Origin of the sequence: Colwellia sp. D2M02, assembly GCF_018860755.1 — a bacterium.
Lineage (GTDB): Bacteria > Pseudomonadota > Gammaproteobacteria > Enterobacterales > Alteromonadaceae > Colwellia > Colwellia asteriadis.
This window is the reverse complement of sequence record NZ_JAHKPW010000044.1, coordinates 1-57,671: the sequence shown is the minus strand read 5'-3', so window position 1 is coordinate 57,671 and position 57,671 is coordinate 1. Positions and strand designations below refer to the sequence as shown.

Annotated in this window: 46 protein-coding genes and 1 other RNA gene (1 of these 47 running past the window's edge); 26 read left to right on the top strand and 21 right to left on the bottom strand. The window is 39.1% G+C overall.

Annotated features, from left to right (window positions below; all coding sequences use genetic code 11):
* Window positions 1-170: the final stretch of a phosphoenolpyruvate carboxylase gene (gene ppc / locus KO495_RS07585; RefSeq protein WP_215979802.1), read on the top strand. It extends 2,392 nt beyond the left edge of the window; 170 of the gene's 2,562 nt are visible here — the last part of the coding sequence; its start codon lies beyond the left edge, outside the window; its stop codon occupies window positions 168-170.
* Window positions 171-254: 84 nt separating this feature from the next.
* On the opposite strand, the gene KO495_RS07580 is transcribed toward ppc, so the two are convergent.
* The gene (locus KO495_RS07580) at window positions 255-2,327 is read right to left on the bottom strand and encodes a prolyl oligopeptidase family serine peptidase (RefSeq protein WP_215979809.1); all 2,073 of its coding nucleotides are present in this window, start codon (window positions 2,325-2,327) and stop codon (window positions 255-257) included.
* A gap of 265 nt (window positions 2,328-2,592) precedes the next feature.
* Here KO495_RS07580 and KO495_RS07575 point away from each other — a divergent pair, with 265 nt between their 5' ends.
* The 6 genes from KO495_RS07575 (at window position 2,593) to KO495_RS07550 (ending at window position 7,962) form a co-directional block, all read left to right on the top strand.
* Complete coding sequence (locus KO495_RS07575) at window positions 2,593-3,759, top strand: GTP-binding protein (RefSeq protein ID WP_215979801.1); 1,167 nt, start codon at window positions 2,593-2,595, stop codon at window positions 3,757-3,759.
* A gap of 98 nt (window positions 3,760-3,857) precedes the next feature.
* Window positions 3,858-4,490, top strand: coding sequence for a hypothetical protein (locus tag KO495_RS07570; protein WP_215979800.1), 633 nt, complete (start codon window positions 3,858-3,860; stop codon window positions 4,488-4,490).
* Window positions 4,487-5,104, top strand: a complete 618-nt coding sequence (locus KO495_RS07565) for an RNA polymerase sigma factor (protein ID WP_215979799.1) — start codon at window positions 4,487-4,489, stop codon at window positions 5,102-5,104. Before KO495_RS07570 ends, KO495_RS07565 begins: the two co-directional genes overlap by 4 nt.
* The gene (locus KO495_RS07560; RefSeq protein ID WP_215979798.1) at window positions 5,091-5,654 is read left to right on the top strand and encodes a zf-HC2 domain-containing protein; all 564 of its coding nucleotides are present in this window, start codon (window positions 5,091-5,093) and stop codon (window positions 5,652-5,654) included. The genes KO495_RS07565 and KO495_RS07560 overlap by 14 nt, the downstream gene beginning before the upstream one ends.
* Before the next feature lie 192 nt (window positions 5,655-5,846).
* The gene (locus KO495_RS07555; protein ID WP_215979797.1) at window positions 5,847-6,158 is read left to right on the top strand and encodes a hypothetical protein; all 312 of its coding nucleotides are present in this window, start codon (window positions 5,847-5,849) and stop codon (window positions 6,156-6,158) included.
* A 133-nt stretch (window positions 6,159-6,291) separates the two neighbouring features.
* Complete coding sequence (locus KO495_RS07550; RefSeq protein WP_215979796.1) at window positions 6,292-7,962, top strand: diguanylate cyclase; 1,671 nt, start codon at window positions 6,292-6,294, stop codon at window positions 7,960-7,962.
* Between the two features lie 43 nt (window positions 7,963-8,005).
* Here the strand turns inward: KO495_RS07550 and KO495_RS07545 are convergent, their stop codons facing one another.
* Entirely contained in the window at window positions 8,006-8,407 is a 402-nt protein-coding gene (locus tag KO495_RS07545) for a DUF2750 domain-containing protein (RefSeq protein ID WP_215979795.1), read from the bottom strand.
* A gap of 360 nt (window positions 8,408-8,767) precedes the next feature.
* On the opposite strand from KO495_RS07545, the gene KO495_RS07540 reads away from it, so the two are divergent.
* Window positions 8,768-10,288 (top strand): DUF3360 family protein, encoded by a 1,521-nt coding sequence (locus KO495_RS07540; RefSeq protein ID WP_215979794.1) that lies wholly within the window; start codon window positions 8,768-8,770, stop codon window positions 10,286-10,288.
* A gap of 91 nt (window positions 10,289-10,379) precedes the next feature.
* On the opposite strand, the gene KO495_RS07535 is transcribed toward KO495_RS07540, so the two are convergent.
* The 6 genes from KO495_RS07535 to KO495_RS07510 all read right to left on the bottom strand — a co-directional run bounded on the left by KO495_RS07535 (window position 10,380) and on the right by KO495_RS07510 (window position 18,649).
* Window positions 10,380-11,834 carry a catalase gene (locus KO495_RS07535; RefSeq protein WP_215979793.1) on the bottom strand — a complete coding sequence of 485 codons (1,455 nt, stop codon included), beginning with the start codon at window positions 11,832-11,834 and terminating at the stop codon, window positions 10,380-10,382.
* 286 nt (window positions 11,835-12,120) lie between these two features.
* Complete coding sequence (locus tag KO495_RS07530) at window positions 12,121-12,396, bottom strand: hypothetical protein (RefSeq protein WP_215979792.1); 276 nt, start codon at window positions 12,394-12,396, stop codon at window positions 12,121-12,123.
* Window positions 12,397-12,577: 181 nt separating this feature from the next.
* Entirely contained in the window at window positions 12,578-13,624 is a 1,047-nt protein-coding gene (locus tag KO495_RS07525) for a carbohydrate porin (RefSeq protein ID WP_215979791.1), read from the bottom strand.
* A 341-nt stretch (window positions 13,625-13,965) separates the two neighbouring features.
* Entirely contained in the window at window positions 13,966-16,563 is a 2,598-nt protein-coding gene (locus KO495_RS07520; protein ID WP_215979790.1) for a family 20 glycosylhydrolase, read from the bottom strand.
* Between the two features lie 287 nt (window positions 16,564-16,850).
* Window positions 16,851-17,345: an FKBP-type peptidyl-prolyl cis-trans isomerase gene (locus KO495_RS07515; RefSeq protein WP_215979789.1), complete on the bottom strand. Its 495-nt coding sequence runs from the start codon at window positions 17,343-17,345 to the stop codon at window positions 16,851-16,853.
* Between the two features lie 113 nt (window positions 17,346-17,458).
* On the bottom strand, window positions 17,459-18,649 hold the full coding sequence (locus KO495_RS07510; protein WP_215979788.1) for an ROK family transcriptional regulator: 1,191 nt from the start codon (window positions 18,647-18,649) through the stop codon (window positions 17,459-17,461).
* A 191-nt stretch (window positions 18,650-18,840) separates the two neighbouring features.
* Here KO495_RS07510 and KO495_RS07505 point away from each other — a divergent pair, with 191 nt between their 5' ends.
* The 5 genes from KO495_RS07505 to KO495_RS07485 all read left to right on the top strand — a co-directional run bounded on the left by KO495_RS07505 (window position 18,841) and on the right by KO495_RS07485 (window position 26,197).
* Window positions 18,841-19,953 carry a substrate-binding domain-containing protein gene (locus KO495_RS07505; RefSeq protein WP_215979787.1) on the top strand — a complete coding sequence of 371 codons (1,113 nt, stop codon included), beginning with the start codon at window positions 18,841-18,843 and terminating at the stop codon, window positions 19,951-19,953.
* Between the two features lie 10 nt (window positions 19,954-19,963).
* Window positions 19,964-20,935, top strand: coding sequence for an ABC transporter permease (locus KO495_RS07500; protein ID WP_215979786.1), 972 nt, complete (start codon window positions 19,964-19,966; stop codon window positions 20,933-20,935).
* Window positions 20,928-21,704: an ATP-binding cassette domain-containing protein gene (locus KO495_RS07495; protein WP_215979785.1), complete on the top strand. Its 777-nt coding sequence runs from the start codon at window positions 20,928-20,930 to the stop codon at window positions 21,702-21,704. Before KO495_RS07500 ends, KO495_RS07495 begins: the two co-directional genes overlap by 8 nt.
* A 93-nt stretch (window positions 21,705-21,797) precedes the next feature.
* The gene (locus KO495_RS07490) at window positions 21,798-23,429 is read left to right on the top strand and encodes a glycoside hydrolase family 3 protein (protein ID WP_215979784.1); all 1,632 of its coding nucleotides are present in this window, start codon (window positions 21,798-21,800) and stop codon (window positions 23,427-23,429) included.
* 170 nt (window positions 23,430-23,599) lie between these two features.
* Window positions 23,600-26,197 (top strand): TonB-dependent receptor, encoded by a 2,598-nt coding sequence (locus tag KO495_RS07485; protein WP_252738861.1) that lies wholly within the window; start codon window positions 23,600-23,602, stop codon window positions 26,195-26,197.
* Between the two features lie 718 nt (window positions 26,198-26,915).
* Here KO495_RS07485 and KO495_RS07480 read toward each other — a convergent pair.
* Both KO495_RS07480 and KO495_RS07475 read right to left on the bottom strand, forming a co-directional pair.
* Window positions 26,916-29,561 carry a hypothetical protein gene (locus KO495_RS07480; protein WP_215979783.1) on the bottom strand — a complete coding sequence of 882 codons (2,646 nt, stop codon included), beginning with the start codon at window positions 29,559-29,561 and terminating at the stop codon, window positions 26,916-26,918.
* Window positions 29,562-30,182: 621 nt separating this feature from the next.
* The gene (locus KO495_RS07475; RefSeq protein ID WP_215979782.1) at window positions 30,183-30,995 is read right to left on the bottom strand and encodes a sulfite exporter TauE/SafE family protein; all 813 of its coding nucleotides are present in this window, start codon (window positions 30,993-30,995) and stop codon (window positions 30,183-30,185) included.
* 345 nt (window positions 30,996-31,340) lie between these two features.
* Here KO495_RS07475 and KO495_RS07470 point away from each other — a divergent pair, with 345 nt between their 5' ends.
* From KO495_RS07470 to KO495_RS07440, 7 genes are all read left to right on the top strand, one after another.
* Window positions 31,341-32,327 carry a DUF1852 domain-containing protein gene (locus KO495_RS07470; protein WP_215979781.1) on the top strand — a complete coding sequence of 329 codons (987 nt, stop codon included), beginning with the start codon at window positions 31,341-31,343 and terminating at the stop codon, window positions 32,325-32,327.
* 50 nt (window positions 32,328-32,377) lie between these two features.
* Entirely contained in the window at window positions 32,378-33,421 is a 1,044-nt protein-coding gene (locus KO495_RS07465; protein ID WP_215979780.1) for a methionine synthase, read from the top strand.
* Window positions 33,422-33,554: 133 nt separating this feature from the next.
* On the top strand, window positions 33,555-33,929 hold the full coding sequence (locus KO495_RS07460; protein ID WP_215979779.1) for a hypothetical protein: 375 nt from the start codon (window positions 33,555-33,557) through the stop codon (window positions 33,927-33,929).
* Window positions 33,930-34,105: 176 nt separating this feature from the next.
* On the top strand, window positions 34,106-36,145 hold the full coding sequence (locus tag KO495_RS07455; RefSeq protein WP_215979778.1) for a TonB-dependent receptor: 2,040 nt from the start codon (window positions 34,106-34,108) through the stop codon (window positions 36,143-36,145).
* A 163-nt stretch (window positions 36,146-36,308) separates the two neighbouring features.
* Window positions 36,309-37,550: a DEAD/DEAH box helicase gene (locus KO495_RS07450; protein WP_215979777.1), complete on the top strand. Its 1,242-nt coding sequence runs from the start codon at window positions 36,309-36,311 to the stop codon at window positions 37,548-37,550.
* A 160-nt stretch (window positions 37,551-37,710) separates the two neighbouring features.
* Entirely contained in the window at window positions 37,711-38,064 is a 354-nt protein-coding gene (locus KO495_RS07445; protein ID WP_215979776.1) for an RNA-binding S4 domain-containing protein, read from the top strand.
* Between the two features lie 351 nt (window positions 38,065-38,415).
* Window positions 38,416-38,556 carry a hypothetical protein gene (locus KO495_RS07440; RefSeq protein WP_215979775.1) on the top strand — a complete coding sequence of 47 codons (141 nt, stop codon included), beginning with the start codon at window positions 38,416-38,418 and terminating at the stop codon, window positions 38,554-38,556.
* Between the two features lie 332 nt (window positions 38,557-38,888).
* On the opposite strand, the gene KO495_RS07435 is transcribed toward KO495_RS07440, so the two are convergent.
* A complete protein-coding gene (locus KO495_RS07435; RefSeq protein WP_215979774.1) occupies window positions 38,889-39,326 on the bottom strand; it encodes an energy transducer TonB in 438 nt (145 codons plus the stop codon).
* 608 nt (window positions 39,327-39,934) lie between these two features.
* On the opposite strand from KO495_RS07435, the gene KO495_RS07430 reads away from it, so the two are divergent.
* Window positions 39,935-41,215, top strand: a complete 1,281-nt coding sequence (locus KO495_RS07430) for a lytic murein transglycosylase (protein WP_252738860.1) — start codon at window positions 39,935-39,937, stop codon at window positions 41,213-41,215.
* A gap of 260 nt (window positions 41,216-41,475) precedes the next feature.
* Here KO495_RS07430 and yiaY read toward each other — a convergent pair whose 3' ends face one another.
* From yiaY to KO495_RS07415, 3 genes are all read right to left on the bottom strand, one after another.
* Window positions 41,476-42,624, bottom strand: coding sequence for an L-threonine dehydrogenase (gene yiaY, locus KO495_RS07425; protein ID WP_215979807.1), 1,149 nt, complete (start codon window positions 42,622-42,624; stop codon window positions 41,476-41,478).
* A 310-nt stretch (window positions 42,625-42,934) separates the two neighbouring features.
* On the bottom strand, window positions 42,935-43,744 hold the full coding sequence (locus KO495_RS07420; protein ID WP_215979772.1) for a RecX family transcriptional regulator: 810 nt from the start codon (window positions 43,742-43,744) through the stop codon (window positions 42,935-42,937).
* A 133-nt stretch (window positions 43,745-43,877) separates the two neighbouring features.
* Entirely contained in the window at window positions 43,878-44,069 is a 192-nt protein-coding gene (locus KO495_RS07415; protein ID WP_215979771.1) for a hypothetical protein, read from the bottom strand.
* Between the two features lie 292 nt (window positions 44,070-44,361).
* Between KO495_RS07415 and KO495_RS07410 the strand changes: the two genes are divergently transcribed.
* From KO495_RS07410 to KO495_RS07400, 3 genes are all read left to right on the top strand, one after another.
* Window positions 44,362-44,685, top strand: a complete 324-nt coding sequence (locus tag KO495_RS07410) for a hypothetical protein (RefSeq protein ID WP_215979770.1) — start codon at window positions 44,362-44,364, stop codon at window positions 44,683-44,685.
* Between the two features lie 667 nt (window positions 44,686-45,352).
* Window positions 45,353-46,531 (top strand): reverse transcriptase family protein, encoded by a 1,179-nt coding sequence (locus KO495_RS07405; RefSeq protein ID WP_215979769.1) that lies wholly within the window; start codon window positions 45,353-45,355, stop codon window positions 46,529-46,531.
* On the top strand, window positions 46,524-46,745 hold the full coding sequence (locus KO495_RS07400; RefSeq protein WP_215979768.1) for a retron Se72 family effector protein: 222 nt from the start codon (window positions 46,524-46,526) through the stop codon (window positions 46,743-46,745). Before KO495_RS07405 ends, KO495_RS07400 begins: the two co-directional genes overlap by 8 nt.
* Window positions 46,746-46,874: 129 nt before the next feature.
* On the opposite strand, the gene gcvP is transcribed toward KO495_RS07400, so the two are convergent.
* The 7 genes from gcvP to KO495_RS07365 form a co-directional block, all read right to left on the bottom strand.
* Window positions 46,875-49,787 carry an aminomethyl-transferring glycine dehydrogenase gene (gene gcvP / locus KO495_RS07395; protein WP_215979767.1) on the bottom strand — a complete coding sequence of 971 codons (2,913 nt, stop codon included), beginning with the start codon at window positions 49,785-49,787 and terminating at the stop codon, window positions 46,875-46,877.
* Between the two features lie 326 nt (window positions 49,788-50,113).
* Complete coding sequence (gene gcvH, locus KO495_RS07390) at window positions 50,114-50,503, bottom strand: glycine cleavage system protein GcvH (protein WP_215979766.1); 390 nt, start codon at window positions 50,501-50,503, stop codon at window positions 50,114-50,116.
* 176 nt (window positions 50,504-50,679) lie between these two features.
* On the bottom strand, window positions 50,680-51,783 hold the full coding sequence (gene gcvT / locus KO495_RS07385; protein WP_215979765.1) for a glycine cleavage system aminomethyltransferase GcvT: 1,104 nt from the start codon (window positions 51,781-51,783) through the stop codon (window positions 50,680-50,682).
* Between the two features lie 217 nt (window positions 51,784-52,000).
* The gene (locus KO495_RS07380; RefSeq protein WP_215979764.1) at window positions 52,001-53,257 is read right to left on the bottom strand and encodes a UbiH/UbiF/VisC/COQ6 family ubiquinone biosynthesis hydroxylase; all 1,257 of its coding nucleotides are present in this window, start codon (window positions 53,255-53,257) and stop codon (window positions 52,001-52,003) included.
* A gap of 136 nt (window positions 53,258-53,393) precedes the next feature.
* Window positions 53,394-54,668, bottom strand: a complete 1,275-nt coding sequence (gene ubiH / locus KO495_RS07375; RefSeq protein WP_215979763.1) for a 2-octaprenyl-6-methoxyphenyl hydroxylase — start codon at window positions 54,666-54,668, stop codon at window positions 53,394-53,396.
* Between the two features lie 118 nt (window positions 54,669-54,786).
* Entirely contained in the window at window positions 54,787-56,169 is a 1,383-nt protein-coding gene (pepP, locus tag KO495_RS07370) for a Xaa-Pro aminopeptidase (protein ID WP_215979762.1), read from the bottom strand.
* A gap of 84 nt (window positions 56,170-56,253) precedes the next feature.
* Window positions 56,254-56,856: a UPF0149 family protein gene (locus KO495_RS07365; RefSeq protein ID WP_215979761.1), complete on the bottom strand. Its 603-nt coding sequence runs from the start codon at window positions 56,854-56,856 to the stop codon at window positions 56,254-56,256.
* 189 nt (window positions 56,857-57,045) lie between these two features.
* Here KO495_RS07365 and zapA point away from each other — a divergent pair, with 189 nt between their 5' ends.
* Both zapA and ssrS read left to right on the top strand, forming a co-directional pair.
* Window positions 57,046-57,354, top strand: coding sequence for a cell division protein ZapA (gene zapA / locus KO495_RS07360; protein ID WP_215979760.1), 309 nt, complete (start codon window positions 57,046-57,048; stop codon window positions 57,352-57,354).
* Window positions 57,355-57,517: 163 nt separating this feature from the next.
* Window positions 57,518-57,671, top strand: a non-coding RNA gene (gene ssrS / locus KO495_RS07355) — 6S RNA; the annotation flags it as partial.

Below are 57,671 nucleotides of genomic sequence, written 5' to 3'. Positions count from 1 at the left end.
AGTGGAACCTCACCTCGTTCCAGTTAAGACAGCCTTATTTACTACCGTTGCACTTATTACAAATTGAAGCATTGAAACGCCTACGTAAACAACCTGAACACCCATTGTGTGAGCAGCTGCTCATGGTAAGTATGACGGGTATCGCTACCGGTATGCGTAATACAGGATAAAGTTAGAGGTTAACCCACAAAAAAGGGAGTAGTGATTAAACTATTCCCTTTTTATTACAATCACTAATATCGGTGATTAAAGCTTTACTGTAGTCGATCCATCAAATAAGCATAGCTTAAACTACTCACCATAGCGCGTTGCTCATTATTTGCTGCGCCGGCATGACCACCTTCCATATTTTCAAAATATAAAACATCAAGCCCCATATCTTCCATTTTGGCTACCATTTTGCGCGCATGCCCAGGATGAACACGGTCATCTCTGGTCGAGGTAGTAAAGAATACTTTCGGGTAGTTAACGCTACTCTTTAGGTTATGATAAGGCGAATAGGTTTTAATATATTCCCATTCATCAGCATTATCTGGATTTCCGTACTCCCCCATCCAACTTGCGCCCGCAAGCAATTTATTAAACCGTTTCATATCCAGTAATGGCACTTGGCAAATTACCGCATTATATAAATCTGGGCGACGAGTAAAGGCTGCACCAACAAGTAAACCACCATTACTGCCACCTTGAATCCCTAAATGCTTAGGTGAAGTAACTTTACGCGTTATTAAATCTTCTGCAATGGCTTCAAAGTCTTCATAGGCTTTATGACGATTTTGCTTTAGTGCTGCTTGGTGCCAACTTGGACCATACTCACCACCACCACGAATGTTAGCCATAACATATACACCGCCTTTCTCTAACCAATTCTTTCCTGTAACTGAAGAATAATAAGGCTGCATTGATACTTCAAAACCGCCATAACCATATAATAATGTCGGGTTCTTGCCATTTAGCTTGATGTTTTTATCGTGCACAATAAAGTAAGGCACTTTAGTGCCATCTTTTGATGTTGCAAAGTGTTGTTTAGCAACAAAATTGTCAGCATCAAAGTGGGATTTCTCCCCTTTAAGCTTATTAATAACAAGGTCATTGCCATTAACTAAATACAAGCTTGATGGAGTTAAAAAGTCTGTATAATTAACAAAAAAGTCATCTTTTGCAGTATCAGTGTTAAACACCGTAATAGAGCCATTTTCAGGGAAATTCACCTGTTCAACTTGCCATTGATCGTTCTTGCTTGGACGATAACGGTATAATTTGTTTTTTACATCATCCATCACAGTAACGAGTATGGCTGACTTAGTAAAACTTAACCCTTCAATTGATATCGTTTTAGTGGGCTTTATAAAGCTGGTAAACGTTGCTTTACCAACAATTAAAGAATCAATATCGGTATAAATAACCTCAGCTTGTACAAAATCCCCCCAAGACGACTTCAACTGAACAAATATTTTATTATTATTCAAACCAACAACAGAAGCATCTTCAGGAATATTAAGTTTAGTTAATTTACCATTATTGATGACAAACACATTACGAGTATAGAAACTGGTAGCCTCAGAAATGATATGATGCGGTGTATCGCCATCGTAAACAGTAGAGCCGCCTGCTGCTATTGATGTTTTATCGGTTTCAAAGAGTGTTTTGGCCGTTTCAAGCTTTGTCCCACGTTGCCATACTTTTACAACAGCAGGATAACCAGAGTCCGTCATTGAGCCTTCACCAAAGTCGGTACCGACAAATACCTTATTTTCACTATGCCAAGAAACGCTGCTTTTCGCTTCAGGTAAACTAAAGCCCCCTTTTACAAATGATTTAGTTTTGACATCAAACTCTTTAATCACTGTTGCATCTGCACCACCGCGTGATAAAGAGACTAAACACCGCTGATAGGTAGGTTTATGACAATTCATACCTTTGTAAACCCAGTTCTCATTATCTTGTTTAGCTAGCGCATCAATATCCAGTACGGTTTCCCACTTAGGTGATGCTTTTTGATATTCTTCAAACGTAGTTCGTCGATAAATCCCGCGCACATGGTTTTCATCTCGCCAAAAATTATAATAAAAACCTGCACGCTCTCTTGCATAGGGGATGCGCTCTTTATCATTCATTATTTCTAACGTATTATCATAAACACCTTGATAGCTCTCATGAGACTTTAGATGCGCTAAAGAGCGCTTATTTTTCTCCTTAACCCAATTAAGTGCCTTTTCACCTTCGACTTCTTCAAGCCAAAGGTAAGGGTCAGTTTGTGTCGCATAAGTAATAAAAGAGGTGATTGCAGAGGCTAAAATAACGCTCTTAAGTAAGGTTTTATTTATCAATGTTATATCCTTATAAAGTAAGCAATACTCGAAAGTATTACAAAAAAGTTATACTAGCAATTTCAATAACACCATAAAGTAAATAAATTTGTAACAAATAATTTACTTTTAACTTAACATTGCTCAGATAATGCTAGATTTTCTCTTTACTATATCGACTAACCTAAATAATTCATCTAGAAAAGCCTGAGTCCCCCCTTTAGTTCATGAATATTGTATTATCACCATGACTCTACTTTATTCAAAATCACTAAAGACTGTTATGTTCAAAAATTTAACTCCTAAAATATCAGCAATTCCTACCAACCTTATTACCGGTTTTTTAGGGGTAGGAAAAACCACCGCTATCGTACAATTACTGGCTAATAAACCCGAGCATGAAAATTGGGCGGTATTAGTAAATGAGTTTGGCGAGGTAGGCATTGATGCTGAGCTATTAACTAATAATAGTGATAAAAACAATAAAGCTAATAATGAAAAAAATGGCGTATTTATTCGCCAAGTACCTGGTGGTTGCATGTGTTGTGCTTCTGGGGTACCAATGCAAGTTGCACTTAATCAGCTCATCGCTAAAGCAAAACCTGATCGCTTACTTATAGAGCCTACGGGGCTAGGCCACCCAAAAGAAGTGGTTGAGGTGCTAACCAGCGGTAAGTATAAAGACTTAATCTCATTACAATCAATACTATGCTTAATTGATGCAAGAAACCTTAGCGATGTGCGCTATACCTCACACCCATCTTTCGTCCAGCAGCTCAATATTGCTGATATTATTATTGGCACCAAATCTGAGCTTTACAGTGAACAAGACAGGGAAAACTTAACTTCATTTATAGCATTGAGCAAACTCAACGATAAACCTCTTAATTTAATCTGCCATGGGCAAATTGCACTGGGCGACCTACAAAAGGTAACCGTTAAAGACGCAGCAGGAGGTAAACATCAACAATATTTATTAAACAATACGAAGCGTGCTTTCTCACCACTTAGCAACGTTACCATTGGAGTTAATATTAATGAGGAGAGTTATATTGATAAGACGACAGACGTCAGTACTGATACCGAGAAAAAGATACAACAACAAATCAAGTTGCATGGTTTTATTGAGTTAACAAATCAAGGGGAAGGTTTTTTTAGTAAAGGCTGGATTTTTTCCAATGCTGTTACTTTCAACTATGAACCTTTGATGATATTAGTTAACGCTTTTAGTATAAGCCGTATTAAAGGTATTGTTATCACCGAACAAGGCTCCTATGCGTTAAACAAAGTGGGAACTGACATCAGTTATCAGCAGGTAGATGATTTAACCGAAAGTCGAATTGAACTACTCGATACGAACGAACAGCTTTTACAAAAAATTAAGACTGTTCAATGGCTAGATTGTACTCTCAACCATCACGCCCCTCCTGATAAAGTTTTAAACAATTAAAAAACTGTGATACTTAAATTTTTTGGATTATTTATGAACTTTTATTTCAGCATGGTTACATACCCTATAAATAACAATTAAATACGAAAGGATACGAGATGAGAAACATAATGCTATATACGGTGGCAACAATAATACTACTAATAGTATCAATGCCTTTATTTGCCAGCGATACTTTACTAGAGAGCTTATATAAAGGAGGAAGTAATCCACATGCCTACACCTCGGGTATAGATAAGAGTGTCACCTTTAATGACAATGCCTCACGATATATAAAGTCAAAAAAAGATTCTCTTGATGAATCAGATTATGTTGCTCTACTAAGTTCAGCTAGCGTTAACAATTTCAAAGGAAAACGACTTAAACTGACAGTGAATATTAAAACGAGCTCTACTGATGGAGAAGTCGGAGCTTTTCTAGGTATCTATAAAAAAGACAGACTCCAAAAGCCTAAGTCTACGGGTTATTTTAACAAGAATAGGAAAGACCGCCGGTTTAGCAAAAATACCTTAGCATTTGATAATATGCACGGCAGAGAAGTTACCGGTTCAACTGAATGGCAAGAATATGCGATAGTATTAGACGTTCCCCAAAATGCCGATAATATGATCTTTGGTGTACTCCTAGTTGGCAGTGGTCAAGTTTGGTTTAACGATTTAGCTTTTTACATAGTAGATAAAAATACCCCCGTTACTGATCTTTTTGACAATAGAACCGAAAATAATTTATGAGTTCGGTATTAAACAAAGTAAATGTAGTTAGTATCGATACCAGCAAATCACGCCAACAAAAGCCACTCGATGAAGAGTTGATAGAACAGTTTATACTTGGCTCAAGGGTTGCTTTTGATTTACTAGTAAAGCGTTATAAAAAAAGAATGTTTGGTTTCATTTGTTTTCAACTTAAGGGCCAGTTAGAAGATGCAGAAGATTTATGCCAAGAAGTGTTTATTCAGCTATATCAAAAGCCTGATAATTTCCGTCATCAATCTACATTTTCTACTTACCTTTTTTCTATCGCAAGAAATATTGTCTTAAATTACGTTAGAACTAAATCGCGTAGGCCACAATCATCTGTTGACCTTAGCAATGAAGAGGTGCTTTCTGGCGAGCCTGTTAATGATTGTCCAGACAATAACGACATGACTAAGTATTACAATCTCGCTTTGAGTAGCCTTAGTGTAGATGAACGACAAATTTTATTTCTATGTGATAAAGAAGCATTTACTTACGCACAAATTAGTGAAATATTAGCCATTAATCTTGGTACTGTGCGTTCAAGAATTAATACCGCGCGAAATAAAATGATTGGCCAATTAAAAGAGAAATTCGATGAAATGCTTTGAGATAGAAGAGCTGCTAGGTGATCTTATAGATAATGAGCTTGATGTTGCTACTCATAAAAACTGCATTAAACACATTGAAAGCTGTCCCACTTGTTCAAAGGCTTTTAATGAGCTTAAGCATCTAAAAACTTTAGTGCGTGGATTTCCTGATTCAGTACTTAGCTCAAATTTCGATGATGATTTACAAGCAAAGGTTGCTAGCATTGACAAACATTATTTCAAAGCTAACAGTAAAGAGCTTAGCCCCCCAAAAAACAATCAATACCAAAAAACTAAACGCACTGCACCATTCGCTATAGCAGCATCAGTAGTGTTACTTTCTTTTTTGGTGATTTTTTTATTCTCTCAAGAGAATCATGTTAATAGTAGTCCAGTCATTGCAGAGGCTAAAAAAGTTGAGGGTTGGCGGGTAAGCATGGGAGTAGATATGATCGCTGAACTAAGCTTACTGTCATCACTCAAAGAGCCTGAGCTCTATCTTGAGTGTGATGAGCTAAGTAAAGGAGGAAACTGTACTTTAAAACTCAAAAATACCAGTTCTGCTTTATAATCTTGGAAACATTCAAAAAAGAATTAACAGACTTATGCTTGGGTAAAGGTAAGTCAGACAGCGGCATTGAGTCATTCCATGCTATTCCGTAGCTCTTTGCTTGGCTCTATAACACATAGTCGAGCCAGAGCTACAAGCCATGGATGATGAGTTACACTCACTATTAATCAAAGATAAAGCAGTAGTAATTAAGTGCATGGTTTTATTGAGTTAACAAATCAAGGGGAAGGTTTTTTTAGTAAAGGCTGGATTTTTTCAAATCGCTATATTTTTAATCATCAAAATTTTTTCTTATTTTTATCGACATTAACCGTGAATCGCATAAAAGGTATGGTGCTTACCGAACAAGGGAGCTACTCCTTTAATAAAGCGGGTAAAGAGCTTAACTGCAACCATATTGCTAGCATAGCTGATAGTCGTATTGAGCTAATCTATCATGACACCAACAAGGTAATGACTGTAGATTACAACACATTCACTAACCTACTCGATCACCCCGTATAGAGCTTTATCATTGTTTTTTTCTTTACTTCACTAAAAAAAAGTTTTTTTTAACTATAAGGCTATAATAATTAAATAAATATTTATTTCCTATTTCATTCGCTTGCTATTGGTGTTTTAAACAAGTTACTTTTTGATGATAAAAAACATATTACTTTTTACCCTATTCGTTTTTTCTAACTACATTCATGCTAACAATGTTGCTTCTACAGCACACTTAGATGGTATCAACACAGTTACATTAAACGAACATAACCTCTGGTACCCTGTCAATGATAGCAGTGCTCCTGAGAGTTTTACTGAATTAACAAATTTATTTACTAATGCTGCCCCTGTAGCATCATCACAAGGGGGGCGTGGTGCTTTTATAACGGCAATTAAAGTAATAAACACAGCAAATAGCCATAACACATGGTTTGTGAACCTTCATGTCAATTACTTAGATATTGGTCAAGCTTACTGGCAAACCGAGCAAGGTAAAGTAATACCCTTAGAAGATTTTGGTCACATTGGCACTGAAAACCCTAAGGTGGCTCATTCACAAACTTTTTCTTTACCGCTAGCAGACTCACAAAGCGGTACACTTTGGATTTATATTCAAGCTAAAGTGTTTCCAACCCCAGCAGTGATCAATATTTATAATCAGGCTAACTTTTATAAAAAGCAGGTTTTGATAAACAATATTACCTCAATAGCATTCACGGTAATGATAACGTTAGCTTTATTAGCTCTTTTTACCTACCTTAACACTAAATATATTATCACTTTAGCATGTGCAGGTTATATTGGTTTACATGGCATAGGCTGGTTCGCTGCATCGGGGAGCTTAGGGTATCTATTGCCAATAACGTCATTTAATCCCGTGTATAGCGGCATGATATTGTTCCCTTTTGCTATTGCCGCAGCCAGTCAATTCACCAAGTTGCTGTTCAACTGTAAGCAAGAGCACCCAAGATTAGCTAACTTATTTAATTACTTATCCATTTTTAGCGTTGTGATAGGGCTGTTAATGCCTTTTGTCCCGTTCACATTAAGCTATTTCATTTCGCACATCATCGCCACTATTTGGATACCTCTTTCCATTAGTACTGGTATTTTTATGTTACGTAAAAGAGACTTTACCGCTAAGTATTACTTAATCGGTAACCTTTTATATGGACTAACGTTAGCGGTATATGTTTTATCTCATGCCTATAATATTGACTGGTATATTTACCCCGAATTAATTGTGCAAATAGCTTTAGCACTAGATTGTTTGTGTATTCTTCTTGCGCTAGCAGAGTGGCTGCAAATAAAACAAAAAGAGTTTAACCGCAGTTACAAAACCTCCCGCGTTGACCCGTTAACACAAATAGGCAATCGTTTTGCGCAAAATGAAATGTTAGGTAATTTACAAGGACACTACAGCTTAACTTTTATTGATCTCGATAACTTTAAAGAAATTAACGATAGATTAGGCCATGATACTGGAGATAAGTACTTGGTTGCAGCAGCACAAATTATGAAGAAAAACTTAGCAGAGCTAGGCACTATTTTCCGCTGTGGTGGTGATGAATTTATTTGGGTAGTCAAGATAAAAAACGCACAAGACACGGAGTCATTATTGATACAAATATCGGAGTTACTACTAGCAAGTGAAACTGAGCTACAACAAAGTGGCTGGCAACAGGCCAGCCTCAGTTTTGGCATTGCCACCAGTTTTGAAACACTAAACCAGTCAGAGTGTTTATCACTCGCCGATCAGCGTATGTACCAGCATAAACAAAACAAAAAAAACAACACTAATTTGCCACAGAATTCATTGTGAGCGACCTTACTTGTTGCTTTTAAGTGCTTTTTTAATAAATTTTTTAGTTATTTCTTTTTAATTTTTGTGCTTTCTTATTTAACTCATCAGCAAGTTCAGTCGGGTAAAGTATTACCCCCTCTTCATTGCTATTAGGAAAAACTACTACGGATAATTCATCTTCTTCTAATCCCTGAGTCCAACGTTTTAACCAAACATCAAGGCTAATTGCTTGTGCACTACATAACTCCCAATCACCTGTTGCCCAAGTTTGGGCAAATTCTTGATTGGGCCACACAGGAACGCAGTCTTCATCATCACTATTTAACATCATACAACCGTGTTCATCAGCAAGGATCCACAGCTCACTATTTTGGTTTACCTCTTTAAGAAAATACTGAAAGCGATTTTCAATGTTGTATTGCTCAATGTCATTCAGGGTTTTGTTATCAATAGGAGTGGCCAAGTGCGTATTCTCTTTAGTAATGAAGGCTGATTAATAATGTGCTCAGGTTTATGTTAGCAATATTATCGTCAATTTTTTAGCTATAACTACCGCTTATAATTGTCACTATAGCTTCGCTAATAATAGCATTAACTAAACTTGATGTAACACCAGAGAATGTTTTATGAAAATATCGCTAAAACAAAGTAATTTTCAAAAATAGAGTAAAAGCTCACTTTTTAAGCGCCATTGCGCTTAATCCTAGACTAATTGCCTAGTATAACTTGTCGTTTGTGGTTAGCCCTCGTTAAGGGCTTAAGATAAAATGTCGGTTACTTAAATGAAACCGCACTTTGTAGTGGGTGAATAATAGGAATAAAAATGGGCAATACTTCTAAACCTGTACACGAAGTAAAAGATAAGCTTCAAGAAAGTGCTCATGAGCAAACTAATGAGTTGAGCTACGAACAACAACATAAACCAAGTTCAGCCTTTAACTCACGTGAAGAATACTTAGAGCACGAATTACAAATAATGTCACCTAAACGCTGGCGGCCTAATCTTCCTTTTAGAGACTATCGTTTTGAGCTAGAAGACACCATCCCTGCAATGGCAGCAACCATTGGTAAAGTAGTTATGGTCGGTGCTATTGCGGCAACTTTTGCTGGACCACTAGGTTTAGGTGAAGCGTTTATATTAGAAAATGTCCGTTATGAGTTACTCATTGTCGCTTTTTTTATAATTATTTTTTCAGGCTTTATCTTACCAACCGCGAACCTAGCTGGTACACATGGTCCATTAATTCCGCTTATCCCTATTGTCGTTGCTGCAGGTGGCCACCCAATGGCCTTTGGTTTGCTCATAGGTGCGTTTGGTTTAATTTTAGCGATAAGTAAAGGCGGCAGTATGTTGGCAAACCTCACCAGCAAGGGAGTTTGTGGCGGCTTACTATTATATCTTGGGTTTGTTGGCACCATTTCTCAAGTAAAAAAGCTCTTCGCTTGGGCTGAAAGTATAGAAATGAGCTATATAGCCTTTGCCGTTATTTTTTGCACCATAATCTTATACGCCTTACTCGAACATTGGCGAAAGCGCTGGCTAGCAGTACCGTTAAGTTGTTTGTTAGGGGGAACAATTGCCTTTGCAATGGGCGCACCTTTTGAGTTCCAAACAGGTCCTGGTTTACCTAATATGAACCCGATGTATTGGTGGGGTGAAAACACTGGCTGGATGTTAGGTTTACCAACATTAGAAAGCTTTATTGTGGTATTACCTTTTGCTATTTTAGCGGTTGCAATGTGGTCTCCTGACTTTTTAGGACACCAAGTATTCCAAAAAATTAGTTATCCTGCACGTACTGAAAAAGTACAAATGAATATTGACGATACCATGACCAGCGCCTCTATTCGCCAAACTTTTGGTTCTATTTTAGGTGGAGCAAATTTCACCTCATCTTGGGGCACATACATCGTACCCGCCGCTATCGCTAAACGCCCTATTCCTGCTGGCGCAATACTTACTGCGTTGTTTTGTATTATTGCCGCTATTTGGGGTTACCCAATGGATTTAGCTATTTGGCAACCTGTACTTTGTGTTGCCTTAGTAGTTGGCGTATTTATCCCGTTACTTGAAGCAGGTATGGAAATGACCCGAGAAGGTAAAACAACTCAATCTGCAGCTATTGTGGTGTTTTCTTCTGCGCTTGTTAATCCCGCTTTTGGTTGGTCATTAACGATGTTACTAGATAACCTTGGTTTGATTGGTTGTAAAGAGCGTAGTTCAGAGTTAAGTAAGATGAGCCGCTGGATACTACCAGGTATTATGTTTGTGGTATTAACAGGAGTAATGGCTGCAGTGGGCTTGTTACCGGGTATTCCTGCAATAATTCCAAGTTTTAGATAAAACAATAACAAATCATCCTGAAATAAGGGCGCTATATGCGCCATTATTTCAGGTCATCTAACTGCTAATTAGAAAACTAGCTTAAGCGAACTTATGAAGAACTAAATTCACTCACGTCGATACCCAGTAATTTAGCAATACCTTCGCCATAAGCAGGGTCTGCTTTATAACAGTGCTTTAAGTGGCGCAATTGGATTTCTTTAGGTACGCCATCTAAATTTCTCGCAGTATTATCAAAAAGAATCGCTTGTTTTTCTGCACTCATTAAGCGAAATAAATCCCCAGGTTGTGAGAAGTAATCGTCATCTTCACGGTGATCCCAGTGAGCAGCTGCTCCATCTAAATTTAAAGCTGGTTCAGCAACTTCAGGTTGCTCTGCCCATTCGCCTTCAATATTTGGCTCATAACCGACAGTACCACCAAAATTACCATCGACCCTCATAGCGCCGTCACGATGATAACTATGAACAGGACAACGCGCAGCATTCACTGGAATATGTTGATGGTTAACGCCTAAGCGATAACGCTGAGCATCACCGTATGAAAATAAACGCCCTTGCAGCATTTTATCGGGTGAAAAACTAATACCAGGAACTACATTGGCAGGATTAAACGCCGACTGCTCTACTTCTGCGAAAAAGTTTTCTGGATTACGATTTAACTCAAACTCTCCGACTTCAATTAATGGATAATCTTTGTGCGGCCATATTTTAGTTAAATCAAAAGGGTTATATGGAACCGTTGCCGCATCCGCTTCAGGCATAATTTGTACTTTTAACGTCCATTTAGGAAAGTCTTTATTATCAATACTTTCAAGTAAATCACGTTGGTGGCTTTCACGGTCATTGCCTATCACTTGCCCTGCTTCTGCATCAGATAAGTTCTTAATTCCTTGCTGTGATTTGAAATGAAACTTAACCCAGTAGCGCTCGTTATTATCATTGATAAAACTAAAAGTATGGCTGCCAAAGCCGTGCATATGACGATAAGTAGCCGGTATGCCCCGATCGCTCATAACAATAGTGACTTGGTGTAACGCTTCGGGTAATGAGGTCCAGAAATCCCAGTTATTTTTAGCGCTTCGCATATTAGTGCGAGGATCACGCTTTACCGCATGATTTAAGTCTGGAAATTTCAAAGGATCACGTAAAAAGAATACTGGTGTGTTGTTACCCACTAAATCCCAGTTGCCTTCTTCAGTGTAAAACTTTAAGGCAAAACCTCTAATATCACGCTCTGCATCGGCAGCGCCACGCTCACCTGCTACGGTAGTAAAACGCGCGAATAGATCTGTTTTTTTTCCTATTTCAGAAAATATTTTCGCCTTAGTATATTGCGTAATATCATGGGTAACTGTAAATGTACCATAAGCACCAGAGCCTTTTGCATGCATACGGCGCTCAGGGATCACTTCACGATCAAAGTGCGCCATTTTTTCTAAAAACCATACATCTTGTAGCAGTTGAGGACCACGCTTTCCTGCTGTTTGAACGTTTTGATTATGAGCAACAGGACAACCTGCTGCGGTAGTTAATTTCTTACTCATTAAGTCATACCCTCTCAGTTAGTCGATGGTTAATTCGTTATTGACAATAACGTATAAACTCACTTGTTGAATAATTTGGTTTATCTCAAGTTCAGACCGCTTACTATCCAATAAAGTTTAGACACAATATGACTTTTATCTAATTCCAGTGAAAAATAAGACAGTTACTTGCTAAAAAATGAAGAGGTGTAAAGAGCTAAACCGTTACTGTGCCTTAGCTCTTATTTTAAAAAAATGTATCGTGATTAGGTCGTGATTAGTGTGATAAGTTATTAATACTCAAATGTTACGAGTTCGCTACTGACTTCTTTCTACCAAAAATTAATGACAAAATAATCCCAATAATCATAATATAGAAAAAATACTTTCCAGCTTGCACTGAGTCACTTGGTAGTAATCCTGTGGCAGTAATTATTAAAGGGATCAAAAGAAACCCTCCAATCGCTGAGGTAACTCTTAAAGCACCAGATTTAACTTTTGATTCAAGCCTTTTACTAAAGAAAAAGCCACCAAAAACGACAAGTGCGCCTATTAATGCAATTATAAATGCTGCGATATTCATCTAACTCTCCGTTGTTATCATAATATTTATTGCTGGGCTCATTGCCGAGCATTAGCTTTCAATGCATTTTGCCATAGTTTAAATAACCACAACAATATCAAATAAATATAAATAATACAGGAGTAGTACGATGATTATTAAAAAGTCCAAAGAGCGGTTTAATAATCACTAGCGAAGAGCATCAAAAAGTTATCTCAGTACGCAGGGTTACAACCAAGACATTGTCTAAACTTTTATCGGTAGCGGGACTAACGATGTACTGAATATCTGGCTTAAAAGCGAGGTAATCATTGACTTGAAAACGATAAAAAACTTCGTAAGCTGTTTCGGACTTTTGTAATTCATTATGTAAATAATGACTCGTTGATACATGGTTAACGCCAATCCCTGTCTTATCTCCTGCTCTGTTAAATGGAGCATACCAAGCGATACCTGCGCCAAAATGAAAGTTCAACTCACTCACTTCATCGTCTGCATAACCCATTTGCGCAAACCACGATGATGATTGAGAAGAAAGCCAATGATTATCTAACGAGCCCTCAACAATCATATAAGCCCCCTCAGTGCCCTCTTTATGATTTGCTACTGTAAAGGTTTCTATATCGCCAGTTTGGTGCCAAACACCTATTTTAGCGACAACATTGTTAAAGCGTTGAGCCCACTCTGCAATATAGAAAACTTCATCAAATTCATTTGAATCATCAGAAAAAAAACCAAAAGCAATATTACCACTCTCCGTTGCTTGCCAATTAATAGCGCCTGCTAGCGTCGGCATTGGGTAGGTTGGCATAAATGCAATCGTTGGTGTAAAGCCCATTGATGAATGAATAAATTCGCCGCCATGCTCAATAAAGGCAAACTCACTATTAGCATCTATTTGACCTAACTTAAAACGTAGTCCTTGCTCTTGATAATTTCCTTCAAACCAAACTTCATAAATATCTTCAAATTCGGCTTCGTCAATATTAGAGTAAGCTTGAATAGCGCCAGTGTCTAAACCGCCATCATCCCCTCTAAGTAAAGCACCATCAGCATAAAAACTATAATGCTCAGACAAATTAAACAATGCGCTAGCATTAACTAAAGTTCTCACAGCAGAGGTTTCATTAACACCACCAGAAACAACATTACTCGCGTCATTAACAACGGTGGCAGTAAATTCGTGGCTATAGGCTGTGCTCACATAGAGGCATATAGCACTTAGTGTTAAACAACTTTTTCTAACCATAAACTTACCTACTGTATGCAAACTTGTATTTAGTATAAAACCTAAATAAAAATCAGTGATTGATATTAATAAGCTCCCGTAAAAATGGCTGATATTTTTCAATAAAAAGCTTTGAGAGCAGCTACTTAGTTAACCTTAGTTGAGCACCTTTAAATATTCAACTTACGATAACAACGAGCGCAATTTAAATGAGCCTGATTAGCTGATGCTTCAATATCTAACGCTTGATTAGAAAAGCTTTGCCTTGATAGATCAAAAAAGAGCAAAGTGGCGAACCACTTTGCTCTTTGAGCGAGGCAGAGTTATCTATCTGAATAACTTCAATGAACCATTTAAAAAGGCTACTTATCTACAACCTCTGTCGCACGACTAACACGACCGTCTACCGCTTTGCTGCGCAGCCATACATTACCTTTTACCGTCACTGGGCTTTGGTAACTTTGCCACGATTGACCATCTAAGCTGTATTCAATACTAAAGCTAGGTAGCGCAACGTTTGCTGATAATTTTCCATCATTAATCACGCCACCAGGAATAGGTAAGTAATAATGAATACCTTTATTCGACATTCTGGAAAACTCTTTAGCTGCTAATACATTGGCAAATTCAGCCCACTGCTTGTTTCTGTTTTTTGCATTAACCTTATCACCTTCCCAATCTGCTTTGTGCCATGCACGTTCAGCAATGGCGATAATTCTTGGGAACACCATTTCTTGCATTTGCTCAGCAGTACGAATAGTTTCACTCCAGACATTGCCTTGCATACCTAAAATGTTTTCTGGCTTTTCTAATTTAGGCATAGCGCGACCAACTAAGTCTTCTAAGTTATCAATAGGAACACCTTGACGGGTATAGTCAGCATTAGCGTATAAGTTATCTGGCATGTAACCAAAAACACGTTTAGTGTCGGTAAAGCGTGTTGCCCAGTAATAACCGCGTGATTCTGGGTGAGCTTCATATGGGTGATCTAAGTATAAATGTGATCCAGAAGATAACACCACATCATAACCTTCATTCGCTAAACGGTATGCTCTATCAGCAACACCCCACTCCCAAATATTATCCCAAGGGTTAGCCCATACTTGATCTGGGGCTAAGCTGTCACGATCAAAGGTTGCTGTGCGGCTATACATTAAGCCATCTTCCCAGCCACCCATCGCTAAACCACGGTTAGCTAATAGTTTAGAAGCACGTGACATAAAGTACGCTTTTAAATCTTGTACGCCTGATATGCCATTGCCTGGCTCAATAAATAACGCCTGACACGCAGGAGACCCTGCCCAAGAGCCCGCGCCAACTTCATCACCACCTAAGTGTACTTTTTTCAAGTCAATGCCAGCATCGCGATACATGACCTGCATTTCATAGAGCACTTTATCAATGAAGTTATAGCTTGAGTCTAAACAAACATCCATTGAGTTGTCGTTATAGTTTTGTACCGTTAAGTATTTAGAAGTATCTTTTGGATGCGTCAATAAATAAGCTTTGGCTTCTTCTTTTTTACCCGCTTTCATTAAGTTGTTATAACGCGCTTCCATTGACTTAATTGCCGCTCTAGCGTGGCCCGGTAAATCAACCTCAGGAATCACTTCAATGTGGCGAACTGTTGCAAATTTTAATATTTCAATGAAATCTTCACGAGTCAAATAACCATTACCAACGGCATCGCCATGAGGACCTGCACCTAGTTGTGTTAATAAACAGCTTTGTTCCGTTAAATCAAAACAGCGCTTTGCACCAACATCGGTTAACTCAGGTAAGCCTGGTATTTGTAAACGCCAGCCTTCATCTTCTGTCATGTGTAAATGTAGCTTATTAAGCTTGTAATGAGCCATTTGCTCAATCAGCTTTAAAATATTGTCTTTACCATGGAAGTTACGACCAATATCATAGTGCATACCACGCCATTCATAGCGCGCTGAATCTTCAACTTCAAGACGAGGTAAGTTAATTTGTGCTTTTTTATCCGTTGGCATTAAACTTAGTAATGATTGAATAGCGTAAAATGCATTGGCATTATCTGTGGCAATAATTTCAATAGTATTTTTATCAACCGTTAAGTTATAGCCGGGCTTACCTTCATGATTTAAGTTGGCATTCACTTTAAGTGAAAGCACTTGTTTTTTAGCTGATGGAACGTGCTCGGCTTGTACATCAAGCTTACTTAAACCGTAATCGGCTAATTGTGCTTGTAAATAGGTTACTTCGTTTTTTAAACTACCTGCGTAACGAATTTGCCATTGGTCTGAAAACGTTGTTTCACCGCGATTATGATCAACACTGCGCGGCGTAGGAATGATTTTACGGGTAACTTCTTCACGGCTTAAGCTAAAATCTTGCGCGGCTAAGTTAGCTTTATAACGTAAAGCGGCATCCGTTTTTGGAAATAAATCTTTTGGCTCGTTATAACGTAAATACTGCTCAGGGCGAACCATAGGTTTAACATAAGAGAAGCTATCTTCGGTATCTGTATTCGCGAAAATAGCAGGCTTAGCTTTGCCACTAACAATAAAGGTTCTTGGCATAAAGTCAGTCATACTAACGATCCAAGCAGCCCCTTTATAGTTTATCGCCAGCGTTTCACCTGCGGCTAAGCCTTTAAAGTCTTTTGTTGGCACTATGCGATGTAAGTCACCCTGCACATGTTCGATATTCAAACCATGAGCTTTTGCGGTTTGTTGCTCTTCATCAATAACACGAGTAACGTGCATGTAAATAGCCCAGTCACTGACGCCAGCAGGAATAGCTACCTTTGACTTATTATCTAAAATAACTCGCCCATTGTGAGATGAACTACCAAAAACAAAGTTATCTACCACTTCAAAGTGCACTTCGGCATCTGACGCAAAGCTATTAAGTTGCTGTTGAGATAAACCCGCCTGTGCGGTTAGTGGTAAAGTCACCAGCAAGTTTGCTAATAAAAGTTTCTTAAATGACAAGGGAATCTTCCTTATTTTATTTTTGTTGTAAATTTACCACGTTAGCATTTATTGACGTCAAGATAAGACATTACACCAACGACATTAACTTATGGCTTATCGCTTGATTTTAGTAGCGCACAGAAGATTTAATTCGCTAAACCTTACAACACTACAAAAGCAACTGCCTAAAAAGTGACTGAAATAATACAAGAAAATATTATTTATTCCTACCCTTGTTATCTTTGAGTTACAACTGAATACAAATTATTGTTTAAATAGTTAATTAATTTAATATCTATCAGTGGTTAATTATGACAACGGGCATCAAGCAATGTTATTTGTGAAATCAGTACACTGTTGGGTGCAACTGAGCCCGCTAAACCTCTACTACCATAAGCAAGATCAGACGGTATATAAAACTCCCAAGTTTCACCAACTTTCATCATAGGAACCCCTTCACGCCAACCTTTGACCATTTTAGAGAGAGCAAATTTATCAGGATTTCCGCGTTGGTAACTGCTATCAATCATTTTTTGCGAGGCCACTGAAAACATTTGATAGTGCACAGTTACTTTATAGTCTGGATCAGGTTTACAACCCGAGCTTGGTTCTAAAACGGTATACTGTAATCCAGAGTCTGTGGCTAAAACCCCTTCTCGTTTAAGGTTTATCATTAACCAGTGCTTGCCCTTAATCGCATTAGCTTCTTCTTGGTTGTACAAATTACCCGAGTTACTTGAACTAGCGCAGCCAAGCACCAAAGTACAAATTAAACTGACAAAAAAAGTGCGTATCAACATATTATTTCTCTTGCTAATAATCTTAAAGCAGCCTACCCAAAAATAGATGTTTTATGGTTGGTGACATAACTAACACAAGTTATGCAAAGTTAATCCATCGTGCAACAACTGATTTATTCTGCTAAATAAATCAGTTGTTGCACTGGCTCTAAACTATTAAACGGTGGTAAAGACAAAGTTTGCATATTACCCATAGATAAAGCGGCATGTAGCGGTAATGTTGCCGTCGCTTTTAAGGTTAGTTCTTCAACTTTAGGCACTTTAATTAAGCGGACAACACTTCTATCACCGTATTGGGCAATAGATGGAATATAAGGTCGCAGCTGGGTAATAAACTTATCTAAAAACCATGAGTCGACATCACCACCAATAATAATGGTTTGGCAGTTTAATAAGGTTTCCAATGAATGTATCGCGATGCGCATTGGCTCGGCAGACTTTTCTAACCACTGTTCAAATACTTTCGGATTGTTATAGCAGTATTCCATCAACGCTTCTTGACTAGTAAACGACTTGGCAAAATGCGCTTGCAAAGAATTAAGTGAAGCAAAATCGTTTAACCGCCCCAGCTCTACAGTTTTTTCATCCGTCTCTGGCGTGACAAACATTTCACCAATGGCACCTGTTAAGCCATTTGCGCCGAGTAATATACTTCGATCATAAACAACCGCTGCTTCAACCACATCTGAAATATGCACACAAACAAAACTGTGTAAATGTTTAGCTTCGCCATATAACATTTGATAGGCAGCACAAGCTGAGGCCGTATTTTCAGTCGCTATTGGTAGCGCTAATGTTTCTGTTAACGCAACTTTAAAATCCATACTTTTTTGATACGTTAACAGGTTGTGCTCTTTGTTACTGACAAAAGTAATACCTGCACCAAGAATTTGCGATTTTTTTAATTTTGCTTGAGCCATTAGTGTATTAAATGACTCACTAATAACGCTTAACTCATTCCCTTGGTTATACTCTGCTTCCATTTTGACAATCGCTAAGCCGGTTAACGAAAAAATGCCCAGCTCTATCTTTTGTAAAAACATACGAATCGAAAAGCTATAGCAGCCCTCGGGGTTTAGATCGAGCATCTTTGAGGGCTTACCAACTGCACCTTCTTTTTTAATACCCACTTCAATGACTAAGCCAATATCGAGCAGCTCTTCAACCATGTTGGTAATTGTTTGCTTGGTCAGGTGCGTACGTCGAGAAATCTCCACTCGGGAAATTGGCCGTTGAGTAACTATTTCTGAGAGCACTAAACGTAAGTTTAAGGCTTTATTTTTTTTGGAGTTTGAGCCTTTCAAGTGAGCACACACCTATGAGAATTATTTGTCATCAAGATCATTGTACGTACTTTAAATTATAAAGTACCGTTTGTTAAAAATTTTTAGTTTGTTTACTGCAAAAAAGATAAAAAACATTAAGTCAAAACATTTGACTTAATGTTTTTTATCTTTACTATATAGTTTATTAAACAATCAAATCAGGTTCATTTATGACACTATCACGTTACTTTCATGGTCGTAATCATTGCCATTTAGTCAGTAAAAGCATTGCTACTGCTTTTGCTTTTTTACTTATTTCTTTTACTTCCTCTGCATTAGCAATTGACTTTAACAGCATTACTAATGCAGATAAATCAGAAAATATTAGCTTATCTGAACAACAAGTAGCGCAGTTAAAAACTAAAAAGCTCACGGCAGCATTAGTATGGCACGGCTCTAGCTCATGGGTTAGTGCGGTTAACCAAGGCGCAAGAGAAACATTTTCAACACTTGGCATCGATGTTATTGCGGTTACCGACGCCCAGTTCGATCCTGCTAAACAAGTGGCCGACTTAGAAAATGTAAGCGCACTTAAGCCAGACATTATTTTGTCACTCTCCGTTGATAGTACCAGTACTAAAAACAGTTACCGTAACGCCATTGATAGCGGTGCTAAGTTAGTGCTGTTAAGTAACCCTATTGAAGGCTTTGTGCACCATAAAGATTATGTCGGTATTGTTACCGATGATATGTTTGGTATGGGAAGAGCAGCGGCTGAATTAGCTATAGAGGCACTAAATCAACCAAGTAAGTCAGATAAAGGTAAATTAGGCATGATTTATCATGATGCTAATTACTTTATTACTAACAACCGAGACAGTGCTTTTAGAGAAGCGTTAAGCGCTGCGCCAAATATAGAGATTGTTATCGAGAAAGGTTTCGTTAAAGAAAGCGACACCAGCAACATTGCCGCAGCAATGGTACTAAAAAATCCAGAAATTGAAGCAATTTATGTCTCATGGGATAGTGCAGCTGAAGGAGTAATAGAAGCATTAAGATCATTAGATAGACCTGATATTAAGGTGATCACCCATGATTTAGGGGTCAATAACTTATTAGACATGGCAACCAACAGAAATTTATACGGCACAGTCGCCGATAGACCTTATGACATTGGCGCAACTATGGCTAAATTAGGTGCAGCGTCAATACTTGGGCAACAAGCGGCACAAGTGACTATTGTCCCTTTTGATAAAGTTACTCGAACAAACATTACAACGGCATGGCTAGAAGCATTTAAAAAGCCTTTACCGAAATTACTAACACAAGCATTACAACAGTAAAGGATCCCCTATGAGTGCTAAAATGTTATCACTAAACCAAATGAAGCAGTTTGCTTTGCAACGAGAAGCATTTATTTATTATATCTTCTTCTTCGTTTTATTTTTTTTCGCAGTTATTTTGCACGACACGGCTTTTTTAACGTTATCCAACTTTATGAATATTGTTAAACAAACAGCGCCGTTAACTATTATGGCTGTGGGTTTAACCTTTGCCTTAGCCGTAGGTCATATCGACTTATCTATTGGCTCGGTGGTCGCATTAAGTGCATTAGTAGGTGCGTTGTTATTACAACATACTGGTATTCCACTCGCGGTTTTAGGCGCACTTTTAGTGGGAGTTACCGTCGGCTTAATTAATGGTTTATTAATTGAGCGGCTACAAGTATCGTCACTGCTTATTACCTTAGGTACTATGGGAATAATCACCGGTATTGCCAGACAATTAACCAATTTAGAATCGGTTCCAGTTATTAATCAAGACTTCACCTATTTCTTTGGCTCAGGAAAAGTACTAGGCATGCCAATATTACTACTGTGGACCTTAATAATTGGTGGCTGTGCTTATATCATTTTGAAAAAGCTTGCCGCAGGTCGACACCTATTAGCGGTTGGTGGTAACCCTGCTGCTGCAAGAGCTATGGGTATAAAAGTAACTAAGATACGCGTTTATGCCTTAATTGCCTCATCAACGGCCGCCGCATTAGCAGGCTTACTTTATGCTGGGCGCTTACATGGCGCAAGATACACTCTAGGTGAAGCAGACTTATTAACGGTAATAGCAGCTGTAGCCATTGGTGGCACTAGCTTATTTGGTGGCAGAGCTTGTATTGTCGGTGCTATTTTAGGTACGTGGTTAATGGGTATTATTAACAACGGACTAATTTTGTCAGGCTTTTCCACCAATGAGCAAATGATTACTCGCGGTGTTATTTTGGTGGTTGCGGTTGCTATTGGTGTTAAAGAGGTACGAAATAATGGTTAGATCAGCATTAGATCAAGTGGCTTTAGAGCTTAGCTCAATTAAGAAAAGTTTTGGTGGCGTACATGCACTGCAAGACGTAACTTTCACTATAAACAAAGGTGAAGTCGTTGGCTTGTTAGGTGACAATGGCGCAGGTAAGTCTACCTTAGTTAAATGTATTTCAGGGGTTCATGCACCTGACGGTGGTGATATTAAAGTTAATGGCAAGTCTGTTTATATTAGCTCACCTGAAGATGCCCGCTCCGCGGGTATAGAAACAGTATTCCAAGACTTAGCAATGATTCCTGAGTTTGATATTGTGCAAAACTTATTTCTCAATAGAGAAATAAAACACAAAAACCCAATTCTGCGCTGGTTAGGTTGGCTTGACACTAAAACCATGACCAAACGAGCAAGAAAGTCTTTAAATCGATTAAATACACGTATCCCCTCTTACAGTGAACAAATTCATAACTTGTCAGGTGGTCAACGACAAGCAATAGCCATTGCTAGAGCGGTAAACTGGGGCGCTGATATTGTTATTATGGATGAGCCTACGGCAGCACTCGGCGTTGAACAAAGCGCACAAGTGAATGACTTGATCAAGGTCATCAGCTCACAAGGTGTTGCCGTATTACTGATCAGTCATAACATGCAACATGTCGTCGAAACCTGTGACAGAGCTGTGGTGTTGTATCAAGGGAGCTCAGTTGCCGATGTCGCAGTTCCTGATGTAACCAAAGAAGACTTAGTGGCGCTAATTACTGGTGCTAAAAAAATAGCCGCTTAGTCGCTCAATAACGTTATCGAAAAATCTACATCGCGAGCATGTTTAATACCATGAAACTCGCGACAGGGCTTCGCTTTGCCTAAGGAATGCAAAATGAGTTACTTAAAAAAAATTGAACAACTTATCCCGACGCTAACTATTGAAGAAAAAGTCGGACAACTTTTTGTCTTAGCTTTCGCAGGACAAGACAATGAGTACGCGCTCGATTTAGTGAAAAATATGCATGTCGGTGGCTTTTACCTGACGGATGACAATGCAAACACCTTAAAAGAAGCGAACATATTATCAGCACAATTACAAAAACAAGCCGCTTTACGTGCTTGTGATGCACCTTTATTACTTGCAGTAGACCAAGAAGGTGCCTGGGGAATACTAACCAAAGAGACTGATTTAGGCCCCGGTAACTTAGCATTAGGGGTCGCAAACGATGCCAACCTAACAGCGAATATGTACCAAATTTTTGCCGAACAAATGCAAGCTATAGGTTACAACACCTTGCTATCTCCTTGCGCTGACGTTAATAGTAATCCAAATAACCCGATTATAGGTCAACGCGCGTTTGGTGAAAAACCTAGCCATGTGGCTCAACATGTTGCAGCAGCAGTGCAAGGTATTAATCGCACGGGGAATATTGCCTGCGCAAAGCATTTCCCTGGTCATGGTGATACCGCAACGGACAGTCATCGCTCTTTACCTGAGGTTACTAAAAACACCAGTCAATTACTGAGTGAAGACTTACCCCCTTTTATTGCAGCAATTAATAATGATGTTGGCATCATTATGACCGCGCATATTAACTACCCAGAAATTGATGCTCAATACCCAGCAACACTTTCTCGAAAGATATTAACAGAACTATTAAAAGACGAACTTGGTTTTACAGGGCTCATTATTACCGACAGCATGAATATGTGGGCAATGAGAAAAAATTATTCGCCAAGTGAAGCCGCTATTCTTGCGCTCAAAGCTGGCGCGCATTTAATTATGCTTAGTGAAGAGCATTATGAAAATGAAACAACTCCCTATAAGCAAATACAACAAGAAACCATTAACGGTGTTATTGAAGCAGTACATAGTGGTGAGCTGAGTTTGGCTCAAATTGACCAAACCTTAAAGCATGTTTTGTGCTTTAAATATCAAAAAGTTAACAATAAACCATCAACCAATAAGTCGCCGGTCGATACCGGTAATAAAGTCGCTAAAGAAGCAGCTCAGCAAGCTATTAGCGTGCTTAAAAATAATGAAGGACTATGGCCATTAGGGCAATCAGAATTTTACTTTACTTGCGCTGTTAACCCAGCGAGTTATGAAAACCTGGTTAATAGTCGTGGTATTGGTCCAAATGACGCTGTGCCAGCAAGCCAAGTTTTTTATCAACAATTACAGCAATCCAACGCAAAAGTAACGTACCTGCCCTATGAAGAGTTTTCTCAAGTTCTAGCAGGTAATAAAACACTCGATATAGAGCGACCTCTTGTTATCTTGACTGAAGATTATCCTCTACCAGGAGAAACTTTTCCTCAGCAAGAGCAGCTTCAACGTATCGAGCAAGCTCAACAATTATTTACCAATAAGCTAATGGTATTAGCACTTCGTTCAGACTATGAACTTAAAGAGTTAAGTCAAAAATGTGCCATAAACACTTATGTCTGTACTTATTCAAGTCGCTCAGTTAGCGCTAGAGAGCTTGCAAAACGGTTACTTGAAGAAAAATACACCTTTTAAAATAAATTGTTCTTAATAATTGGTTGACATTTAGTCAAAATGATTGATTATTTAATTAGTAAAAACGATTTACATAATAGTTACTAACAAGATTTTATTAATAAAGTAAAAGCTAGACGAATAAAAAATATAACAAGTACATAAAAACTATAACAAGAGAGGATAAGGGTATGTCAAAAAAGTTAACTAACTTAATTAAAAATAATACCGCGATGCGCTTTATTTCATTTAGCACTATTGCATTAACGGGTGCCATGGGTAATGTTTATGCCGCCGAAGCGGCAGATAATAACCTTGCTGATAAAAGTGACGTAGAAATCATTCAGGTGAAAGGTATACGCGGCAGCTTAACTAGAGCGTTAAATAGCAAACGTTTTAGTGATTCAGTTTTAGACTCTATATCTGCAGAAGATATTGGTAAATTTCCAGATAAAAACATCGGTGATGCGATGCAGCGCATCCCTGGTGTTACCGTGGTTAGAACCTACGGTGAAGTGAGTGGCGTAACAGTACGTGGTACAGCGCCCGAGCATAGTATGGTATTACTTAACGGCCAAAATGTTGCCAGTGTTGGTTGGTTTGATTTAGGTGGTATTAACCGTAGCTTCAACTTTGAAATGTTAGCGTCAGAGCAAGTTTCAGGCATGGACTTATATAAATCTGTCGAAGCTGATGTTAACGAAGGCGCAATCGGTGGTACGGTTAACCTAAAAACTCGTAAGCCGCTCGAATTAGACGCAGGTACTGTGTTTGCTTCTGTTGAGGGGGCTTACCATGAAAATTCTGAAGAGTGGGACCCTGCATACTCTGCGTTGGGTAGCTGGAAAACCGACGATGAAACCTTTGGTATCTTAGTCGCCTATTCAAATGAACAATCTAAAGTATATCGTGAAACTCTATCAAACTTTGGTACACCTAGCGGTAGCTTCACTGATAGTAATGGCGTATCTCACAACTCTTACGGTGCAATGTCGTCAATTTTATTTGATGAAGATAGAGAACGTACAAGTAGTCAAATAACTGTGCAGTACGCCCCGACAGATAATCTACTGATAGGCTTAAATTATAACTTGTTCGAGTTAAATAACGACCATATCAACACGGCACAATTTGGTATTGTTGGTTTTGGTACACTCGATGGCAACTCTACTACCACAAACAACGCAGGTGTACTCACGCAAGGAACAACGAACGGTGCCAATGGCGCAGGATTACCACCATTATTTAATAATACTGTTTTACGTAAGCCTGAAATGCAAACCGATGCATTAAACTTTACACTAGAGTATACCGTGAATGATTGGTCAATAGGTATCGTTGCCGGTAGCTCTAGCGCTGAAGGACGTACATTACAAAGCAGTACTTGGTGGGGCGACACAACTAATGCTGCTAATGGCGGTTATACCTATGATGTAGCCGGTGCCCTTGAAATTATTCCAACTAATTCAGACTACATGAGCAGTCATAGTAATTTCGATATTTTTCAAGAATTTACCTACATTAATTATGTTCGTGACAATGACATTGATTATATTCAATCTGATTTTACCTACCAACTTGATAAAGGCATGTTTACCACGCTTGATTTCGGCTTAAAATATCAAAGTCAAACCTTTGCTTCACGTGGTGATTATCGTGATGTTGACGTAAACAAAGCAATCGCTGATGGTTTAAACCTTAGTGATTACAACGGCGGTTTTGTGAGTGGCTTACATAGTAAAGAAGGACGTCCTGGCAGCTTATCAGCATTCCCAGTGGCTGACGGTGCTGGAATATGGGATTATGCTTATCAGAATCAAGCAGACACCACCACAACATTAAGCCAATTTTCAATTGAAGAAGACATTACCGCATTCTATGTAAAAGGTAACTTTGAAGGTGATGGCTTCCGCGGTAACGTAGGCTTACGCTATGTTGGTACTGACGTGTTATCAAAAGGCAGTATTGATGGCTTACCTTCACAAGGAAAGAAAGATTACAGTAACTTTTTACCGAGTGTGAACATTGCCGCAGATATTTCTGACGATCTTATTTTCCGCTTTGCTGCAGGCTCTACTATTTCACGCCCTGATTACGATGCGATGCAAATGGCTGAAACAATCTCTGTTAGCTTTGCTACAGCCACTGTTGGTAGCCCTAACCTTGAACCTTACAAAGCTGACCAATACGATATCGGTTTAGAATGGTACTTTGACGAAGCTTCTATTGTTGGCGCAACTTTCTTTATTAAAAACATCAGCGATTATATTGAAACGACCGCTGCGGTAGAGCCTTATGATGGATGTTCACAAACCTGTTTAGTAACTCGCTCTCGTAATGTTGGTACTGGTGATGTAACGGGCTTAGAGCTACAAATTCAACATGCTTTTGATAATGGTTTTGGCGTACAAGGTAATTACACCTATACCGATAGTGAAAGAACCACTTCGGATGGTAAAATAGTACCGCTAGATGACGTATCAAAAAACTCCTTTAACCTTTCAGCTTACTATGAAGACGATAACTTTAGCGCTCGTTTAGCTTATAACTACCGTGATGAATTTATGCGTCAATACAATAATAGTGGCAGTGCAAGCGTGAATGATGCGTACAGTCAGTTAGACGCCTCAGTTATTTGGCATGCTATGGATAACCTTGATATATCACTTGAAGCAGTAAACTTAACTAATGAAGCCTTGGTTCTACGCCAACCTGACTTTGGTAATGTCGTTCATAGTATCGATGAGTTTGGTACTCGTTACTTCCTTGGTGCAAGTATTAAGTTTTAATTTAGGCTTTATTTAAGTTTTAAAAAACAATAATACCAAGCCACCCTCTTCTCATATGATAGGTTTGACACGTTCCTATCATATGATTAGTTATCGTTTACCTCACTGGCAACAGCGAAACTAAACGATTTACACGTGGCAATGGATTGCCATTTTAGGCCGAAAGCCAGATTGTTCTAAATCTGGCTTTTTTTTGTTTACTACCCTCCCTTTTTTATTTAATCACTATTACTAACCTATTTATTGAGTACTATCACTGGATACACTTAACAGGATAAGCTCATAACGGTTACCTATAATCATTAATCAAAACTAGCTTTTAACGCTGAAATGGGAGGTTAGCGTACGTAGCAGGGTTAAATAACCTGAGCTCGGCTTAACAAATGTCCTTCCTGAACTCCATTGAGGTTAATTATCTGCTTAGTATAGCGGTGGCGACAGCCCTCGACGTTCAGTCTCTGATTGAGGTCTACCTTTGCTAGTTAGTGGTTAACTTGCTGAATTTATTAAAAAATACAGACCTTAGCAATATCGATTCCCGACAGCCTCTTAGGAAGTGACAATTAAAATACAGCAGTATCACAACCACTCAGCCCATTTATTCAAACACTAAATTAAGTAAATGTGGCCCTATTTTTTACCAGTAAACGACTTCCATAAAAAAACAGCGACTTGTTAGGTCGCTGTTTTTTTTATGCTATGACTACTTAAGTGAACATTAGTTACATGAAACTTCAGTCCAGAACCAAGTAGAAGTAGATGTTGGTGTTTCCCAAGTACCTGGGTTATTTTGAGCTTCAAAACATGAACCATTGTAAGAAACAACATCACCATTGCTCACTACTGTTTGACCTGCAACCCACGGAGTTACCGTTGGTCCGGTTGTTTCATTAGTGATAGTTACTGCAGTAGATGCAGTATCACTAAGCGTTCCATCACTAACCGTTAAGCTAACAGTAGCGATAGTATCTGCTGAGACACTGGCTGCGGTAAATGTTGGGTTAGCCGCCGTTGATGAACTAAAGCTACCTGCACTAGCTGGCGAAACACTCCACTGATAAGTCAATGTATCATTAGCGTCAGGGTCGGTAGAGTTAGCACCATTAAGAGTAATTGAGTTACCTTCCACAACGTTCGCTGCTGACGCTGAAACTACTGCTGTTGGCGCACTATTACCTACTGTAGAGTCAGTGACCGTTACCCAAGTTGAAGCGCTATCGCTTAGCTCACCGTCGCTAACTACTAGCGTAATATTCACACTGGTATCGGCAGTAACATTAGCAGCCGTAAATGTAGGGTTATCAATCGTTGGTGAGTTGAAGCTACCAGCATTGGCTGGTGAGGCACTCCATTGATAGCTCAATGTGGTATTCGCATCTGGATCGGTAGAGCTAGCACCTGATAAATTAACAGTTTGACCTTCAACCACACTCGTTGCTGAAGAAGAAACCACAGCGGTTGGTGCGTTGTTACCTGTATTCGTGCCTGCACTCACTAGCACAGCATGAGAAGCGGCATTACTGGCTAATCCGTTAACTCCTTTTAATTGAAAGTAGAACTCAGTTGTTGAGCCGACCGTCGGTAATATTATCGAGGTATTTAATGCCGTTGGATTATTAATAGTCGCCTTAGGAGATAATGGCTCAACTTGAGTCCACTCATAATTACTCGTTCCTGATACGCTACCAGTAAGATTAATCATATCACCGCCATTTGCAGCAGTGTCACCATTAGCAATAACCACCGGTCTGGCTGGAATAGTGATACCACCAAGCTGAGATATATCACCAGTCATTTCAGAAAACATCTCGGCAGTTAGGTCGGCTAACTTAAGGCCAACAAGCTCTTTAGTATTCCAAGTATCGGTGCCTACCTCTAGGTTACCGGCTGCGTTTTCAAAGGCGCTCAAGTCGGAAACAGTAACATGTCTTTCTGGAATAATTTTGTCAAGCATTGGACGGAAACCCGTAATGGTTTCTCTCGTTCCACCCCAACCCTGCACGTAGCTTTTTGCATGGACAATATAATCATCCATATTTGTCGGTAGGCTACTGCTAGGTACGCCTTGTAATACTATCGATTGGTTACCCGGAAGTGTTAATACCGAACCTGTTTGATCACTAGTACTGGTAATAGTCATTTGGGCTAAAGGGGAACCTGTCCATTCTGTACCAAGAGATATACGATCTGTTCCGAGGGCAAAGTCATTAATCACGGTCTGCGTATTACCTGAAGCGTTTTTCTGGATAACTATCTGATCTTTACCGTCGCCTGTTGTGACGGTGTCGTTACCCCAGCCAGCAAATAGCATTTCAGGGTGCTGCGTTCCAGAAATAATGTCATTACTCGGCGTATCAAACAAGGTGTCATGACCTTTAAACATATCCATATAAAAGCCAGCTGTTGTGCCTGTTTCATCACCCGCATCTGTACCTTCAAAAATAGCATTAATAACCCCTAAAGCTCCACGTAAGTGAGTAGCGGCTATTATGCCAGACATAGTGATAGTAGTAGTTTTAGTCACTTGCTGACCATTTTCAATATGAATATAGTCATAGCTTGTGCCTAGTATATCTGACCAATCCTTACCTCGTTCCTGCATCAATTCACGAAACTTAATATAGTTAGAGCGCATTAGCGCGCGAATGATCTGCTCTTGTTTTGCTGGTATACGCATATCATCAAACTGATAAATATCGCTCTTACCGCTGAAAGTACCTAACCACTCATTAACCTGCGGTGTTAATAAGTCAACGGTGCCACCTTCCCATCTAAATTGAATCGTTTCTTTAACACCGGTACATGTAGCTTCACTTTGTCGACCGGTACCAGTAGCCGCCCACTCACTTGCTGGTCGAGCGGAGTAATATTTGCTCAGGCCACCTTCAGTTTGAGGAATATAATAACCAGAGGTGATAAGGGTTGCTTCGCCATTTTGATAACCAACAAACCCCCAAGCATTGAGTGAGCTATACTGCATTTTTCTGATCATTCGCTTACGATCGGCAAGAGAAGCATTATTGTCATAAAAGCGATCAACATCTAACTTTTGGAAATATCTTTTAACCGAATGTGTTTCACCAACGACACTACCATCACAAGCCAAATCTATACGGCCAGGAATATCATTACCTTGAGCATCTTTTTTTAAGTAGCTGTATGTACGGGCTGTATTATCGTTGTAACCAGTTTTATAACCATTAACAATCGCATCTGTAGCGTCAGGCAAACCAGACTCAAATCCACGTAATGCATCTAAGAAATTTGTCATATCTCCAGCATTTGCCAGCTGGGCCTGTCCGCCCGCTGTTAAAAATATACAGGCGGTTAAATATTTCATTTTCGTTTTTATTGTTGCTTTCATAATGTGTATTTACCTTTTGGTGTTAGTCATTCATGGTTTACCATCCCCATTTTTCAGGGAATGATTAAGTGCATTTATTCCTCAAATTACGTTCACCTTTAAAATTAGAACGATTAAAAATGCACCAACAAACAGTAGGTAGTCACCAAAAATAAGTCAAGCATTTTTACTAATTATTGTAAAAAAAACCTAAAAAACCACTAAAATATAATAATTTCAATATGATAAGAAACAAGCACAAACTATCTTATTTGTTTAGTCATGCTAATAGTGCTTTGTTATCTCTATAGGTGTACTAAATGAGTGGTGTTGTGAGTTAAAGTTACACTGGTGTAATTGTGATAATTTACAGCTGATTTTTGTTTAAAAATCTGGAGAGGAAACTTATCAATAGTGAATCGATTGCACGAAGCTTAAGGCTGCGTGAGTGAAAAGCAATTGAAATATTTTAAGTTATATTTATCAGTTTGTTGAAGAAATTTAACGAAGATAAGAGTGGAGTTTCCCACTCTTATCTCAGCAAGATATAAATATCGCTAACAATAACCGCCACAGCATCATGTTAGGTTATAATAACCAAATAAAACAGGTAGTTACACTACCCTTAACGCATTACTATCCTTAACGCATTACCATATTTACCGCCATCAACAATAGTAGCGCTGCGAATATTTTTTTGACCAACGGCACAGGTAAATGTGCGGTAGCTTTTGCTCCTAAAGGCGCGGTAAACCAAGAGGTGCAAACAATGCCTAATAAAGCGGGTAAATAGACAAAACCGGCAAAACCATCTGCTACAGCGAAATGTGAACTACCAGAAGTGATGTAACCTATTGAACCAAATAAGGCGATAACAATACCGCAAGCCGAAGCACAACCAATGGCTTTTCTCATGTCGATTGAAAAAAACGTTAACAACGGCACTAACAATGCACCACCACCAATACCTATCATGGCCGACAAACCACCGGTGATGGTGGTAAAAAATGTTAGCAATGCTTTATTAGGCATTTCACGTTCTATTGGAGCATCTACTTTGCGACTACTGTAAAACATTTTCAAGGCAATAAGTACCACGCTCACCGCAAATATTATCCGCACTACATTCTCAGGTAACAGCGCTGCGAGAAAGCCACTAATTAGTGCGCCAAGCGCAACACCTGTCATTATCCACGGCGCAATTTCCCAAGGAACATTACCATGTTTATGATGTGCTAATGCTGAAGAGGTGGAAGTAAAAAGTATTGAGGCTAATGAGGTAGCAATAGCAACGATTACTGCTTGCTCAAGGGGTACAATATCAAAGTGAAGTAAAATAACGCTCAATACTGGCACAATCACTAAGCCGCCACCAATACCTAACAGCCCAGCTAAAAAGCCCACACCACTACCGAGTATGGCGCAGTATATAATTAACAACAATAACTCACTCATACAGCTCACTTCTTAATATTTTCAAAAGGTTAGTAAAGAGCTAAATACCACTTTGCTCTTATCAGGCGAGCTAATATAGCCTACACCCGCGTGAACATTCAAACATAAAGGGCATGAATATTTCTCATACCCTATGTGAAATAAATGCGCTTTTCATCAGCTAGCTATCCACGTATAAATTCACTCAGCCGCTAAAGTTAGACAGCCAGATGGCCAAACAAGATGAAAATCAATGTTGAATAAGTCACTGGCACAACGCCGAAAACACAATGGCAACGTTGCATAGTCTAGCAAGAGCAAACAACAACTTTTGGTTTTGTCTCAGCAAATAGGATACTGACTAACATGAACAAAGATTTTATATTTACCTTAAAAAGCCTTGCGCTTGATGAAAACTATCAGCCATCGAACAGCACGCGTATTACCACTAATTTTGCCAACTTGGCCAGAGGCGACTACCGTCAAGCCAATTTACGTAACGCACTAACCATGATTAATAATCGCTTCAATGCGCTGGCCAATTGGGACAACCCTAAAGGCGATCGTTACTCTGTTGAGCTTGAAATTATTTCAGTAGATATAGATATTGAAAACAGCGGACAGAGCTTTCCGTCAATTGAAGTATTAAAAACGAATATTGTTGATCATAAAACCAACAAGCGCATTGAAGGCATTGTTGGCAATAACTTCTCGTCTTATGTGCGAGATTATGATTTTAGTGTATTACTGCAAAATCATAATAAAAATCAAAGCAGTTTTAGTATTCCTGATAACTTTGGTGAGCTACACGGCAAACTTTTTCAGTATTTTGTTAACTCAAGTGCTTACCAACAAAACTTTAACAAACCACCGGTAATATGCTTAAGTGTGTCAGATAACAAAACCTATCATCGCACTGAAAATCAACATCCAGTATTAGGGGTTGAGTACCAACCTAATGAGTCATCTTTAACTGAGCAATATTTCAAAAAAATGGGCTTGTCGGTACGTTATTTCATGCCGCCAAACAGCGTTGCACCGCTGGCTTTCTATTTCTTTGGTGATTTACTCAACGACTACACTAACCTTGAGTTTATTAGCACCATCAGCACCATGGAAACGTTTCAAAAGATTTATCGACCTGAAATTTATAATGCCAATGCGGTTGCAGGAAAGTCGTACCAACCTAACTTAAAAAACCAAGATCACTCATTAACGCAAATTGTTTATGACCGAGAAGAGCGCAGCAAGCTAGCGAATGAGCAAGGTAAATTTGCTGAAGAAAACTTCATCAAACCTTATCAAACTGTACTTGAGCAGTGGTCTGCTAACTACGCCAATAGCTGCGCTTAATCGTTATAGCGCTAAGTCAAAAGTTAACTAAATACACGGTATTATTTATTATGAAAACACTGACCAACAACACCTTATTACCTACATCAACAGCAGGTAGTTTACCTAAGCCTTTATGGTTGGCAGAGCCTGAAACCCTGTGGTCACCTTGGAAATTACAAGACGAAGAATTAGCTGTAGGAAAACACGATGCACTGCGCTTGTCATTACAAAACCAACAATACGCTGACATTGATATTGTCAGTGACGGTGAGCAAACACGCCAACATTTTGTCACCACTTTTATTGAGCATCTTAACGGTGTTGATTTTGAAAAACGTAAAACTGTTAAAATTCGTGATAGATATGACGCCAGCGTGCCTACGGTTGTTGGCCCAGTTAGTCGTCAAAAGTCGGTATTTGTTGAAGACGCTAAATTTTTACGTAAGCAAACTAAACAACCAATAAAATGGGCGCTGCCCGGTCCTATGACAATGGTAGACACCCTTTATGATGATCATTATAAAAGCCGTGAAAAACTCGCTTGGGAGTTTGCCATTATTCTTAACCAAGAAGCGAAAGAATTAGAAGCCGCAGGGGTTGATATTATTCAATTTGATGAACCTGCCTTTAATGTGTTTTTTGACGAAGTAAATGACTGGGGCATTGCCTGCTTAGAAAAAGCCATTGAAGGGCTAAAATGCGAAACAGCCGTACATATTTGTTATGGCTATGGCATAAAAGCCAATACTGAATGGAAAAAAACGTTAGGCTCACAGTGGCGACAATATGAAGAAGCGTTTCCAAAACTGCAACAGTCAAGTATCGATATTATCTCACTAGAGTGTCATAACTCACATGTACCAATGGATTTACTTGAATTGATTCGAGGTAAAAAAGTTATGGTCGGCGCTATTGATGTCGCTAGCAACATCATTGAAACACCCGAAGAAGTGGCTGCAACTTTGCGAAAAGCGTTGCAGTTTGTCGATGCCGATAAGCTCTACCCTTGCACTAATTGCGGCATGGCACCGTTATCTCATCAAGTAGCACAAGGCAAACTAAATGCCTTAAGTGCAGGCGCTGAAATTGTGCGAAAAGAACTATTAACTTGAAACCTTAACTTAAAGCGTTAACATAAAAAACGTTAACCTAAAGGCTCAGCTCCGAGCATAAACTTTTATCTAACAGTTCACATATTATAAATAACCTCTTATAATGCTAGCCGTATTTTATATAGAGGTTTATATGTTTAAAGCAGTGCCTAAAGTGTTAATAATAACAGCCATGCTTATTGCTTTTATTGGACAAACTCTAACATTTAATACCGCTATACCTTGCGAACCTGACACTGCCTCTCTTTCTCCTAGTATCACTAACCTAGTAAAAAGTTACGATTCAACGATAACTGATACCGCTCATCAAGAAGACTGCTGCGGTATTAATTGCTGTGATAATAACTGCACTTGCATTACTAATGCATGCTCTTTATTGATATACATTGATAGTAAAGTAGCCTCAACTAAAGTAGTTGCTATAAGTGAAGCTATTTATCGGGAACAACCTGAACAGCCTAGTTATATGTCAGACTTCCTCTACCGCCCTCCTATTGTTACCTCATAAAAACTTAGTACAAGAAAACTTAGTACAAGAAAGCTTAGCACCAAAACAAAGTAACTTATAAATTACCATATAAATGAATATGTTGGTGGTGATTTATGACTAGGTGACATCTAAGCCATACCTAAGCTATATCGAAACTATATCGAAGCTATACCGAAGTAATATTTGAGGAAATAATGTTTAAAAATCATTTAAAAAAGGCAGTTGCAATACTGCTAATACCCGCGTTCGCTTACGCCAATGAAAACAATCACGAACATAAAAATGAGCACAAAAACGCGCATAATCACCATGAAGAAACTGAACACCATAAAGAGTCAGAACATCATGAACATGGCGATAATAAGGTTGAAAAAATTCAAGTTAGAGCCTCTCGACTAGGTCGTATAGTAACTGAATCGGCAACACGCACCGAAATTATTAATGGCGAAGAAATACAAGAAAAAGCATTAATGCGCCCCGGAAATATTTCAATGCTAGTGGCAGAAACCGGTGGTGTTAGAGTACAAACAACTTCTCCTGCTTTAGGTAGCTCAAACATTAGGCTGCAAGGTTTATATGGACGCTATACGCAACTTTTAAGTGACGGTTTACCCTTGTATGGCGGTCAAACAACGTCCATCGGTTTAATGCAAATTCCCCCTACCGACCTTGCAACAGTTGAAATAATTAAAGGCTCCGCTTCTTCTCTTTATGGCGGCTCTGCACTAGGTGGAGTCATCAATTTAATTTCAAGAACTCCCTCTGATGAATATGAAGGCGAAGTATTAGTTAATGCCACTTCTAAAAATGGTCAAGATATTACCTCGTACTTTGCATCACCTTTAACCGAAAGCTTAAGCGCATCAATCACGGCTGGGGTTCATAACCAAGAAGAGCAAGACTTAGATGACGACGGTTGGCTTGATATGGCTTCTTATCAAAGAGCGAGTGTTCGCCCTCGCCTTTATTGGCAAGGTGATAATGGCGCCAACCTTTACGTAACATTGGGCGCAATGACAGAGCAAAGAGATGGCGGAACCTGGGGTGAAGCAACCGTGCCTGACGGTAATACTTTTCCTCAAACCCAAAACACCTTAAGAACAGATATCGGCTTTATTTATGATCAACCCTTAGGTGAAGTAATAAATTTAAATATGCGTGGCTCGGCAATGAACCAAGAGCACGAGCATGTATTTGGGGCAATTAAAGATGACGACAAGCACGAAAGTTACTTAATTGAATCAAGCGTATCTGGGTATTCAGATCAAACAGCATGGCTTGTTGGGTTAGCACTTCAATCAGAAAGGTTTCAATCTGACAACTTCTCTGAGTTTAATTACTCTTATCAAGTACCAGGGCTATTTTCGCAACTTGATTATGAAGCAAGTGACAATATTTCAATGTCGCTTAGTGCTCGTGCTGACTGGCACAGTGAATATGGCACACAAGTAAGTCCGCGCATATCATTACTCTACAGCCCTGAAGAATGGACAATTAGAGGCGCATACGGACAAGGTTTTTTCGCACCAACACCATTTATTGAAGACATTGATGAAGCAGGTTTATCTCGCCTTGCACCACTTGAAAACCTTAACGAAGAACGAGCAACTACCGCGTCTATCGATTTAAGTTATGTACTTGGCAGTGTTGAAACCAGCCTAACATTATTTTCATCAAGTATTGATAACGTTACTGAATTAGCCCTTATTGATAATGCTAATAGCACTTCAGATAAACAAGTACATATAATTAATGCTAGCGGCGAGAGTGATATTAATGGCGCTGAACTACTACTGCGCTATCGTTGGCAAGATATTAAATTTACGGGGAGTTACTTATACACAAACGCAACTAAAAACAGTGATGATGGCTTTAAACGTGTGCCACTAGCGCTTACCCCTAAACACTCTGCTGGGCTTGTTGTTATGTGGGAAGAGCATGGCAGTCACCTGTTAGGGTTTGAAGCATACTATACCGGCACGCAGCAGCTTGAAAACAATCCCTACAGGGAACGAAGTGATGCATACTGGCATTTAGGGTTATTAGGACAAATCACCCTCGGACAAGTAAGCTTTTTTATTAATGCTGAAAACTTATTAAATGTGCGACAAACCAAGGAAGACCCTTTAGTGTTACCAGAGCAAGCCCCGAGCGGTAGATGGACCACCAACATTTGGTCAAGAAACGATGGTTTTACCGTTAATGCTGGCTTACGTTTTCAATTTGGCGGATAATTTGTGCCTAAACAATTTATGTCTAGGTACTTTCTACCTAGACATCTTTTACCTTAGTTAACCTGAACGTTAACCTGAGCTCAGATTAGTTAACTACTTCTCATTCTTTGCGTGAGCATTCTGTTAGAATAGCCAACCATTGAGTAAAGCATTTCGAGGCAGCATGTCAGAATTTACAGAATTTCCACTTTTAGCGTCAATTATTGACCGCGTTAGTCTTAAAGGCTACACACAGCCGACACCAATTCAACAAGCATGTATTCCCGCGCTAATTGATGGCAATGATCTTTTAGGTATAGCGCAAACAGGCACAGGAAAAACGGCCGCCTTTGCCCTACCTATTATTAATAAGTTTGGTCAAAATAACGTTGAAATCAAAACCAAGAGTACCCGTTCGTTAATTCTTACGCCAACACGAGAGCTTGCCTCGCAAATCATGCAAAATATTGATGACTACGCAGAAGGCTTAGGGCTAAAAACTAAAGTTGTTTATGGCGGCGTTGGCAGACAACCGCAAGTAGACGCTATCGAGCAAGGCCTCGATATTTTAGTTGCCACCCCTGGCAGGTTATTAGACTTAATTGAAAATGGCGATATACACTTTAAATCATTAGAAGTTTTTGTTTTAGATGAAGCAGATACCATGCTTGATATGGGCTTTTTTAAAGACGTGCAAAACATTATCGCTAAGCTGCCAAAAAGCCGACAAACATTGTTATTTTCTGCCACTATGCCCGCTGAAATTGAAGTACTGGCACAAGCGATATTAACCAAACCAACAAAAGTTGAAATTACCCCGCAAGCGGTGACTGCCGACTTGGTTAATCAAAGTATTTACCACCTGGATAAATCAAATAAAGTACCTTTGCTTTTTGACATACTAAAAACACCAGAGCATCAAAAAGTACTAATATTTTGCAAAACAAAATATGGCGCAGACATTATTGTTAACGCCCTCGAAAAAGCCTCAATTACTGCAGCTAGCCTGCACAGTGGCAAAACACAAGCGGTTAGAGAAGAAGCGTTACAAAACTTTAAAGACGCTAATTTAAGAGTATTAGTAGCAACCGATGTGGCTGCGCGCGGCATTGACGTTGATAATATTACCTTGGTGGTTAACTACAACCTACCAGAAGATCCGAGAAACTACGTACACCGTATTGGACGCACCGCTCGTGCAGGTAAGAGTGGCGCGGCTATTTCTTTTGTTGTAGAAAATGATATCAGGCAATTAACCAATATTGAAAATAGCATCGGGCAAGTTATTCCTGTAGTCACAGAGCAGCCGTTTCATAAAGAGTTTTCACAAGCGCCTATAGCTGCTAAGAAAAAGAAAGCGACTAAAAAACCAAGTAGAAACAATAAAAGCCATAAAGGGACTAACGCGAAAAAGAAAAGGCGCTAACTAGGGGCTAATAGTAAGCATCAATTAACGTCAACTTTGCTTAGACAAAACCCAAAAAATCGAGTGACTAACTTTTATAACGCACCCTGAATATAAGCTTTGTTCAAAAACATGTTAGAATGTTAGTCATATTATTATTTAAAACCATTAGGCGTATTGCATGTCTGAACACTCAACTTTCGACATTTGTGTTGAACCAATAGAACTTTATAAATTACTCAAAATCGCCAATATGGTTGGCGGTGGCAGCGAAGCTAAAACCATCATCAGCGAAGGCAGTGTATTAGTAAATAATAAAGTCGTAACGCAAAAGCGTAAAAAAATTCGCCGCGGTGATATTATCGAATATAACGATAAAACCATTGAAGTCGCTTATAACCCTAGCCAGAAATCGGCCGAATTTATCAATACGGTTGTTTTAGCGAGTAAAAAAGATCAAAGAAAAAAGAAAGCGAAAAGTAAAGCACGCGCGCTTTCAGCTGACAGTAAACCTACAGTAAAGCCTGAACGCTAAAAACGTCAGCACTAGCAAGGCGGATGCATCCGTCAATAGCGAGTCTATTACCAATAAATCCAAGGTGTTTTTTCTAAACGAGTACCCGTTATTAAACTCAAAGGCGAGCCAGCAATGGTTCGCCTTTTTCTTTGCTATCAACAGTTAAGCTCCGATAAAAACTACTTTCTGATCTCCCTCTTTTATGAAAACCCGTAAACCTAAAGCCCCTAAACCCAACCCCCAAAGAAGTAATAAAACAACAAAAATAAATAAAAATACGTAAAACCTCACAAAAAACCAAATTTCGGCTGATTATTACGTAATAATATTACATATTAAGTAAATCTTATTAAAAGAGGTTATTTACCTATGCAAAATCAACAAACACATTTAAACGCTGAAAACGCAACTGAAGCGACCGTATTTGATTATAGTAATGAGAGCTTACCTCGTGATTTTGATATCAGAATTGAAGTTGCAGAACAACGTGAAATACTTGAGCAAGCATAACTAACAGCATCAATTAATCTGCTGAGTTAGTTTGCGCTAATATAGTTGAAGAAAAGGGAGCTTTGCTCCCTTTTCTGTTTTTGAAGCATTCATCTTTTGTTTGCTTACGCTCTAAATCTAACTAAGTTTTTTTCAGTATTTGGCCTCGCGGTGGCAATATAGTATTTAAAGTGGCTCTGACTCCATTTATTACAGAGTTTAAAGGCTAAGAACTCCCTCTAGATCATTGAATGTTGCAACTCTAATCATAAGTTCCAAACTCCCAAACACTCTCTGAAAAAAATAATAATGGTTTAAAAACAGTCTCTACAATGCGTTTATAATATTAAGCGTTAAGCACACGCTATTTTTGTTTGCTGTATACAAGCCTTTTGAGCCTGCTCTATTGATTCACCACCCATACAAAAATCTAATCTCAACGTTTTATTCTCTGCAACTTTTTCAACACTTGAAGACACTGGATCCCACATCCATTTCTTTAACATTTTTCGTGAATGTTTACCGAGTTGCCATTTGGGTACAGATTTGACGATCTCAATCCCCTCTGTTTTACCGGAGTCTGAAATAGTAAACGACAAAATAGCGCAGCCTCTAATCCCTGAGCGAGCTAGCTCTATAGGATATTTAGGCGTATTTTGATTTACACGTTGCCAGATAGAGTCACCTGAGGGACTAAGTTCAGTAACCTGAACATCAGCATAAAAGGTTTTAGCTAGCGCTATTGCGGGGACCAAGGCAAGTAAAATAAAGGGTAATATCAAAATTTTCATATACACTCCGTTGTGAAATAATCTAAATAACGTTCCAGTTAGTAGCTAATCCATTGTATGATAAAGACATTCCAATCTACAACAATTATAGAGTAGATTCAATCAGCCAAGTTCTTTTAACATAAGTAAAAACTTCACCTTTATATGAATCAACACAAAGTTTTTCCTATTTCATCAAGTAGCTCAAATGTAGCCTAGTCATTCTAAGCAAATAATACTCAATAAAGCGTAAAACGCTTTTAACCGAACCCTTCGGACAGCGTTTGTTGGTAATTTTTACGTCGTTATAGACTTTTTATGTGACGCTACAGGGATGTAGTTTATTAGACAATGTTGGAACATATTGTCCTGATTAACCACATGACAAAGGCTATGCCTTGTATAAACACCTAACAATTCGCTGCAACAACAATCTCGAAAGTTCAACAGCCTAGTAGCGCAATAAAATTACTCAGCCACAATTTAACCATTGTTATCCCTATCAAAATTAGCCATTGTATGACTACTGGTGTTTTCATTGACCATTTTCCAAGGAATAATCATACATGTACTTATCAAAGCGCTTTGTTAAGCCCCCGACTTTCAAAAGAAAGGCAAGCAATTTAATTTTGAGCAAAAAACACAGCTATTTCTTTAGCATTCGAAAGTTAATCATCGCTGGCTCATTTTTACCGTTATTTGCCAGTGCCGCCATTGCTGATACTAACTTCCTCCAATGCAAAAATAATTTAGCTAAACGTGCCCAAGATGCAGGCTTTTCAACTTATATTACTCAGACCGTTATAGATGATATCTCCCCTATAAAGCGCGTTATTGCCCTCGATAAAAAACAACCTGAATTTACTCAAACTTTTGAACAATATATGAAAGCCAGAGTCACTGGTTATCATGTTCGTGTTGGTAGAGAAAAGTTAAAGCAACATAAAGCGCTATTTGACTCTTTGGAGCAACAATACGGCATTCCCCGTCAATATTTGGTATCTTTTTGGGGCTTAGAAACCGTTTATGGTAAACACAAAGGTAAAATGTCTATTTTGAATGCCTTGACAACACTTGCTTGTGATGAACGTCGTAGCGAATTTTTCACCCAAGAGTTACTAAACTTATTTACCCTGATTGAAACCGAGCAAGTAACCACAGAACAATTGAAAGGCTCTTGGGCTGGTGCAATGGGACATATGCAATTTATGCCTTCCGCTTTATTAAAATATGCAGTAGACGGTGATAGCGATGGCAAAGTCGATGTTTGGCAAAGCGAGGTAGATGCCATCACCACGGCAGCTAACTATTTGAACCAAATAGGCTGGCAAAGCAAAGAGCGCTGGGGTAGAGAAGTTAAGTTACCTGATAACTTTGCTTTTGAAAAAGTCGCCTTTGATCAGTATTACTCACTGAGCCATTTTCAGCAGCTTGGGGTAAAAAAAGTCAATAATAAGCCTTTAGCGGATTACGATATTCAAGCTGAGCTTTATCTGCCATCAGGGCATAAAGGGCCCGCATTTTTACTCTACCCTAACTTTAATGTCATCATGACGTGGAATTTGTCTAAGAGCTATGCACTATCTGTTGGGGTATTGGCGAATAAATTAATTGGCGCAAAAGGCGTTGAATTTTCACCAGCACAGCAAGCTGCGGTAAAACCTTATAGTATTGCTGATTTGAAAAAACTACAAAGCCAACTTAACGCTTTATCATTTGAGCTAGGTGAACCTGATGGTAAATGGGGCCCTAATACAAGACGTGCCATTCGCTTGTTTCAGCTGCAGCATAAACTTGTTGCTGATGGCTACCCTAACGAAGAAGTCTTTTTAACCATGGAGTCAGTTCTCAACCAAAGTAGCGAAATAGCCTTAAAAAATGGTGAAATCCCAGTAAAAAATGACGAATAATGACTAAGAGTACAGTGTCATTGCCTGTTTGGCATTAAGTAAAACTTTACACAAAATCAGCTTAAATGAATGTGAGACAAAAGACCGACAACAAACACTTTATTCCCCCTAGGTGAGATTATTGATAGCTATGCTAAGCCAGAAATAAAGTATAAACAAGGTATAAAAAAGTCGCGATATTCGCGACTTTTTTATAGAAATTCTGTAGATAAAACGAAGAAAAACTTAGCTTGTTTTAATTGAGAAAACCTTAGCTAAACCTACATTGCAGCTGAGAATATCTCGACAATTTCTGCATGAGTTGCTTGTTTGGGATTGGTAAAACCACAAGCATCTTTTAGTGCATTATCCGCTAGCAAATTAAAATCATCTACCTTAACCTCTAACTGAGATAAACCAGACGGAATATTCACCGCTTGAGATAACTCAACAATAGCGCTGATTGCTGCCTCAGCCGCTTTATCTGCTGCCATACCTGACGTATCAACGCCCATGGCTTTAGCAACATCGGCTAACCTTTCAGGGCAAACTTGCGCGTTATATCGTTGTACGTGCGGCAGTAAAATCGCATTACAAACACCATGTGGTAAATCGTAAAAACCACCTAGTTGATGAGCCATCGCATGCACATAACCTAAAGAGGCGTTATTGAACGCCATACCTGCCATAAATTGTGCGTAGGCCATTTGCTCACGCGCCTTAATATCATCACCGTGTGAAACTGCCCTGCGAAGGTTGGCTTGAATAAGCTCAATAGCTTTAATGGCCACCGCATCGGTTACAGGGGTTGCGTTAATTGAAACATAAGCTTCAATGGCGTGAGTTAGCGCATCCATACCCGTTGCAGCAGTTAATGATGCAGGTTTTGCTAGCATTAATTCAGGATCGTTAACTGAAATCATTGGCGTGGTATGTTTATCAACAATCGCCATTTTTATATGTCGATCTTCATCGGTAATAATACAGAATAGCGTCATTTCAGAGGCAGTGCCTGCGGTGGTGTTAATTGCAATTAAGGGTAACTGCGCCTTAGCAGAACGATTTACACCTTCGTAATCTTTAATTTCACCACCGTTAGTCGCCAACAACGCAATACCTTTGGCACAATCATGCGGAGAGCCACCGCCAAGTGAGATAACAAAGTCACAGTCATTTTCTTTTAAAATAACTAAACCATCGTTCACATTGCTGACGGTCGGGTTAGGTTGAGTGCCATCAAACACTACCGTTTCAACATCACGATCAGTTAATAATTTCTGAACTTTAACGACCATGCCTATATCAACCAGCACGGTATCAGTAACAATTAAACCTCTTCTAAAGCTTTTTGCTTGAATACTATCAACCGCTTCTTCAAGGCAGCCAATACCCATCAGGTTGATTGAAGGAATAAAAAATCCAGCCATTATAAAATCTCCATTATGTCATTTAAAATATGTCCTTGGTAAAATTTACCTGAAAATAGAAATGATGTCTTGATTAGAATCAAGTTATGGGCTTTAAATAGCGAGTATAAACAGGAGTGATGAACTATTAAAATTAAAATTTAAAAGGGAGACTCTTACTTTTTCATAACTTAGTTAAAAGATAACAGATCGGGTAGCAGCTTATATTTCTGTTTTATGTTGTGTTGTGTTGTGTTGTGTTGTGTAACAGTGTCGAATAGCATTTTACAGTAGCGCTACGCTTAATTTTCACCTCTTTATTTAACCAGTGACACTACTCTTGAACAGGTGAAATGGTTTCTTTGATTTCATCACCGGTGAAGCCTTTGCGCGCCAAATATGCATAGGCTTTTGATTGTTCTTTATAGTCTGATAAATCGTAGTTTTTCTTTGCTAATTGATCTTTGCAGCTTTGATAAAAGTCGATATCACCAGCAAGTTCAAGTTGATATAGCGTTTCTTCAAATTCACTCACATCAATAAGGCGCTGCTTTAATTCATTGAGAATAAGCATTTGCCCTTTTCCTTTTCGATATAATTTAATGATTTCAGTTGATAGCTCAGCTTTATCGGCTTTTATCGCCATGTTACTGCGTAGCGAATGTTGTGCCGGATGTTGTGACAACGCCTGATCTATTTGTGAGTGAGTAAAGCCTCTCGTTGTCATTTGTGCATATACTTTTTCTTTACTTATACCGTCAAAGGTTTCGAACCGAGACTGTAGCCGGCTGCTTGCCAATTCATCAAAATTAATATTTTGCTGTTCAACAACTTGCGCGATTGCCGCGTCAATATCACGGGAGGAAACACCGCGCACTTTTAATTTGTGTTGTACGGCTGCTTTACCCATTTCATTACTAAATGCAGACTCACAATAAAGTTTCGCAAACTCAAGATCACTCTTTAAATAATTACGTTCGATAAGGTGAGCAACAACCTGCTCTACCCACTCACCATTTTCTGTTTTGCGCGCAAGTTTAGTGCGGATTTCAGCAATGGTGAAATCTTGTTGGCTTAGGTGCCAATAAGCACTATTAAATACGTTTTCAATCGTCTTGGCTTGTCGAAGTGGCGGGCGTTCCATAGGAGAAGTCTCGGTTTAAATGTTTGCGGTATTAGTGTAACAGAAGCTTATGGTTATTAAAAAGTTAGCAAGCGTTGTTGGTGAATGATCCTTTATTTAATTAGTTTTCTGCTTCCAACATACGATTGGAGTTTTATTCTCTGTTTGGCGTCGCGGTGGCGACTACACCCAAGGGGCGACGTGCCGCCGCGCCTCCCCTTGGACCCCCTGCGGCGCCCAACTCAGCATTTTTGCCTACTTTAGTGATTAACTTTACTGATTGGAGTCTTGGTTTTCTGCTTGGCGTCGCGGTGGCGACTACACCCAAAGGGGCGTTACACGCCAAAAGCCCCTTTGGAATCCCCGTGGCGCCCAACTGAGAATTTTTGCCTATTTTAGTGATTAACTTTACTGATTGGAGTCTTGGGTTTCTGCTTGGCGTCGCGGTGGCGACAGCACCCAAAGGGGCGTTACACGCCAAAAGCCCCTTTGGAATCCCCGTGGCGCCCTGCTCAGCAAAGCATTCAAACACCAACTAACGTAGCCTTCGATTCCTGCCGATTTATCCTCCATGAACAGCGGCAGCCCTCGACGTCCTGTCTCGGGTTGAGGCCTACCTTTGTTAGTTGGTGATTGAATTGCTGAGATGGGAATTGGTGATCGCTGTACCACTGTCGTTAGTTTTAACATCAGTGATGCACGAAAGAAGAAACAAGCACCAAGTCTGCTTCATCAAACGCCGAAATGAAGCACAATATTCACGTATGTTCATCATGGATGATGAACAAAGCGATGTAGGGCATGACGGTACAGGATGTACCTTATTAGACAATGCAGGAGCATATTGTCCTGACGCCCGTTCAGCGCTGTTACGTCGAAGATCTTGTGCTGAATGTAGGATCACGTTTGATGTAGCAGCGCCCGGGGAGTCCAGAGGGCTCAGTAAGTCAAAAGGCGTTTAGCCCCCCTTTTCTTTTGGGTGTCGTCGCCACCGCGACAAATCAATTAAATTGACTCAGCCCCATTTATTTAACTTTAAAAAAATAGCTTGATATCAATACATTAATAACATAAATTAGCTGGGTAGGTGTTATTCGCCTATTTGCTACGTTCTTTAAGTAAATCAAAAAACAGAAAATCGATGCTCTTAATTGAGCGATCCGAAAGGATCATGACCGGGCTCCTGCGACCCCATCACTTTCATCTCCGTATGAAGTTTTGGTGTTTATTTATCGCTACTTTAGGCGACAGTTGTCTGGCTTTTAGGTTGGAGTTGTGTGACGGGTTAATTAAATTATTTCTGGTTATTCCATTATTGGTCTGGCGCGATTAAATTCGCTTCACTTAAATAAAGGAGAACACAATGTTAAAATTTAGTTTTTACATCAGATTTACGAATAAAACGAAGAACTTTAGTTTGATATCTGGAGGCAGTATCGAATCGAAGAAGCAAGTTAACCCCGAACCGTTAGGTCATGAAGGACTGGTTTCAGACTTCAATGCTCCTAAAGCTATAGCGATAGTTAAAAGAATATTTGTTATCATTAATTTGGTTGATTATTTGAGTAAATTTTTCCTATAGCAAACTCCAAACCTTTAAAACCTCACTTCCTTAAAATGGATTTTTGAATGGACAAGCCCTACTACCCCTATCAAGCTATAGGCTCTATAGAATTATTAGCTAGAACCCTCGGAATTTCTTCTAAAAGACTCATATCAATTGCTAGTCGTGTTGATAATTCTTATGCTGAATTTGAACTACATCCACACCCAAAGACAAATAAAATTAGAACTGTTTTTGATCCAAAATATGAATTAAAAAAACTACAGAAACGCATTAATTCTAGAATCTTTGAAAAAGTTCAATATCCCAAATATTTGCAGGGTGGAATTAAGGCACCTGATAGTCGTGATTATGTAGAAAATGCTAAAATACACTCAAAGTCTAATACTTTAATAAGTTTAGACATCAAGAATTTTTACCCAAACATTAAAGAAAAATATGTTTACGATATATTTAAACAATTTCTGAATTTTCCTGATGAAGTCTCTAAAATATTAACTACTTTGACTACCTATAAGGGCTTTGTTCCTCAAGGTGCTGTCACTTCTAGCTACATAGCAAATTTAATATTTTTTAATAGTGAGTATTCTATCGTGTCTGCCCTAAGAACTAAAGGGGTCATATATTCACGACTACTTGATGATGTATCAATATCTTCTGAGAAAAGACTAAATGAAACCGAAATAACAAAAAACATTAAATTTGTTGTCTCTATGTTCACTAAGTACGATTTAAAACTCAATACAAAGAAGACTAAAAAAGAATATAAAAACAAAAAGAACCCGTATGAAGTTACAGGTTTATGGGTTGGACACGCCAAACCGAAAGCTAGAAAGTTGGAGAGAAGATATATAAGACAGTTAGTTTATAATTGTGAATTAAAATATCCATCTATGAAAGACTCTTCCGACTATCATGAACTTTGGAATAAGTCCTCTGGTTTAGTAGCTAAACTCGAGAGACTCGGGCACTCACAAGCAAAAAGGCTTAGAGCTAGAATGAGCTCAGTTTTACCTTGTTATGACGACATCGAAATAATAAAAACCAAAAAGCTAATTAGAAAAGCTTTAAAGGTTCCACGAGAATATCATCAAAAACATGGCCATATTAAGATATTCAATAAGCTTATTTACCGTTGTGGTATATTAAGTAGGACTCATAAAAAGTTATCTAAACATTTAAGACAACAGCTTCAAGCTCATTATCAAAATGTCCCCACTATAAGAGAATACTGGCATGGCTAATACAAATGAAGATATAGGTATTATTAATATGTACGACCCATTCCGTGGGCTAGGTTTTATCAGGCGGAAGAAAGGAAAAGACGTATTTTTTCTTTTTGATGAACTACCTGATTTAGGATTCGAACCAACAGTTGGAGACAACGTAAAGTTTGAAATACAGATGAAGCCTAAGGGGCCAAGAGCATATAAGCTAGAGTTGATAGCCCAAGCTTAATTAGCCATATTAAACATGAGATAACGAAAATAAGCGCCCTGCTACATTCTGCCAGAACCTACATTAATCAATAAAAACAAAAAAAGCGAGCCTTAGCTCGCTTTTTATCATTCCATATCAATCAGTTAACTAATCAACATAACTATCAATCGGAGGACATGAACAAATCAAATTACGATCCCCGTATACATCATCAATACGGTTAACCGTTGGCCAGAATTTGTTAGCTGCCGCAGCTGGTACTGGGAATACTGCTTCGGCAACCGTGTAACCACGATCCCAAACATCAGTAATATCCGCTAGTGTATGCGGTGCATTTTGTAATGGGTTATTGTTTAGTTCCCACTCACCTGACTCAACTTTACGTACTTCATCACGAATACAAGTCATTGCTTCAATGAAACGGTCTAATTCAACTTTAGACTCAGATTCAGTTGGTTCAATCATGAACGTGCCCGCTACTGGGAACGACATGGTTGGCGCATGGAAACCGTAGTCAATTAAACGCTTAGCAATATCAACTTCAGTAATACCTGAGGTTGCTTTAAGCGGACGTAGGTCAATAATACATTCGTGTGCAACACGGCCGTTTTTACCTGTGTATAACAACGGGTAATGTTGGCTTAACTTGCTCGCCATGTAGTTAGCGTTAGTGATGGCAAATTTACTTGCATCAGTTACGCCTTTTTTACCTAGCATTGCTACGTAAAGGTAAGAGATACATAAGATACCTGCGCTACCAAATGGTGCAGCAGATACCGCGCCATTACCTTTGGTTTCTTCACCTACGTTGATTAATGCGTGATCAGGTAAAAATGGTGCTAAATGCGCTTTAACGCCGATAGGGCCCATACCTGGGCCGCCACCACCGTGTGGAATAGCGAAAGTTTTATGTAAGTTAAGATGTGAAACATCAGCGCCAATATGACCTGGTGATGTTAAACCAACTTGTGCGTTCATGTTCGCGCCATCAAGGTAAACTTGGCCGCCGTTGTCATGAATAATATTACAAATTTCTGCAATAGTTGTTTCGTATACACCGTGCGTAGACGGGTATGTGATCATGATACATGCTAGGTTGTCACGTAACTCTTCAGCTTTTGCTGTTAAGTCGGCCATGTCAACGTTACCTTCTTTATCACAATCAACCACAACCACTTTTAAACCAACCATTTGCGCTGTTGCAGGGTTAGTACCGTGTGCAGAAGATGGAATTAAACAAATGTTACGGTGTGAATCGCCACGGCTTTGGTGATACTTAACAATTGAAATTAAGCCTGCGTATTCACCTTGTGCACCTGAGTTAGGTTGCATCGACATTTTGTCGTAGCCTGTTAATTCAACTAACCAGTCAGCTAGTTCGTCAATCATTTGCTTGTAACCTTGTGCTTGGTCAACAGGTGCAAATGGGTGCATATTTGCAAATTCAGGCCATGATACTGGGATCATCTGCGCAGTTGCATTTAACTTCATGGTACAAGAGCCTAAAGAAATCATTGAGTGGTTCAATGCTAAATCTTTGTTCTCAAGTTTTTTGATATAACGAAGCATTTCTGTTTCGCTGTGGTATGAGTTAAATACTGGGTGCGTTAGTATTTCAGACTCACGTACTAATGACGCTGGAATTGACGAGTGACCACAATCAATAACTTGCTGGTCTAAAGCGGCAACGTCTAAACCATGCCCTTCGCCTAATAAAATGTCGAACAACGTAGCAATGTTTTCACGCGTTGTTGTTTCATCAAGTGAAATGCTGATTTGACCGTCAACGTCAGTACGCAAGTTAGCGCTTGCTGCCAATGCACGTGCTACGATTTCGTCTTTACTAAAGCCGTCAATAGCATCTAGGTTAAATGTTAATGTGTCAAAGTAGTTAGCATGAACAGCCGTTAAGCCTTTAGATGCCGTACCTAAACATAAAATATCAGCTAAACGGTGAATACGATTAGCAATAACTTTTAAGCCTTTAGGGCCATGGTAAACTGCGTAAAACGCTGCCATGTTCGCTAATAATACTTGAGCGGTACAAATGTTTGAGTTAGCTTTTTCACGACGAATGTGTTGCTCACGTGTTTGCATTGCCATACGTAATGCATTGTTACCGCGCGTATCTTTAGAAACACCAATAATACGACCTGGTAAAGAGCGCTTGTATTTATCTGAGGTTGTAAAAAATGCTGCGTGAGGACCACCGTAACCCATTGGTACGCCAAAACGTTGCGTTGAACCGATAACAGCATCAGCGCCTAACTCACCTGGTGCTTTTAATAACACTAAGCTCATGATGTCGGCAGCTACGGCAACAATGCCTTTTTTCTCGTGAACTTTGGCAATTAGCTCTGAAATATCACGTACTTCACCTGTTGCGCTTGGGTACTGTAAAAGTGCGCCAAATACGTCGTGATTAACTACGTCGTCTGCTGGTGCTACAATAATGTCAAAATCAAACATTTCGGCGCGTTGTTTTACCACGTCGATTGTTTGTGGGTAAACATCAGATGAAATAAAGAATAAGTTTGATTTTTTGTTTTTAGATACGCGTTTTGCTAGCGCCATTGCTTCAGCGGCTGCAGTTGCTTCATCAAGTAATGAAGCTGATGCTAGGTCTAAACCAGTAAGGTCTAAACACATTTGTTGATAGTTTAATAATGACTCTAAACGACCTTGCGCAATTTCTGGTTGGTAAGGCGTATACGCTGTGTACCAGCCTGGATTTTCTAACACGTTACGTAAAATAACGTTAGGGGTTAAGGTGCCGTAGTAACCTAAACCAATGTAAGTGTCGTTAACTTTATTTAAGCTAGCAACTGCTTTTAAGTCAGCTAATGCTTTTACTTCTGTTTTGCTTTCTTCGATGTTTGGAAGGTCAGCTAAACGAATATCGCTGGGTACAATTTCATCAATTAGGGCATCAACAGATTCTGCGCCAATGTCGTTTAACATGGCAGTTGTTTGTGCTTCGCTTGGGCCAATGTGGCGGCGAATAAAATCTTGAGTTTGTTCTAACTCAGATAATGAGCTAACAGTTGCTTTTGAGGTCATAACAGTTTCACTTAATTGTAGGTAAATTACGTAAATTTAAAAATAGCTGCAAACGTTAACGTGGTCATTCTCGCCAATAAATGTCGAGGGTGATGTTATTACCGTTTGGCGTAATAATACTGGGCTCTTTTATTCCAGTAGAATAAAAGAAAGCCTCAAACGTAAACAGTTGGAGGCTTTAAGTTTTTTAGCTAAGGTAATCAGTCTGTAGGCAAAGCTGTTAAGTTACTTGGCGTTAGAGCTTAGTGTACGAACACTACTAAGTGACAAAACCAATAACGTCAACAATGCCGACTAAAGTTGATTAACAACGCTAAAAACGAAAATTAATCTTCGTCGATAGAGTTAGCGTAACCTTCGGCATCAAGTAAGCTTTCTAACTCGCTTGCATCGTCTAACTTAACTTTAAATAACCAACCGTCACCAAATGCGTCAGAGTTAACTAGCTCTGGTGAGTCTTCTAATTCTTCGTTAATTTCAACAACTTCACCTGAAACTGGAGCATAAATATCAGAAGCTGCTTTCACAGATTCTGCAACAGCAACATCGTCGCCTGTTGTAATTGCATCGCCAACGTCTGGTAATTCAACAAATACCATGTCGCCTAAAAGGCCTTGCGCATGCTCAGTAATACCTACAGTAACGATACCGTCGCTTTCAACGCGAACCCATTCGTGTGATGTTACGTATTTTAACTCTGAAGGGATGTTGCTCATTTTAATTTTCCTAATGTAATTTTTTAATTTATGTAAATTTTTATCGCACAAAAACTATTAGATAATAGTATAAATCCTAAATAATTGAAATTGCAGTACCGTATTTGAGTGGCCAAACTAACCGCTTAATTATTTAAGCGGTTACATGGTATTGCTATTATTTCAAGGAGACGAATTTAGAAAACTTTTTTGCCGTTACGTACAAAGCTTGGCTTAGTTACCGTAACTTTTACTAATTTTTTACGCATTTCTACTTCAACAGTATCGCCTACTTTAACACTACGCGGCACACGTGCTAATGCAACGCTGTGCTCTAATGTTGGAGAGAAAGTACCTGAGGTAATGATTCCTTCGAAAAGAGGACCTTCGCCAAGTTCAGTAATAATCTTCTGACCTGTGCGCAGCACACCTTTTTCTTCAAGTACTAAGCCAACAAGTTTAGGCTGATCGCCCGCTTCTTTTTGCGCGGTAAGTGCTGCACGACCAATAAAGTCACGATCTTCAGGCTCCCAGCTAATAGTCCACGCCATGTTAGCAGCTAATGGTGAAACGCTTTCGTCCATATCTAAACCGTAAAGGTTCATACCTGCTTCTAAACGTAAGGTATCACGAGCACCTAAACCACAAGGTACTACGCCTTGGTCTAATAGTTTTTGCCAAAACTCTTCAGCAGCGCTATCAGGCACAATAATTTCGTAACCGTCTTCACCAGTGTAGCCCGTTGTAGCGATAAATAAATCGCCTACTTGTACACCAAAAAATGGTTTCATACCATCAACGGCTGCTGTTTCAGCATCGTTTAATAAGTTAGCTACTTTCGCTTTAGCTTGTGGGCCTTGCACAGCAATCATGCCGTACTCAGGACGCTCAGTAATGGTAATATCGAAACCTGCTGATTGTTTATTCATCCACGCTAAATCTTTTTCGCGTGTTGCTGAGTTTACCACTAAGCGATAATCGGTATCTGAGAAGAAGTAAATGATTAAGTCATCAATAACGCCAGCTTCTTCATTTAACATGCCAGTGTAAAGTGCTTTACCTGCAACCGTTAACTTAGCAACGTCGTTAATCACTAAATAACGTAAAAATTCTTTAGCGTCAGCACCTTGTACGTCAACAATGGTCATGTGTGAAACATCAAACATACCTGCATTTTGACGAACAGCGTGATGCTCTTCAATTTGTGAACCATAGTTAATTGGCATTTCCCAGCCATAAAAATCAACCATTTTAGCGTTTGATTCTAAATGCTTAGCATGTAATACGGTTTTATTTGTCATGTGTTTCACCTAAAAGTTAACAACGTTACGTGTTCAATTGTGCTCGATTATAGCGCTCAGCAGATGTTGATTCAACAACAAATGAGCGCTCAATAAAATATAAACCCAACTAAAACAACTAACCCGAATAAAATTTTAATTAAAAGCAGTTTTAAAAATAAAAAACAACTACAAAGCTTGTAAATGTTAACCGAACAAATAAAGCGCTGAAAATTATTTACTGTATTTTATACGCCATGCTCGGCAGGTTATCTTTTATTCCTAATGCTTGGCTGATAAAGGTGTTTTTTACTGGCGCAACATGGTTCAGTATATTCATCCCCAAACCCCGTATAAGCGCTAATGGCGCAGGTTTTGGCGCGAACATTTCTTTAATGGCGGCCATAGCAGCAATCATTTCACTGGCTTCACTTTTGCGCCAGCGCGCAAACGCTTTTAATGCTTGAGCATTAGCTAGCTCATTTGTTGGCTGGGCACATAAGGTATCAACAAGCGCAATCGCATCAAGCAAACCTAAATTAACGCCTTGGCCTGCTAAAGGATGAATAGTGTGAGCTGCGTCGCCAATTAAAATAACGCGATCTTTAACAAAATTTTGTACCAAACGCATGGTTAGCGGATAAGTAAAACGCTCGCTCACTAATTCAATATCACCTAACTTACCATCACTGGCCGCTGTTAACGCTTTAGCAAACTCAACTTTGTTACTATTAACTAAGCGCTGCGCTTCATCGGGTGAGGTTGAATAAACAATAGAGCATAAATCATTATGTTCACTTTCAAGGGGTAAAAAAGCTAATGGTCCCGACTCTAGAAATACTTGCCATGCGGTATTTTGATGACCTTGCGGGCATTTTACTGTGCCAACAATGGCGTGATGATCATAATCTTTAAAGAACATTTCCATGTCTATTTGCTGCCTAACCCAAGAGTTAGCACCGTCGGCACCAACCAATAACTTAGCTAAAATAGGCATACTCGGAGCAGAGTTTCCTGCGTTAAGGTTTTCAGGAGCAGCAAAGCTGGCAAATACTTCACTGTCGCCCACAGCAATACTGGCTAATTTACTGTCAGTAAAAAAACTAATCCCTTCATCAGCTTGAGCTTTTTGCCAAAGCGCATGACGGATCACTTTGTTTTCGATGATCCAGCCTAAATGGTCTTGCGGAGGAAAAGTATCACCATCGCTGGCACAAAAGTCGAGTTTACCGCCACTCGCTTTATCCCACACATGCATATGTTGATAGGCTTGATGACGATTTTGTGAAATTTCAGACCAGATGCCAAGGTTGTCGAAAATGTTTTTACTCGCAATATTGATAGCACTCACCCGAACATCGTGTTCGTTGTCTATTTGAGCTAACGGGGTAGTGTCGGTAATTGCTACACTCAGTTGACTATTTTTACGTAGCGCTAAAGCCAGTGTTAGGCCAACCATACCGGCGCCAACAATTAAGACATCAAATTTTTGCATGTTTTTCTCTTTTTAAATGTAGCTACGCCACTGACGTTCTATTTTATCAAACGCTGATTTACTGTTAATTCGCAGGTAATTAAAACGTAAAATAAGCGTAAGTTAAACGCAATTTAACTATAAATTAAACCTAATATTAGTAACCCATAGTTTTCTTAACTAACGCATTTTTAAATGGCGCTATCACATTGAGCGCCTGCAAACCGATATTTCGTCCAATAACACACGGGGTTAACGTATTTGAAAATAAGGTAACTAGTGAGTCCGTTAAGTTGATCACTTGTTGTTGGTCATTCGCTCGGCTTTGTTGGTATTGCTGTAATAACGCAAATGAGCCAATATCTTTTTGTGAAGCAAGCGCTTGGGCAATAAGTTCACTCATTACTTTGACATCACGCAAACCTAAATTAAAACCCTGACCTGCTATAGGATGAATAGTATGTGAGGCATTGCCAACCAGCGCCATACGATGATAGGTTTGTTGCTCTGCTTGCAATAATTTAAGCGGATAAACACTACGTTTTCCTACTTGAGTAATACTGCCAAGCCAACTACCAAAAGCTAATTCAAGCGCTGTTTTAAAGTCATCATCGCTAAGTGACGCAATATTAACAGCCTGCTCAGGTGGTAATGTCCACACTAAAGAACAACGTCCCTGCCCTTGTTGGTTAACTAATGAAGGTAATGGCAGCATGGCAATAGGACCAAACTCACTAAAGCGCTCAAACGCTTTATAGTGATGGAAATGCTCAGTAGCAACATTGGCAATAATTGCTGATTGATTATAGTGGCTTTCTTTTACAGTAATATTAGCAAGTTGACGACAAGGAGATTGAACGCCGTCACAAGCAAGTAACAATGACGTTTTTAGTTGTGTACCGGAGTTGAGTTTAACGCTAATTTGATTGACAGATTTTTCAGTAACTTGCTCAGTGGCACGCCACTCAATATCAACAATGGTATCGGGACTAAACCAAGTCACGTTAGAATATTGCGCTAAACGCTGTAATTGCGCGTTACCAATAAGTGCCATATCAATGACATAACCTAACGCACTTACGCCATATTCATTAGCTGCAATACGGGCTTTGCCAGAGTAACCACGATCTGAAATATCGATATTTTTAATTGCACAAGCGTCTGCTTGTAATAATGACCACACGCCGATTTTTTTTAAATAATCAGCGCTGCCATGAGATAGCGCTAAGACACGATCATCAAACAATGGTGAGCTATGATGAGTTGTTGCTGATGTCGCTGCTTTGGGCGAATAAGCAGTAGCTTCAACAATAGCAATAGACAACAAGCTGCCATCGGCCTTGGTCAACTGACTTAAACTCAGTGCTAGTAAACTACCAGACAAACCGCCGCCAGAAATAACAATATCAAATTGTGGATTGTGTTGGTTCATATTTCTATGTATCAATTGACTTCACTAGTCGTTGTATAGGTACAGTATAAAAAAACGCGCATGATAAAACTTTGATCTCACGCTCATTCATTAACGATTAATTTATAGCGCCTGCTAATTAGTCGTTAGTTGCCATTAATGCTTCAATATCGGCAATTGTTTCTGGCACATGGGTGGTTAAATTTTCAAACCCTTGCTCAGTAACAACAATATTATCTTCAATGCGTACACCAATACCGCGCCACTTTTCATCAACACTCGTATCTGAAAGCGGAATATAAATACCTGGTTCAATAGTCATCACCATACCAGGCTCAAATGCACGTAACTGTTCTTTATGCTCATTTATGTAATAGTCGCCAACATCATGAACATCTAAACCTAACCAGTGCCCTAAACCGTGGATGAAATAAGCATTGACTGCTTTTTCACTTATCAATTTATCTATATCGCCAGACAAAATACCTAACTCAACCAAGCCGTTAGTTAAAAACTCATTAGTTATTTTATTTAACTGCGCAAAACAAGCACCCGGTTTAATCGCATTAACAGCTAAATTTTTAGCACCGAGTACCAACTGGTAAATGGCTTTTTGCGCCGGCGTAAATTTACCATTAACAGGAAAGGTTCGGGTTATATCGGCAGCATAACCGCCTAGCTCACCGCCAGCATCAATTAATAATAATTCGTTATTTTTTAAACTGTCGCTGTTGTCGGTGTAATGCAAAATATTAGCATTATCGCCACCAGCAACAATGGTTCCGTATGCCGCATAACGCGCTTTATGGTAAGCAAACTCATGAAGAATTTCGGCTTCAATTTGATATTCAAATAATCCCACCTGACAATGTTTCATTGCGCGTTGATGAGCAGTGCCTGAAATAACATTTGCTTGGCGCATTAAAGCAATTTCGTTACTGCTTTTGATTACACGTAAGTCGGCCAATATAGGGTTAACGTCACTTAAGTGCTCGGGTACATGACCGCCTTGACGCAAGGTGCCTCTAACAGTTTTTAACCAAGTAAATACTTGCGCGGCAAAGCTATTACTATCAAAACCATTGTCATCAAAGCCAAAAAACACTTGCTGCTTACCATTTAAATATTCGGGCACTAGGCTATCAATTGCACTTACCTCAAAACAACGGTCAAAACCATAATCTTGTTGGGCTTTTTCTTGGCCGATACGACGACCATGCCATATTTCATGATGAGCATCTTTGGGTAACGAAAATAAAATAGATTGTTGCTCGCCCTCTTCACTTTTGATCAGTACTAATAATGCATCAGGCTCATTAAAACCGGTAAGATAATAAAAGTTTTTGTTTTGGCAAAAACCAAACTCGGTATCATTGCTACGAGTAACTTCTTTAGCTGCTTTGACTAAGGTGATACTGTTATTTGGTAACTTCGAAAATAAAGCATCGCGGTGCTTTTTAAAATCAGTTAATGGTAGCTCTGTTAACGTTAACTCAGTTAATGAAGTAGCTGATGAAGACATAATTTTACCTATTTTTATTCGCGTTTTTATTGGTTGTTTTTATCGTTTAGTTAATGTGTATCTGTTAAACAATTATCAACTCGCTTAATGAATAGTACTATTAGTTGTGCTTGCCGGTTCACGCGATGGCGGTACGGCTAATTCACTAAAACATAGTAGGGCTGAAATTCGTACATATTCACTGATTTCAAAATAAGCTTGCTCAGTGTCTTCATCTTCGTCCATTTCATCAGATAAGTTAGCAATTTCACTAAAATCGCTCAGCACTTCTTTCACTTCATCCGAAACAACAGGATTATCTTTTTGCTGTAAACCAAAACCTAAATTAAAGCCTTGTACCCAAACACTTAACGCGTGGCCACGCTCTGCAATAGAGTCATCGTCATCAGGTAATAACAAGCTAAAGCTGTAGCTGTCATCTAATATATTGCTCCAAAGCTCAGCATACATTTGTTTAATTGCTGACTTAACCGCTTTCGGGAAACTGTCACCGCTATTAAATAAGTCATCAAGCATTGAAATATAACTTTGATCTTCAAAGGCAAAACCAGCACAAATTAACCCAGCTAATACACCATTAATTTCACTTGCATGTGCTTTAACATTTTCTGTGGTGATAATTGCTTGCATAGTAGCAAAGTCTATTTGGTTATTTTCTAAGGAGTTATTTGAAGTATTGTCGGTCATGGTTTACGCACTATCATTACAAAAAAAGATAACGCCAATGTTAACATTGCTATTATTAAAGTGACAGAAAAGTCGCCATTTACTTGCATCACAAGCTAAGCCTCGTTATGATTGACGAGATCGTCTTGATCATGCTATTAAAATGGATTTAATAGCTATATGTATAATAATTATTGGAATTTTTCTCACATGGCGCAACGCACCGTAGAAATTAACATTGTTGATCGCAAGCTTAAAGTAGCTTGTCCGCACGGACAAGAAACGGCTTTGCTGTCTGCTGCGCACGAGTTAAGTGAGCGCTTAGCAAAAGCTAAGCTAGGTAAAACGGTTAGCACGCCAGAGCAAACCTTATTAATGACAGCGCTAAACTTAGCGAATGATCTACTCCAAACCCAGCAAAAGCTTGCTGCACAAGAGCAAGAAAATAAAGAAAAAATTGCTCTTTTACAATCAACTATTGAGCAAGCCCTAGCACCTATCAATAAAAAAAGTGCTTAATTTTTCATTTAGTTACCTGTCACTTTTTCTATTTATTCACTAGTAAAGCGTATTCTTTTTCTATTTAGTTTAATAAAGCTACATAACGCCCAATTTGCCAACATTTAAGCATTTTTTACCAAAAAAAACTTATAGGCTGGTTTATTTTTCGCTATACTAAAAATGTCTTCTGGGGTGTTTGTATGCGAACAGTGTCCCTGAGCCGATAAGTTTTACCTTAGGAAGTTGACTATTAGCTATTGTGCAAGCCCGGCTCGTATCGGGAAGCCTACGGTTAACATGATATTTCCGCCCTGAACACACGGTGTTCAGGACTA

Coding starts and splice junctions, on each gene's coding strand:
- KO495_RS07575 (WP_215979801.1), top strand. CDS start 2,593: ATGTTCAAAAATTTAACTCCTAAAATATCAGCAATTCCTACCAACCTT.
- KO495_RS07570 (WP_215979800.1), top strand. CDS start 3,858: ATGAGAAACATAATGCTATATACGGTGGCAACAATAATACTACTAATA.
- KO495_RS07565 (WP_215979799.1), top strand. CDS start 4,487: ATGAGTTCGGTATTAAACAAAGTAAATGTAGTTAGTATCGATACCAGC.
- KO495_RS07560 (WP_215979798.1), top strand. CDS start 5,091: ATGAAATGCTTTGAGATAGAAGAGCTGCTAGGTGATCTTATAGATAAT.
- KO495_RS07550 (WP_215979796.1), top strand. CDS start 6,292: ATGATAAAAAACATATTACTTTTTACCCTATTCGTTTTTTCTAACTAC.
- KO495_RS07540 (WP_215979794.1), top strand. CDS start 8,768: ATGGGCAATACTTCTAAACCTGTACACGAAGTAAAAGATAAGCTTCAA.
- KO495_RS07535 (WP_215979793.1), bottom strand. CDS start 11,834: ATGAGTAAGAAATTAACTACCGCAGCAGGTTGTCCTGTTGCTCATAAT.
- KO495_RS07530 (WP_215979792.1), bottom strand. CDS start 12,396: ATGAATATCGCAGCATTTATAATTGCATTAATAGGCGCACTTGTCGTT.
- KO495_RS07525 (WP_215979791.1), bottom strand. CDS start 13,624: ATGGTTAGAAAAAGTTGTTTAACACTAAGTGCTATATGCCTCTATGTG.
- KO495_RS07515 (WP_215979789.1), bottom strand. CDS start 17,345: ATGTTGATACGCACTTTTTTTGTCAGTTTAATTTGTACTTTGGTGCTT.
- KO495_RS07505 (WP_215979787.1), top strand. CDS start 18,841: ATGACACTATCACGTTACTTTCATGGTCGTAATCATTGCCATTTAGTC.
- KO495_RS07500 (WP_215979786.1), top strand. CDS start 19,964: ATGAGTGCTAAAATGTTATCACTAAACCAAATGAAGCAGTTTGCTTTG.
- KO495_RS07495 (WP_215979785.1), top strand. CDS start 20,928: ATGGTTAGATCAGCATTAGATCAAGTGGCTTTAGAGCTTAGCTCAATT.
- KO495_RS07490 (WP_215979784.1), top strand. CDS start 21,798: ATGAGTTACTTAAAAAAAATTGAACAACTTATCCCGACGCTAACTATT.
- KO495_RS07485 (WP_252738861.1), top strand. CDS start 23,600: ATGTCAAAAAAGTTAACTAACTTAATTAAAAATAATACCGCGATGCGC.
- KO495_RS07480 (WP_215979783.1), bottom strand. CDS start 29,561: ATGAAAGCAACAATAAAAACGAAAATGAAATATTTAACCGCCTGTATA.
- KO495_RS07475 (WP_215979782.1), bottom strand. CDS start 30,995: ATGAGTGAGTTATTGTTGTTAATTATATACTGCGCCATACTCGGTAGT.
- KO495_RS07470 (WP_215979781.1), top strand. CDS start 31,341: ATGAACAAAGATTTTATATTTACCTTAAAAAGCCTTGCGCTTGATGAA.
- KO495_RS07465 (WP_215979780.1), top strand. CDS start 32,378: ATGAAAACACTGACCAACAACACCTTATTACCTACATCAACAGCAGGT.
- KO495_RS07460 (WP_215979779.1), top strand. CDS start 33,555: ATGTTTAAAGCAGTGCCTAAAGTGTTAATAATAACAGCCATGCTTATT.
- KO495_RS07455 (WP_215979778.1), top strand. CDS start 34,106: ATGTTTAAAAATCATTTAAAAAAGGCAGTTGCAATACTGCTAATACCC.
- KO495_RS07450 (WP_215979777.1), top strand. CDS start 36,309: ATGTCAGAATTTACAGAATTTCCACTTTTAGCGTCAATTATTGACCGC.
- KO495_RS07445 (WP_215979776.1), top strand. CDS start 37,711: ATGTCTGAACACTCAACTTTCGACATTTGTGTTGAACCAATAGAACTT.
- KO495_RS07440 (WP_215979775.1), top strand. CDS start 38,416: ATGCAAAATCAACAAACACATTTAAACGCTGAAAACGCAACTGAAGCG.
- KO495_RS07435 (WP_215979774.1), bottom strand. CDS start 39,326: ATGAAAATTTTGATATTACCCTTTATTTTACTTGCCTTGGTCCCCGCA.
- KO495_RS07420 (WP_215979772.1), bottom strand. CDS start 43,744: ATGGAACGCCCGCCACTTCGACAAGCCAAGACGATTGAAAACGTATTT.
- KO495_RS07405 (WP_215979769.1), top strand. CDS start 45,353: ATGGACAAGCCCTACTACCCCTATCAAGCTATAGGCTCTATAGAATTA.
- KO495_RS07400 (WP_215979768.1), top strand. CDS start 46,524: ATGGCTAATACAAATGAAGATATAGGTATTATTAATATGTACGACCCA.
- gcvP (WP_215979767.1), bottom strand. CDS start 49,787: ATGACCTCAAAAGCAACTGTTAGCTCATTATCTGAGTTAGAACAAACT.
- gcvH (WP_215979766.1), bottom strand. CDS start 50,503: ATGAGCAACATCCCTTCAGAGTTAAAATACGTAACATCACACGAATGG.
- gcvT (WP_215979765.1), bottom strand. CDS start 51,783: ATGACAAATAAAACCGTATTACATGCTAAGCATTTAGAATCAAACGCT.
- KO495_RS07380 (WP_215979764.1), bottom strand. CDS start 53,257: ATGCAAAAATTTGATGTCTTAATTGTTGGCGCCGGTATGGTTGGCCTA.
- ubiH (WP_215979763.1), bottom strand. CDS start 54,668: ATGAACCAACACAATCCACAATTTGATATTGTTATTTCTGGCGGCGGT.
- pepP (WP_215979762.1), bottom strand. CDS start 56,169: ATGTCTTCATCAGCTACTTCATTAACTGAGTTAACGTTAACAGAGCTA.
- KO495_RS07365 (WP_215979761.1), bottom strand. CDS start 56,856: ATGACCGACAATACTTCAAATAACTCCTTAGAAAATAACCAAATAGAC.
- zapA (WP_215979760.1), top strand. CDS start 57,046: ATGGCGCAACGCACCGTAGAAATTAACATTGTTGATCGCAAGCTTAAA.